We start from the raw sequence: 57,671 nt of genomic DNA, 5'->3' as shown, positions 1-57,671 counted from the left end.
CACATAACACATATGAGCCTTAATTCTGTCAACACAAGTTAACGAGTTATCAGCGATCCGTTAGAACTCGAGGTAAACTTCTACTCCAAATACCATTTAGGGGTAAAAGTTTGCGGTAAAAATTCATAAATTAAACTCTCAAGCATATTATTTGCTTTATTTATAAGTTGCAGATAGGCATTTAGTTAATTTTATTAACTTAAATAAACAACGTTGTCTTTTTGTTGCTTAGATGAAATAATATCTCACGACATTTATTTAACAAATATATCTGCATTTTAATTTTTAAGTTAAAAATGTTTAAGTTATTGAAATTTAATATCTTACTTTCTATGAAGTGAAAGGTAAGTTGAACTTTGTCTAATCCGTTATCTGACCATACGAAGCGTATAAGGAAGCTCTTGAATGAGTATAATTGTGAATCAAAACGTGGCTAATAAAATTAGTCTAGTTTGTTTTGGGGAGGTCCTTTGGGACTGTTTTGGCGCAACTAAGCGTTTGGGAGGCGCACCTTTAAATATGTGCTTTAGGGTTAAATCACTTGGAATTGATGCACAAATGATAAGTGCAGTAGGGGAGGATGAGTTAGGTGATGCTCTGCTTGACGAATTAAAAGAAAAGCAATTGAGTACAGAGTACATTGCTGTAAACCCAAACAAAAATACCAGTACGGTGCAGGTAACACTTGATAGCCATGGTTCTGCTAAGTACGAAATTATGCCTGATACTGCCTGGGATAATATTGTTTTAACTGATGAAATTATTGGCAAAGTTGAATCGACGGATATTTTTGTGTTTGGTAGTTTAATTGGCCGTACCGACACTTCATTAATAACTTTAAAGCAACTACTAGAACATGCGAAGTTTAAAGTGTTTGATGTAAATTTACGAGCTCCTCACTATCAACTTGAGAGCTTAATAGAATTAATGAATAGCGCTGACTTTATCAAACTAAATGATGAAGAACTATATGAAATAGCAAAAGGAATGGGGTGTAAATACCATTCATTAGAGCAAAACTTAGCATTTATAGCAAAGCAAACCAACACAGAGTTTTTGTGCGTGACGAAAGGAAACCATGGTGCTTTATTATCGATTAAAGGTAAAAACTACTATAACTCAGGCTACCTGATCGATGTTGTGGATACTGTTGGTGCAGGGGATTCGTTTTTGGGGGCTTTAATTTATCAATTGTGCATTCAAAACGATCCGCAACAGGCAATTAATTTTGCTTGTGCTGCCGGAGCTATGGTTGCTCAGCAGCTAGGGGCAACACCAGATATAACGCATCAGCAAATCTTAGAATTTATTGAACCATGTTAGCGTGCAGCATTGTATTTCAAGTTATACATATAAAAAACAAAATATTTTGTTATTTATATTGAATAGATGTTTTTTTAATGTTAAAAAGACAACGTTGTTTATTTGTGTTGGACCGACCAAGCCAAACAACAAAATGTAAAAAGATATTTTTTCACGCCATAAAGACAACGTTGTTAATTTAAATAATGAAATCAACATTAAAAAATAAAATTAAAATGAGGACACACACAATGCTCAGATTTAGGAAAAACCAGCTTGCTGCGAGTGTTAGTACAGTATTGATAGGTTGTTGGCTGCCATCCAACAGCTTTGCCGCTGAACAACTGCAAGAAGAAGCGTCGGCCAAGGTTGGTATTGAAGTTATTGAAGTTTCATATGGTTATGGAAGTGTTAAAAAACAAGATTTAACCGGCGCAGTTAGCACAGTTGAGCTTGAAGATGTCGTTGATCAGCCTTCAGGTAATATCATGCAAAATTTGCAGGGGCGTGTGCCTGGCTTGCAAATTACAACTAATGGTTCACCTAACTCTGCAGCAACAGTGCGTATTCGTGGTCAAGGTTTAGGACCTTTAGGTAATAACGATCCTCTTTATGTTATTGATGGTGTACCAACTAAATCAGGCATGCATGAACTTAATAGCCATGATATTGCTGATATACAGGTGCTAAGAGATGCGGCAGCTGCAAGTATTTTTGGTGCTCGCTCTGGTAATGGGGTCATTATTATTACCACCAAAAAAGGGAATGAAGGGCTCGACTTTAATTTCTCTTTTAATCAGTCATATGATGATTTTAATTATGAGCTAAACCCATTAAATACACAGCAAAGGGGACAAGCAGTTTGGCAAGCTGCAGTAAACGACGGCTCAGATCCAAATGCAGCAAGTTCTCTTTATAGCTATGATTGGAATAATGATTTTAATAACCCTCAATTAAACAACGTTGTTTTTCCTGAGTTTACGGATGCTGCACAGGTGCAACGCCCAGCAGATACTAATTGGTTTGATGAAGTTACGCGCTCTGCAAAAGTAACCGATCTTAACTTTTCAGTTTCAGGTGGTTCAGACAAAGCTTCGATATATAGTTCACTTGGCTATTTCGGCTCAGAAGGTGTTGTTGATGGCTCAGAGTTTGAACGAATAAGCTTTCGCGTTAATTCTGATTATCAGCTAACAAATAAGCTTAAGATTGGTGAAAACTTTATAGTGACAAATCAAGAATCAAACTTGGTTAATGATCTGGCCGGTAATATTCTAACTTTGGCTATAGAACAACAATCTATCGTTCCTGTGTACAACGATAAAGGTGGCTGGGGAGGACCCGTCCCTGGTGTAACTGACCGTGATAATCCGGTTAGACTAATTGAAATGAATCGAGACAATGTTAGTAGATTCAATAAATTAATGGGAAATATTTTTGTTGAATATGAGGCAATAGAGGACTTAACACTAAAAAGCTCTATCGGTTTAGATTACGGGCAATACTACTTCAGAAACTATACCCGTGCTTTTCAAGCTGGCTCGCTAAACTATGGTGATCAGCTGTCAGTGACAGAAAACTGGAATAGCAGTTTTAGTTGGACTAATACCGCAGAATATAAGCTTGATTTAGATGCAAATCATTTTACGTTTTTGGTCGGTACAGAACAAATAGATTATGAGTATGAAGGATCTGTTGGTTTTGGTTCAGGTTTTGCGTCTGATGATCGTGATTATGCTCATTTATCACAAGCAACGGGTGATGTTCGTGTGGAAGGGGATGGCGATAAATGGTCTCTTAATTCTTATTTCGCCCGTATGGACTATAACTTTGATGACCGCTATTTAGCAGGTTTAACAATACGTCGCGATGGCTCATCTCGTTTTGGTAGTAATAATAGCTACGGTAATTTCCCCGCTATTTCTGCAGGTTGGGTGATCAGCAACGAATCATTCTATGATATTGAATTTTTATCTACCTTAAAGCTTCGAGCTAGTTGGGGCAAAACGGGTAATCAAGAAATCCCTACCGATGCAACATATACAACGTATTTAAGCCGTTATGCAACTCGGTCTTTATTCACTGATCAGCAAGATGAAGGGACCGCTTATGATATAGGCGGTGCAAATGGCGGCACGCTTCCTTCTGGGTTTGTAAAAGCACAAACAGGGAATGATGACCTAAAGTGGGAAACATCAACGCAAACAAACATTGGTCTTGATTTTGGCATGCGTTACGAAACCATATACGGCAGTATCGATTGGTTTGAAAAAACCACAGAGGATATTTTAACGTTAACCAATCCACTTGCAACATTAGGTGAAGGCGCTCAGCAATGGGTCAATGGTGGCACGATTGAAAACTCTGGTTTTGAGTTTCTCATTGGCTACGCCGATTACCTTACTTTTGATAGCTTAGATGGTGATATCGATGTCGATATTAGCTTTAACATTTCTTCTGCTAAAAATAAGGTTGTCTCACTACCAGAGGATGTTGTGAATTCATTTGGTGGTAATGGTGATGATAAAACGATTGTTGGTCATTCAGTCAATTCTATTTATGGTTATGTCGCCGATGGGTTATTCCAAAATCAAGGTGAGATAGATGCTCATGCAGCGCAATCTGGGGCTGGTTTAGGCCGAGTTCGCTGGAAAGATTTAGACGGCAATGGCGTGATTGATGAAAACGATCAAAGCTTTTTCACCGATACTGATCCTGACTTTATGTATGGATTGAACATGAATTTCAAATACAAAAATTGGGATTTCAATATGTTCTGGCAAGGTGTTCAAGGAGGTGAGATACGTAATAGCTGGCGTGGATTTACTGACTTCACATCATTAAATATAGGCTCTAACTACGGTGATCGCGTTCTTGATGCATGGTCAGTTAACAATACTGACAGCAATGTACCGGCATTAACTTTAATCGATAACAATGGTGAAGGCCGTCAATCAAGTTTGTTTTGGGAAGATGGCAGCTACATAAAGCTGCGTAACTTATCTATCGGTTATACACCTGATGAACAGTGGTTAAGTCAATACGGTATAAGTTCTGCACGAATTTATTTGCAGGGAAGTAACTTATTGACCATTACTCCGTCAGGGACGCTAAGCCAGGATCCAGAAACTCCAAACGGCAACTTCCCAATTCCAAAACGTATTACGTTAGGCGTGAACCTTTCTTTTTGATTTATTAAAACGACAACGATACGAGCACATATTATGAATAAAATTAAAACACTATTTACAGCAGCTACACTCGCGCTTTCTTTAGCATCGTGTGGTGGTTCTGATCTTGATGTTGCACCTTCTGGGGTATTAACCGAAGAGCAAGTTTCTAACAGTGAAAATGTAGATGCGTTGATTATTGCTGCCTACTCATATCTAGGAAACGATCATTATACCGCACCTAACTTTTTATGGCCGACAGGAAACTTACGCGCTGGAGACGCCCATAAAGGCGGTAATGGACCTGGTGATATCTTTGCTTATCATGCTTTGTCTTTATATCAACCAATAGTGCCTGATATGGAGTCTTTCCCGCCAGATTTAATTGATTTGAACAACAAAAAATGGGTACGTAATTACACCGGTATTTCAAGAGCAAACTCAGCATTAGCGGTAATCGCAAATGCGCCAGATGCCATTGAAAACAGTGCTGCAAAACAATCCGAACTACGGTTTATTCGTAGTATTTTCTACTTTGATTTAAAAATACATCATAAGCATATCCCGTGGATTGATGAAACAATGACTCAAGATCAAATTCTTAGCGCTACTAATCGTGAGCTAAGCGATCAAGAGTTATGGGATAAAATTGCTGCAGATTTTGAGTTTGCTGCAAACAACCTACCACAAACCCAAAAAGATGTTGGGCGCGCTTCAGCGTTATCAGCTAAGGCATATCTAGCTAAAACATTACTTTACCAAGCGTATGAGCAGAATGAGCTACATCAAGTTATTAATATTAATAAAGATAAACTTGTAAAAGTGGTGGCTCTGGTTGATGAAATTGAAGAGGCGGGCGTCTATGGCTTATTTGATGATTACGCGAATAACTTTTTGTTTGAAAGTGAAAATGGTAAAGAATCAGTTTTTGCTATTCAGCGCTCTCTAAATGACGGCTCTCCAGATGGACGTGGTAGCTGGCCTAGTGCATTAAATGCGCCAATGGCTGGTGGTTTTGGCTGTTGTGGTTTTCATGTGCCAACAGAAAATTTTGTTAATGCGTTTAAAACAGATCAACAAGGTTTGCCGTTATTCGACTCTTTTAACGACTTTAATTATGACATGACGACTGACTCAGTTGACCCTCGTCTAGATCACACTGTGGCAATGGAAGGTAAACCATTTAAGTATGACGAAAACTTGATCCATGGCGGTGATAGTTGGGCACGTGCACCAGGTATATATGGCAACTTTACGGCAATGAAAGATCTTGAGCACCCTGACTGTAGTTGTCGTGGTGAGAATGGACCGTTTCCTATCTTTTCATTAAATACACCGCTCATTCGTTACGCTGATGTATTGCTTTGGAAAGCTGAAGCATTAATTGAGTTAGACAGGTATGACGAAGCATTGCCAATCATTAACCGTATTCGTGAGCGTGCTAAAAATAGTACCGGTAAATTACACAACGCGAGTATTTATAACATGGGCTTATATACAAGTTTTGATTCTAAAGAACAGGCAAGAGCGGCACTACGCTTTGAGCGACGTTTAGAATTAGGGCTTGAAGGACATCGCTTTTTTGACTTAGTTCGATGGGGAATAGCGAAAGAAACTATTGATAGTTACTTAGCTATTGAAGCTGTACGTAAACCTTATTTGGTCGATGCTATTTTCACTAAAGGTCGTGATGAGTATTTACCTATTCCGAACCAGCAGATGATTTTAAGTGGTGGATCGTACACACAAAACCCAGGTTATTAATAGTGGTGGGTTTCGGCCCACCTTTTAATCGTTAAGTTTTAAGAGTGATTATGAAAAAAATTATTTATTGGTCAGTCACCGTTGCCGTTGCTGGTTTTTTATTCGGCTTTGATACAGCAGTTATATCCGGTGCGGATAAACCTATTCAAGCGTTATGGAATACGAGCTCGTTATTTCATGGCTTATTTATTATGTCTTCAGCTTTATGGGGAACACTACTGGGTGCCTTAACCGGTAATTACCCATGCGATAAGTGGGGTAGAAAACCCACATTAGTTTTAGTTGGAGTGTTGTTTTTAATTTCGGCGCTTGGCTCCGCCATGGCACCTGACGCATATAGCTTCGCCTTATTACGGTTCATTGGTGGCGTGGGAGTGGGCATTTCTTCAATTGTTGTACCTGCTTATATTTCTGAGATTGCACCTGCTAAGTACCGTGGGCGTTTGGTTGCGCTTTATCAGTTTCAAATTGTATTTGGTATCTTAGTTGCGTTTGTTTCTAATTTTTTAATTGCAGGAACATCTGCAATTGACTGGCGTTTAATGTTAGGTGTGGAGGCAATACCTGCTCTGGCTTATTTATTAATGATCATTAAGGCACCTGAAAGCCCACGTTGGTTAGTGCAAAAGAAAAATGAGAAAACTAAAGCGCGTTCAATCTTAGTGACTTTAGGTGAACAAAACCCAGACCAAGTATTAAATGACATTGAACGCGACAAGTTACAAAACAGTCAATCAAAGCTATTTGGTGGTAGTTACAATAAGGCGGCTTTATTTGCATTTTTATTTGCCGCATTTAATCAATTATCTGGCATTAACTTTATCATTTATTATGCACCGCGCGTATTTGAACTTGCAGGGTTGGATGTAAATCAATCATTACTTTCTGGCGCTGGGATTGGCGTGGTTAACCTATGTTTTACCATGCTGGGTTTATCGTTGATTGATAAGTTTGGCCGCCGTTCGCTGATGTACATTGGCTCAATTGGCTACGTTATTTCGCTCTCTGTCGTGGCGTGGGCGTTTAGTACTGACTCTGGTGGTTTAACGGTTGTAGCGTTTGTATTTGTGTTTATTGCCGCTCATGCCATTGGCCAAGGTACCGTTATTTGGGTCTTCATTGCAGAAATATTCCCTAACAAAGTTCGTTCAAAAGGGCAGTCTTTGGGCTCCGGTACGCATTGGTTTTTTGCCGCAGCAATCACTTTACTTATGCCATTTTTCTTAGAACGTTTTAGTGCCACTGAAGTATTCACTTTCTTTACTTTAATGATGTTAGGGCAATTGATTTTTGTTGCGTGGTTTATGCCAGAAACAAAAGGACGTTCTTTAGAAGCAATTTCATTAGATACCAATAATAAGCATGGAGCATTAGATGCGAACCGTTAATTTAGTTTTAATTTCATCATTTTTGGCAGCATGTAGCATGACAAACCAAACTGAACAAACTGCCCCTACGGGTGTAGATAAACCTAGCAAAGAGGCGTTTCGTCCTGCTTTTCATTTTACCCCTAAAAAGCATTGGATGAATGATCCTAACGGTATGGTTTATTACCAAGGTGAATATCATCTGTTTTACCAGCATAATCCTGACTCATCGGTATGGGGGCCAATGCATTGGGGACATGCAATTAGTAAAGATATGGTTAATTGGCAGCATCAAGAAATTAAGTTGTTTCCTGATGAGCACGGTACTATCTTCTCTGGCAGTGCGGTGGTTGATTGGCAAAATAGCAGCGGCTTTGGCAGTAAAGAAAACCCACCATTAGTGGCTATATTTACCTATCATGATGATAAAAAGGCGGCACAAGGGGCGATTGATTTTCAAACGCAAGGTATAGCATATAGCACCGACAAAGGCCGTACATGGATAAAATACGCTAATAATCCGGTATTAAAAAATCCTGGGATCCGCGACTTCCGTGACCCTAAAGTAAGCTGGCATGAAGATACCCAGCAATGGGTTATGGTATTAGCGCAAGATGATCATATTGGCTTTTACAGCTCAAAAGATTTAAAAACATGGCAATTTGAAAGTAACTTTGGCGCTGATTGGGGCAGTCACGCAGGTGTATGGGAGTGTCCAGATCTGATTCGCGTGCGCATTGAAGGCACCGATGAATATAAATATGTTTTATTAGTGAGTATTAACCCTGGCGCGCCAAATGGCGGCTCTGGAACACAATATTTTGTTGGCGATTTCGACGGTGAAAAATTTGTGTTGGATAGCGATTATCAAAAAATGCTTACAATAACACCTGCCGTTTTCCCTCAAGGGCTTGATTTTTCTAACTTCAAAAATGGCTTAAAAAATTGGCAAGTATCGGGTGAAGCATTTCATATAGTTAATGATCAACCAGCCAATACCATTGCTAGTTCTTTTAAAGATTCGGATAAGGCAACAGGTACCTTAACCTCAAAATCATTTGCGATTGATCATGATTTCATTAACTTCAAAATTGCAGGCGGAAAGCATCACAACAGTACCGCAATACAGTTGTTAGTTAATGGTGAAATAGTTAAAACCGCAAGTGGAAATAATACAGGTACAATGACCGAACGTTCATGGAACGTGAGTCAATTAAAAGGCCAGCAAGCTTATATTAAAGTGGTAGACAATGAACGAGGTGATTGGGGGCATATTAAAATCGCTGATATTGTATTTTCTGATAAAGCAGCAACAGAAAAGTATGAACCTTCAATATGGCTAGACTATGGTACAGATAATTATGCTGGTGTAACTTTCTCTGATGTTCAAGACGGTAGACACTTATTTATGGGGTGGATGAGTAACTGGCAATACGCAAATCAAGTACCCACTGAGGTATGGCGCAGCGCAATGACAATTCCCAGAGAATTAAAGTTATTGCAAACGCCAACAGGCGTGCGTTTGGCATCTCAACCGGTTAAAGAGTTAGATAGTTTATTGAGTAACTCACAACAAAAGGCAACCTTAACTGGCGCAAATAGCTATCAGTTAGATGAGCTTTTTACAATTGAGCCTGGGCAATTTAAGGTGAGCTTTAGTATAGCGAACTCTGAACAAGTTACTGATATCGTGCTTAGCTCTGATACGGGCGAATACACTAAGCTGCAGCTAAACCCAGCTCAAGAGCAACTAATACTTGACCGCAGGCAGTCGGGTTTAAAAGACTTTGAAGATGGTTTTGCATCTTTACAAACTGCGCCATTACAAAAAGGACTTGAATATTACGATGTTGATATATGGGTAGATAAAGCGTCGGTAGAAGTGTTTGTAAATAAGGGGGTTAGCTCTATGACCTCGATTGTTTTTCCAACCTCTCCTTATAATAAAATACAAGTGAGTGCTGAGCAGCCTTTGTCGCTTAGTGACGTAAAGTTAAACAATATAGCAATAGAAAAATAACATTTGAAGCGACTCTATAGTAATATAGAGTCGCTTACTTTTTATAAGGCTATGCGATATATGAGTAGTAATTATCGGCTATTGAGCGCCATTTTCTTTATTTATTTTATGGCATGGTCTTTTTCATTTTCATTTTTTCCTATTTGGCTTAGTCAAGAAGTAGGCCTCAACAGTGCTAAAGTAGGGGTCATCTTTAGTATCAATTCCATCATGGCTTTACTCGTGATGCCTTGCTATGGCATTTTGCAAGATAAACTCGGTTTACAAAAAACACTGCTTTACTTCATTGCATTTTTTATCATATTGATTGGTCCATTTGTCAGTTATGTATACGCACCCTTACTACAAACACAGTTTTATCTGGCTGCTATTTTAGGCGGTGCTGTTTTTTCATGTGCATTTTTGGCTGGAGTCGGGACACTTGAAAGTTATATTGATAAACAAAGTCGCTCGACGAATTTTGAATTTGGTAAAGCTCGAATGTGGGGGTCACTAGGTTGGGCCATGGCAAGCTACTTTGCCGGTTTATCGTTTAATTTATCCCCTAGTTTAAATTATTGGTTATCAAGCATTGCGGCGGTTTGCTTAATGGGGTTATTAGCCTTTGTTAAGGTCGCAAAAAATCAGCCCGAAATAGCGCCTTCTCGAACTTTTTCTCCCGTGCAACAGCTCAAAGCATTTTTTAAAATCGCAGGATTGTGGCGTTTAAGTGTATTTGTGATCGGTGTAAGTTGTATTTATGCGGTATTTGATCAGCAATTTGCTATTTATTACACCTCTTTTTTTGACACCCCAGAGCAAGGTCGAGAGTTTTTTGGTTATTTAACTTCAGCGCAAGTTATCCTTGAGGCTGCTGCTTTGTATTTAGCTGTAAAATGGGTGAATTATTTGGGCGTTAAAAACTCGTTGCTGTTAAGTGGTGTATTGATGGCGATACGAATATATTGCTCGGGGATTGTTAATGACTCTATCAGCATTAGTGTATTAAAATTGTTACATGCAATTGAGTTACCGCTGATGTTAATTGCATTGTTTAAATATATAAACATGCACTTTGAAGCTCGTTATTCAGCCATGATCTATATCATTGGCTTTCAATTTACTACGCAATTGGTGGCGTCAATGTTAGCCGTCGCGGTAGGCGTTGTATATGATCATTTAGGCTTTGCGTTAGCCTACCAATATTTGGGTTTGGTTGTGTGTGTGTTTATTGTATTATCGCTTTTTGCATTAAAGGCAGATGCAATTAAAACGAATCACGAGCAATTAGTTTAAATGGTAAGTGGTGGTGAACAATATCAGTGCGCTGCTCTATGAGGTATTCCATTGCCCAACGTCCCATTGCATGATGGGGTAATGCCATGGTAGTTAAATTCGGTTGTAATAATTGTGGAATACTGCCCCAATCATCAAAACTTGCTATACCAATATCTTTACCAACGATCATTCCTTTATCATGCACAACAAAGTAAATTTCCAGCGCCATGGGGTCTTGACCACAAATAATAGCATCAGGTTTAAACTCGTCTATCACTCGCGCTGCAGACTCTCTCGAAGTAGAAATCTCACTACCATCGGCTTGACCAATAATCACCGATTCAATGAGTAAATCATCGAGTGGTAAGCCGTGCTTTTTAAATGAATTTATAACGCCTTGTTTACGGCCTTTGGCAGCAACTATATGCTCATTTAAGTTTAAGAAAGCAATTCGGCGATAGCCTTTACGGATTAACGCGTCAGTAATATCTTCACCGGCTTGCTGTTCATCAGGTACTACACAAGGAAAGTTATTTGAAGCAGGAAAACAGTTAGCTAAAATTGTTGGTATTTTTTTTAGTTCATCAGCTACCACAACTTGGCGATGATACATTGCTGAATATATAACGCCCTCTACGCGATACTCTAAAAGGCTTTCTATAGCTCTGTCTATACTCGCTTGGGTTTCGTTAACATTGAGGATCAACAGTTCTTTATTTTTCTGCCACGCAATTTCTTGGGCACCACGAATAATATCAAAAGTATAAGGAACACTAAGCAGTTCATCAGCAATAATTGCGTAAATGTTTGAGTTTTTACGTCGCGTTAAACTTGCCGCACGATTAGGACGATAACTTAATTCTTTTATCGCTTTAAGAACTTTCTCGCGGTTAATATCTTTGACTGTTGGATCATTATTGACCACTCGCGATACAGTTTTAAATGAAACACCTGCGTGGACAGCGACTTGCTTAATTGTAACCATACTAGAATAAGACCCTCTGTGAATAAAAACAGTATAACAGCAGATTGCACTTTATTTATATGTTTTTGTTAAGGTTTGAGTTGTCGTTGTTATCTAAAGATAAACTTATTCAGAGGCTTACTTTTAAGTTATTGAGGCGAATTATACTCATGATGTAATTACATTGGCTAAACCTAGTAAGCCGAAAAGGTAATACCAAGCGTTGATATAATAGCTTAAAACATTAGCTCATCAGATTATAGAGTGAGCAGTCACAGTGAATCGAGTTTGATATATTACTATCTCTAATTGGCTCGCCATGGATCGCTTCGACTTTCAATGAGTGGAAGAAACTCGCTGACTTACCAGCTCACCGAATTTGAACCGCTTTATTTTTGATTCTTCGCGAAGTAGGTGGCAGCCTTTTTAATATGGCTAAGTCCTATGTTTTGGATACCTCAATAATTTCAGCTTTTCATACGCAAACAAGCTGCCAGCTGTTAAATAACATTTAATAGTAGGGGCTTGCTGCTAGCGTACGTTACAATTTAATGGTATTAAATGATAATTAATGTGCTAACTGCAAGGGAAAATCTATGTCATTGAGAGCTTTTAAAGAAAAACCAAGTGCAATAATTTTCTTTTTACCGCTTTTGCTACTGCTTTTAATTTGTATATCCCATTTTGGCGCAAACTATGTACAAATGCTTTATCAGAAAAAGTTTACGCAATCTCTTATTAGTAAAGCCGAAGAAATCTCCAGTGATATAAGCCAATCCATTTATCAGACAGAAGCCATTAACCCTCGACGCTGTGATGAAGAAACTGTAAATAAATTACGTATCCTTTTAACTAACTACCACTACACGCATGATGTTGGTTTAGTTAAACAAAATAGAATTATATGTTCGGCAAATTGGGGCATTTTAAAAGAGCCCGTTGAACTTAATGTTGATTTTTTTAAGGGCAATACAGGTTTTTATTTTGCGCAAAAAGTTGAGGGGATTTTTCCTATTGATGCCAAATATGATATTGCAAAACGTAACGGTATCGTTGCATTTACAATTCAAGATCCTTTTAAATATTTTGATCAAGCAAATAAGGATTTTTCGTTTAACATAACCTCTATTGATGGTTTGTACGTTTTCCATCAATTTGACTCCGAATTTCAGTTTGATAATGAATTTAACTTACTATCACAAGAAGTTAAAAGCTGTAGTACAAAGTTTGGCTATTGCGCTAGCGTGCTTAATAATCGCCCTGGGTTACTATTTTTTTCCACTTTGACTCTGACTGCAGTACTTTTACTGCTTTGCGTTATTAGTTTTTTAATTATTTATTCTTTTATCTCATACATAGAAAGAACAAATTCGATTGAATTTCGATTACGTAATGCAATCGCAGATGAAAGTATTTATTTAGAATATCAGCCAATTTTAGAGGTCCAGAGTAAGCAGATTATTGGTGTAGAATGTTTAATTAGATGGAAAGATGCGGTACATGGGCAAGTCTCACCTGAGTTATTTTTAAGTATTGCTGAGCAGTTAAATTTATATCCGTCGATGGCATTTTCATCTGTACAGCGAGCATTTAAAGAGTTGTCGCCTTTTGTTATAGAAAAAGATGACTTTAGTATTGCGATTAATGTTAACTCCTTTGAAATTCAAAGTTCGGAGTATTTACCGTTTTTAAATGAGCAATGCGAATTATATAAAATAAGCCAAAAACAAATAAAAATTGAGATCACTGAGCGTATTGGACTGCCACTAAATGAGTTGTCACACTTTGCTTTGCAGGCTAAACGTTATGGGTTTACTGTTGCCTTGGACGATTTTGGCACAGGTGTTTCAAATTTAGTTTGGTTAACTGAAATTAACTTCGATATCATAAAAATAGACCGCATTTTTACCCAATCGATTACTGATCCTTTGAAAAAAGATATGCTCCTGGCAATAATGGCACTATTCACTAACCTTAATCGTATTGTTATTTTTGAAGGCGTTGAAACGCAAGAGCAGTGTGAATTTATTGAAAAGTATAATAAATGCTACCAGGTTCAAGGTTGGTATTTTTATAAAGCGCTGCCTTTAGATGCGTTGAAAGAATTAATAGTTTAAATAAAGCGGTTTTGCGGAACCGATCATTCACCAGGCCTTACTTGAGTTAGAACACTTATGTCTGACTCAAATAATATGCTTTTTAAATAGTGCTGGTTTTTAGCTAAAGCTGGTGCTTCAAATTTAAACCGTAACCATAATCAAACCAAATATAGTATTTAAGTGTTGTAGCGCACAGAGCTGGGGAGCTTTATAAACTAGGCTTTAAATCTCGGCCTTTTACATTAACGTGAGGGGCGAGAACTCTGAGGCAACTATGCAAAATCCAACTCATGATAAAAAAGTAGATGATAAAAAATCTGCTGAAACACTAAAAAAAGAAGCGGCAAGCAAGCGCGCAGCTTTAGAACCTGACACGAAAAAATCATACAGAAAACCCCAGCAAAAATAATAGAGTCGTTAATTATCTAACCAGTTTTCGCAAAGCATTATTTGAGCTTAATTAAGGGTTGAGTGGCATTATCGACAGGTATATTCGATAAATATGCAAGGAGCTAGATAATAGATGTTCTCTACTATTTGTGGTTCTTCACTCGTTGGTGAGGGATCATATTCTTGTTGTTTAAGGCTACTGAGAGCGCTACGTCATTAGGGGCTGTTGATCTTTGTGGTACATATATTGATCAGCCCGCATTGGTAGCCACATCATCGTAAATGCTAAAGCGAGCATTGAATGATAATTTCGTGCAAGCTTTTCATACCGTGTGGCTATCTTTCTATATTGCTTAATATGGCCAAATGTATTCTCAACCAAGTGCCGATATTTGTACATGCATCAGTCAATATCTTCATTACCTATTAAACTGTTATCCTTGCGTAGAATAACGGGTGTCGTGTTGTTATCACGAACCAATTTTCTCAGTTTTTTACAATCGTAGCCTTTGTTAGCAACAACGACTTTATTTGTTGAACAATTTGCTACGAGTGACTCTGTGTGAACTATATCATGTGTATTTCCGCACGATAATTCATAGAGAATAGGCAATCCTCTGCTATAACCTAAGTATTAGTTTGTTAATTTATGCTGCATACAACATTGGCTGTATTAATTTCACATTTATATAAATCATTCAGCAAAACATACCCATATTCTTCGTCTTTAATTATTTGAGCTTTGGGAGTAGTAAGCTCAAATCAAGACGATTTGTGCATTTCATTTTCTATGAACATAGAATTTAATACCAACACCGTATTTTAATTCAGTAAAAATTAATAGTCGTACTCACAAAATAGCGGCGGCTTTGCTGACTTTTGCATTTAGAACGAGTAGATCTTGAATATGCTCATCTCTACCATTTTCAAAACGAGGTTAAGCTAAATATCAATATACTCCATTTACAATATTTGAATGAACTCAGGCGCCAGAATTCAATCCGAGAGTTGAGTTTTTATTGCAATATGGTTGCACTGGCGTGGCTATTTTATTCATTAACGAGAGATACAATGAAAATAATTTTAAACAAGCTTGTTATTACTACTTTAGCTGCAACTATAGTGATGTCTAATGATACTCGGGCTGAAAATAATAATCAAATGTTGAGAAAAGCAGTCGATATGCAAGCCGAGCGCTTAATGCAGCAGTACCAAATTCCTGGTTTAGCGGTGGGTATAATTGTTGATGGTAAGTCACAGTTTTATAATTATGGTGTTGCGAATAAAGAAAAGAACCAAGCAGTAACACAGAATACACTGTTTGAATTAGGATCGGTCAGTAAAACCTTTGCTGCAACCTTTGCGAGTTATGCTCAAGGCAATGGTACTTTATCATTTGATGACACTGTTGATAAATATCTACCTGAGTTGAAAAATAGCGTTATTGGCAGCACAAAACTTACACAGTTAGCTACCTATACAGCAGGTGGTCTGCCTTTACAGTTCCCTGATAATGTTAAGACTGACGATGATATGGTGCAATATTATAAATCTTGGCAGCCAACCTTTGCTGAAAATTCACAACGACTCTATTCAAATCCAAGTATAGGTTTATTTGGCTATGTTTCTGCATTAAGTATGAAAGTTGATTATGCACAGTTTCTGGAAATTAAAATATTTCCGTCGTTAGGCATGTCAAATACGTTTGTTAATGTCCCAGCAAATAAAATGAATGATTATGCATTTGGATATAATGCTTCAGGCGATGCTGTGAGAGTAAATCCCGGTATGCTGGATGCACAAGCATATGGCATTAAGTCTACTAGTGCAGATATGGTGCAATTTATTAAAGCGAATTTAGGGTTAGTCTCTCTCGATGATAAAATCAATACGGCCTTGAAAAGTACTAGGAAGGGCTATTATCAAGCGAGCACTTTCACGCAAGGACTAGCGTGGGAAATGTATCCTTTACCAACTAACTTGGCTGCTCTGTTAGCTGGAAATTCAGTTGAAACCATTACACAACCTCAACCAATCGATATTAATAATTCTCCTCAAGTAGCTTTGCATAATGGCTGGATCAATAAAACAGGTTCAACAAATGGGTTTGGCGCATATATTGTATTTATTCCGGCAAAAAATGCTGGAATTGTTATGTTAGCAAACAAATATTACCCCAACGTAGAACGGGTCAAAGCCGCCTATGCGATTTTAGATTCAGTTATCAGCAGATAACGAAGAATAAAAAGCCACTCATTAGTTTAGTGAGTGGTGTTTTTTTATTTATTGAATATGACTTTTTGCCAAATTTTTTTCGCTAGGCATTACTTGAAAGCCGATCATTTCAGCAATCCTTTTTCGCTTTTGCTAGTTTGTCCCAGTAACCCGCTAGTTCGTAATGTTGATATATAGCTGTTTCAAACTCGGGAGTTATTTGCAGGTTATAATCATACTCTGGCGCATCTTTTATTACTTGGCGGTTGAGATCAACACTGATGGTTTTGTCGAGCCAGCATACTTCGCTGATCCACTCTGGTGGCACGAGCACTTTATGTCCACCCCACCAATTACTGGTATCGATGATCAGATAACGCACCGCCCACGTTGTTTCTTCTACTAATAATCCAGATACATGACCAATATCACCATCATTTGCATTAATATGATAGCCAATAACCTCTTTGCAACTTCGTAAATTTGGATCGGCTTTTTTATTATCTTCACTTTTAACATTATGGTGAGTTAGTTGTGCGCTGCGTGCACCTGCTTCTGTATGTGGGAGGTGTTGGTGGTCACGGTACAATAAATAAGGGTAAATACCGCCTCCCCAAAATCCTTCGCCTACCCAATAATAAGGGTAGCCATAATAATCGAGTAAGCTGGCCTCATTTTGCCGTGACACGGGTTTATCGTTATCGATAGTTGGGCTGTTTTTAACTTGTTCTTTACTGATCAACACAGGCAGAATTTTTTCTATCCAGTTTGGTTTTTGAACCGCAATTGGTGAGATCAAAACCTGACGGCTGGATAGCCAAGAACCTGTTTCAACAACAAAATAGCGGATCACCCATGCTAAATCATCGAATAGAAAATCTTTTTCTTTACCGATCACACCATCGGTAGCAGCGATAGCGCAATTTTCTAGATCTTTCATGCTACGTAACATAGTAGTTATCCTTTTTAATGGGGTCGACAGTATAAAGTGTTGGCGTGTTTTAGAGCTGATATTGAGGTTGCCAACTAGGCGATGATTTGAATGAACCGCTTTAGTTTTAGCTTATTTGCCGCGGTTGTCTGTGCGCTGCAGTACACAGCCAAATTAGCGAGTTAATTACATGAATGCAGTAATGACCTATGAATCGCTGCTTTTTATTATTGACACACAGTTGTTTTGAGTTCGATAACGAACAGAACGTTAGCCTCTTACATAATAAAGTGATGGTAGGTAGTGAAGAATACACTTTACCGCCGATGGTGATCGCTCCACTTAATACTGAGGATATCCTAATGGATAAATACTTTTCAAAAATACTATGTGTTGTTGCAATACTGATGGTTTCACAATTAACTGGTTGCTATAAATCCTCAGAAATTGCTGCAGAAAAGCCGCCAAAAAGTACGGTGGCTAACAATGTTTTAGATATCGATGTAACTACAAACGTTAAAATGGCTTTAATGAATGATCCTATTCTCAGAGCATTTAATATCGAAGTCATTACGAATAAAGGCGATGTGCGTTTAATTGGTATTGTTGATAGCCAAAGCCAAATTGACTCAGCAATGTTAATTGCCAAAGGTGCTGAAGGTACGCATGCTATTCATGATGAACTGACTGTGAAAAGGAGTTCGTTATGAAAGGATATCTAATCGTGGGGGTTATAACCGCTGTTTTTGCTGTTACAGCAGTTGCCCAAGAAGATGAACGCGAAGGCGAACACCATATGATGATGGGCAAGATGATGCATGATAAAGAAACATCGCATATGGAACCAAAAATGCGGCAAATGTTTTCGCTAATGCAACAGATCGAAAACGAAAATAATCCACAAAGGTCAACACGCCCTAAAGCGCAGTAGAATAAATCGACTCTGAGCCACTACTTTCAGCGCTAACAGTGTTGAAAATAGCGGCCTTGAGAGATGCACTTTCAATTTTTTATAAAGCGGTCATTTATAAATATAATTATTAGGTGCTAGGGCCGGTTACCTCTCTGGTTGAAGATTGTTTAATTTACAAGCTATTTAATCACCATGCTAGGTTTGTAATCTGATGGGTTAAGTAAAAAATTAAGTAAAACTTCCGCACTTTATTCTGGCTCTCTACCTACATTAATACTGCCTTATCTAAAAACCAAACATACGGATGTAAAAGTAACTGTGAAAGATAAACAGGCTCTAGCCCTTGAAACTAAAGTTAATGGCCTCATACCTTTTACGAGGTCAAAAATTTTAAATGAACAAAGTAACAGGTGTATTTCGAAAAACTTAGGTTAGAAATCTAATAAGTTTGTATTTAAACCGATTATTTTTATAAGGATAAAGTTATGACACAACGTGTAATTGAAATGCCAGACTTAGGCATGGGGACATTCCGCTTAGAAGGAAAAACAGCTTATGAATCTGTAAAAATGGCATTAGAAGTTGGCTTTCGCCATATTGATACCGCACAGATTTATGGCAATGAAGAGCAAGTTGGCCAAGCGATAAAAGACAGCAATATCCCTAGAGACGAGCTATTTATTACCACCAAAGTGTGGAATAACAAACTGAATAAAAGCGATTTTATCGCCAGTGTGAAAGAGTCTCTTAACAAGCTGCAACTCGATTCTGTCGATTTATTGTTGATCCATTGGCCTGCGCCATCAAACGATGAACCAATGAGCGAGTATTTAACTGAGTTATTAACGGCAAAGCAGCTTGGATTAACTAAGCATATTGGTGTATCGAACTTCACTATTGCGAATTTAAAAGAAGCCATGCAAACACTGGACTCACGTGAAATATTCACCAACCAAATAGAAGTACACCCTTATTTAACCAATACCAAGTTACGTGCTTTTTGTCAGCAGCATGACATTCATGTCACCGCCTATATGCCATTTGTGGTAGGTAAAGTGTTAAACGATCATACCATTATTGATATTGCTAAGAAGCATGATGCAAGCCCTGCACAAGTAGTTATTGCATGGGTAAACGCCAAGGGTATGACGACCATTCCGTCATCAACTAAGCGTAAAAATCTTGAAGATAACTTTAATGATAAAGCCGTAAAACTTGATGAAGAAGACATTGCGCGTATTGATGCTCTCGATTGCGGCGACCGTCAAGCAACCCCAAGTTTTGCACCGCAGTGGGATCAAGACACGTTTTAAGCGTGTTCAATATAAAGTGCAGTGAGTCTGCACTTTTTAATGCAAAGGAATAACTATGTTAACCGTTATAGCAATGCTGTCATGTAAAAACGCTGATGCAGCTACGTTACTTAGTGCACTTGATAACTTACAAAAGTTATCGCGCAAAGAAGTAGGGTGTTTGCGCTACGAGCTGGCTGTGAAAAATAATGACACGCAAACAGATTACATTGTAACTGAACAATGGGCTACAAATGAGCACTTTGAAGAGCATAAGTTAGCGCCGCATTTTAAAATGTTTGGTGAGCAGGCTGATGATCTACTTATTCACAGTAATATTGATGTGTATAAAACGATTGGTTAATAATATACCCAAACCACCTCAAGATGCAGAATTCAGCGTTTCACAGGTGCTTAATATCAAGGCGTTACTTTGCAAGAATGGCCGTCCCTTTTAAGAAGTAACAACGCTGAGAGTAAGTGCCTGTGAAACGCCCGAAGGGTTGTTTTAAAAGCGATTTATACTGCGTTATTGATTTTAACAATAGAACCACTATTATTTGCAATCAATGCCTTGCCTAAATCGCTTTTAATTCCAACTGAAACTCGCATCTTGAGGTGGTTTGGGTATATAGGGGCAGTGTTTAAAGCCACGTATTTTATATCGAGCTTAGCATGTTAAGCATGGCTTTAATCACGCCTTAGCAGGTGACAATGAGTGAGTCTTGATAACTTACCTAATGTACTGACCTGCGTTTTTGGGTATATAAAGTTATGCCATGGTATTTTTCATCGCTCACTGGTTATATCCGCTTTCTTTGTGTTTATGGCATCGGTGGTCAGTTTTACTTTCATGTAATAAATTTTTAAGTTTTTTGACTGTTGATACTAAATCAAGGAGTCAGTTTATTTATTGTCCAAGATTTAATTTCGGCTTGTATTATATCTAACTCGCCTTAACGTATTTGACTAGTAATCAAAAAAGACCCTATGGATACTGTGAGACTGTTAAATAAAAGTAACAAAGCTTAACGTTTTACACACACATCAAAAGGTCGAATATGCACACAATAAATAAAAAAGCATTATCAATTGCCGTAGCATTGGCTTGCGCATTCCCGTTACATGCCCAACAAGCTGCTACGAATAATCCAACAAATACGAATGAAAACAACACTGCGCAAGAACAAAGTACTTCCTTAGAGATTATCTCTGTAACAGCAACCAAACGTAAAACAAAGTTAATGGAAACCCCTGTTGCCATTACTGCACTATCAGAAGCGGATCTCAGGCAAAATGGCGTAAATAGTGTTAAAGATATTGCCAACCTAGTACCAGGGTTAGATATCTCCACAGCGACGGATCAATCAGCACCTGTTATCTCGATGCGAGGCGTACGCTCAACTAATATTACTGAGCTTGGCGATCCTGCTGTTGGTGTGCATCTTGATGGTATTTACTCGCCAAGAATGCAAGGCGCACTTGCTTTAATGTACGACATTGATCGTGTTGAAGCATTAAGGGGGCCACAAGGCACATTATTTGGTCGAAACTCTACAGTTGGTAGCATTAATGTTATTTCAGCAAAGCCTGAATTTACTCATTTATATGGCTATGTGAACGTTGAAGCAGGAAAATACAACAGCAAAAATATTGATGGCGTAATTAATATTCCAATTAATGACGAATTTGCAGTACGGTTTTCTGGCAAAGGATTAAAACGAGATTCTTACCTTGAGGGTTACTACGATCCTAACCAATACGACTCAAGACGATTAAGCGACGATATACTCAATGCTCCTGTTATCTCAGAGGATTCTTATCAAGGTATTGGTCAAACAGTCACGCAGAGAGAAAACTGGTGGATAGATGGTGCAGGCACTGATCCAGAGGCGCAAAAAGTTCGCCAATTAACCCCCGCAGAAAAAGACGACTTTTATAACAATGCTAATGAATACTCTTTTAGAATTAGTACGCTTTGGGAGCCGTTAGATGGTGGCTTTTCAAATCATACCGTTTTTCAAAAGTACGTTAATAACAGCAATAACAATCTCGATTTAGTTAACTGCGATAAAATTCGTGGTAGAAGTGAAGAGCTGGGCGGCGATTGCACAAACTTTTTACCCAGTGATAATACATATCAAGCTGTTGTGAATGTGCCTGGTAAGCTTAATTTAGATATCACCTATCTTAGAAATACCCTTAACTACGATATAAATGATGAATATTCGCTTGTGTGGCTACTTGGCTATGAGGATATGGAACGCTCTTCAGCACAAGATAGCGAAGTCGGCCTCGATCCTTGGGATGGGGCAACGTACTTTTTAGATGGCACTGGTGCTGAATCTTTTTCTACAGAAGTGCAATTACAATCTGACGAATACGGCGATTTTATTTGGATTGTTGGTGCTAACTATTTCCACGAAAAAACCACGACCTTAGGTTATTACGATAACCCAATGGACGATAAAGCCTTTTGGGATCAACCTGATCGCTCTACAGACGCATTCGCTTTGTTTGGCCAAGGTACATACGATTTAACTGAAAAATTACATCTAACACTTGGTTATCGTTTTAGTGATGAAACAAAAGAAGATAAAGGCGGAAAAACCTATCGCTGTTCTAATGCTGATGGCTGCGCCGTAGGTTGGTTAAATAGAACGGATCTAAATAATTTACCAGTTGATTACTACGAAGATCCTTCAATTTATGCGTCATACTTTGCAAACGATAATAAAGGAAGTTGGCAGCATCATGACTTTCGTGTTGGTTTAGACTACGACATTTCACCTGAAACGATGGTTTATACCTACCTTGCCAGTGGTTTTAAAGCTGGTGGAATTGGTGATGTATATGAAGTCGTAAATGATAGAACGGGCGACGTAACACGCTTTGAAACTAAGTTCGATCCAGAAGAAGTACTTACATGGGAGCTTGGCGCTAAATCGAGCTTTTTTGATAATTCATTAAACTTAAAAGCCGCGTTTTTCTACACAGATTACACCGACATGCAATACGCATCAGTGGGCTCAATCGGTAATGTAGAACGTTTATCTGTGGTAGAAGATGAAGATGGCTCTCCCGTTTTAGATAGCAATGGCGAGCCGGTACTTGATTTTCAAAACAAGCCTATGATTGCTTATTACACACAAAATGTTCCTAGTTCAACAATCAAAGGTATTGAGCTTGAGTTTGATTGGAAGCCTTACCCAAGCGGGCGTATCACCGGTTATGTAACCTGGACTGATGCTAAAGTGACGGACGATTGGAATACTAAATGGGATTACGATGCTGAGTATCTTTTTGATATTTCTTATGAGGAATCAAAAAATCCTGAAAATACACTGCTATCAACCAACCTTAAAGGCAATAACCTAGCGATGACGCCTAAGTTCACGGCGAACATCAGCTACACACATACATTTGATTTAGGTGAATATGGTTTTATCCATAGTTGGCTTAATGCGAGCTGGAAAGATGAATCGTACTCAACAGTATGGAATGTTGATAAACACTTAGATGATATGGACTTTAGCGTGTCGGACGAGGCGACAAAATACATTGATGATAGCCGAGATGCATTTGCAGTCTATAACGCGTCAATTAAATATGAGCCGCAAGGACAAAGCTGGTACGCAGAAGTATTCGTTAATAATGCCTCTGATGAAACTATTCAATATTGGAATAATACTAGCAAAGGAATTCCAAAAGGCAGCTTTGGCATGCCAAGGTATTACGGTGTAAGAGCTGGTTTTTCATTCTAGATAACCTAACCACAATTAAACTTCCCACAGTCAATATACCACTGTGGGAGGTGTACAATTGAAATAAGGATCAATAATGAAAACTAAGCTTATTAGCTCGTTAGTTGCAGGTTGTGTGTTTATCTCACCTTTTACATATGCCAATTATTTTAAAGATAATTTTTCATGGGGTTACGATAATACCATTTGGAATGCGCGAAGTGGCGACAATGGCTCGCCTTTTGGCTGTGAATTTTCCCCTGCAATGATTAACCCAAGCCAACAGGGGATCACGCTTTCATTATCGCAAGGCGCATGTGCCGAGCTGCAAAGTAATAATTTTTATGGCTTTGGCAAAGTGCAAGGCAGTGTTAAGTCAGGAAATACACAAGGCACTGTGTCTTCCATTTTTACTTACACATCGTGGTGGGATTCACCCGGCAGAGCATGGCAAGAGATAGATATTGAGCTTTTACCCTCTCTTGGAAACGTTGTTCATACCAATGTGATTTACCAGCCGCAAGGCGGCACTTATCAAAGCTGGGAAAAGGACATCGACTTAAGTCAGTTTGGGCTTGATTACAGAGAAAACTTATTAACTATTGGCTTTGATTGGTCTAGCAACTCGATTCGTTGGTACCTATACGACGCTCAAGGAAATGAGCAAACATTAAGAGTGCTCTACAAAGACAATGGCGATGGTCATTTAGCTGAAAATGAAATTCCCGCGTATGCATGGCCGATGGATAATACAAAAATAATGATTAACCAATGGAATGGTGATAACTCAACCGAAGGCTATTACTTCCCTGGTCAATACTATGGCAGCCCTTCGTGGGCGTACTATGATTTTATTGAGTACATTCCCCAATAAAATTAAGAAGTTTGTATCTATAAATAGAATTTAATCTCGAAGGTTTTTAATGTCTCAAATCAAATATTCTAAATTATTATTTTGCTTACTGCCCGTAGTTGGGGCGCTTACTTGTCAATATTCATTCAGTGCAGAGCGTGAGCAAGTCAACTGGCCTTATGTAAACACTAAACTTAAACGCGATCCCGCTGTAGAAGCGCAAATTGAACAACTACTGGCAAAGATGACCATAGAGCAAAAAGTGGCGCAAATGATTCAGCCCGAAATTGGTTATTTAAGTGTTGAACAAATGCGTAAATATGGGTTTGGTTCATACCTAAATGGCGGCAATACAGCCCCCTATGGCGACAAACGCGCTGATCAGGCCACATGGTTAAAATATGCCGATGAAATGTACCTAGCATCAATAGACTCAACGAAAGACGGTATTGCAATACCGACTATTTGGGGTACTGATGCCATGCATGGACATAGCAATGTGTATGGCGCTACGTTATTTCCGCACAATATTGGCTTAGGAGCTGCCCATGATGTCGACTTAATTAAGCGCATAGGCCAAGCAACAGCGAAAGAAGTCTCAGCCACTGGGATTGAATGGAGTTTTGCTCCTACTGTCGCTGTAGTCAGAGATGATCGCTGGGGCAGAACCTATGAAAGTTACTCAGAAGATCCTGAATTAGTTAGGCTGTATGCAGGTAGTATGGTGACAGGTATTCAAGGTGATATAGGCGCTGACTTTTTAAAAGGCAGTAACCGTATTGCAACCGCAAAACATTTTGTGGGCGATGGTGGTACAGAGCGAGGCGTTGATCGCGGAAATACGCTTATCGATGAAAAAGGATTAAGAGATATTCACAGCGCAGGTTATTTTTCGGCTATTAATGAAGGTGTGCAATCAGTGATGGCATCATTTAATAGTTGGAATGGCAAACGTGTACATGGCGATAAACATTTATTAACGGATGTACTTAAAAACCAACTTGGTTTTGATGGGTTTGTAGTCAGTGATTGGAATGCTCACAAGTTTGTAGAAGGCTGCGATTTAGAGCAATGTGCGCAAGCAATTAACGCGGGCGTTGATGTGATCATGGTGCCAGAGCATTTTGAAGCGTTTTATCATAATACTGTTAAGCAAGTGAAAGACGGTGTAATCGCAGAATCAAGAATTAACGATGCCGTTAGGCGCTTTTTAAGGGCTAAAATCCGCTGGAATGTGTTTTCGAAGAGCAAACCATCAGCGCGACCTGAATCACAACACCCGCAGTGGTTAGGTGCTAATGAGCATCGCACTTTGGCAAGAGAAGCGGTTCGTAAGTCACTCGTTCTGTTAAAAAACAACGAAAACGTGCTGCCAATCAAAGCGAGTAGCCGCATCTTAGTTGCCGGCAAAGGCGCGAATGCAATTAATATGCAAGCGGGTGGCTGGAGCGTTTCTTGGCAGGGCACAGACAATACCAATAGTGACTTTCCAAATGCGACCTCTATTTATGCGGGTTTACAGTCGCAAGTAACAAAAGCGGGTGGTGAGATCACTTTGAGCGAGTCTGGTGAGTATACTAGCAAGCCAGATGTAGCCATTGTTGTTATTGGTGAAGAACCTTATGCAGAATGGTTTGGTGACATCGAGATGCTTGAGTTTCAGCATGAAACTAAACATGCACTTGCGTTATTAAAGCAGCTTAAAGCTGATAATATTCCTGTAGTAACGATATTTTTAAGCGGCCGCCCGTTGTGGGTTAATAAAGAGCTCAATGCATCGGATGCCTTTGTTGCTGCTTGGCTACCAGGCTCTGAAGGTGAGGGCGTTGCAGATGTACTATTAACTAATAGCGAAGGTAAAGCCCAGTTTGATTTCAGCGGTAAGTTGAGTTTTTCATGGCCTAAATATGATGACCAATTTACGTTAAACTTAAACGATGCTGACTATGACCCATTATTTGCTTATGGCTATGGCTTAACTTATCAGGACAACATAAATGTGCCTGTTTTGAGTGAGAAAACCAGCCCTAAAAAAATTGTTAATAGTGACTCACATCCGCTGTTTGTAAGAAACTTAGCCAAAAATATGACTTGGCAACTGGCAGATACAAGCACAGAAAAGGTGTTAGCCAGCGGTGCATCTGCAACCAGTGGCGATAAACAGAGTTTACTTATGCAATCAGTCAATTTATCTTATCAAGAAGATGGCCGTGGCTTTAATTGGCGCGCACAAGCCGCTGTTAGCTTGAGTTTTTTAAAGCCTGAACAGCTAGATAGTAAATTTAGTGCAGGTTACCTTGAATTAAAAATGCGCATAGATAAAGCTCCAGAACAAGGAGCAAACTTGCAAGTCATGTGTAGCGAAAATCATTGCTTAAGGAATATTGATTTTTCATCGTTTTCACAATTAATGACAGACAAAAGTTGGCATACTCTAGCAATCCCTTTGCACTGTGGTGATAGCGGACTTGCTGAGCAAAAAATAACAGACGCGCTGCGCATTACCAGTCAAAATTTAAGTTTAGCAATTGCTGATGTGGTGTTGACTATAAAACCGAGTAATGACTCATTATCATTAACGTGTGCAAAGTAATACCCTATGGCTGTTGATTAACGTTTATTAATCAACAGCCTATAACATTGGATTTAATAATGTGAATAGTAATAACCCTAGAAGTCAGTTGTTCTGGTTATTCCAAAGTTGTGGTTGGATTGTCTATGCAATGCTGACCGAATTAATGATAAAAATACCAAGCGAAGAGCCATGGACAATACATATACCGCATTTAATTATTGATGTAGTGTGTGGCTTTTTGATCACTTTAACGTTAAGACGATTTTACAACTTTTTTAGTCAGCAAGAGCTCAAAGTTAAAGTCGCGTTACGTATTATGCTGCTTCTAATTGCAACATTACTCTGGACGCAAATTAAATGGATTTCCTTGCAGTGGTTATATGGTAACTGGTGGCTTTCAATGTCATGGTTTGACTTTGGTACATGGACGTCAGCCTCGTTAACCATGCTTTCAACATGGACTGCCTTTTATTACGGGATCAAAATTTATTTAGATAATCTTGAGCAAACTCAAAAGGCCGCAGAAGCTACCCATTTAGCGAAAGAGTCACAGCTAAAAATGCTTCGATATCAGCTTAACCCGCATTTTATGTTCAATAGTATTAACGCCATTTGCACGTTAATATTGAAAAAAGAAAGCTTGCAGGCAGTAAACATGCTTGAAAAACTATGTGACTTATTGCGCCATAGTTTATATACCGACCCACTTGAAAAAGTAGCTATCAAAGAAGAAATCGCAATGTTAAGAACCTACTTAGATATAGAGCAATGCCGATTTGCTGACAAGCTAGAGGTTAATATTAGCGTTGATGAACCATGCAACGATTTATTAATACCTTCTTTATTAATTCAACCATTGGTAGAAAACGCGTTAAAACATGGTATGCGAGCAGATCAAAAAATGGTGATCACAATTAATGTTGAAAAAACAAAATCCGCATTGCTCATTAAAGTTGCTGATACTGGTAAAGGCTTTGATGATAATAAAAAAACCAAAAGAGGCATCGGCTTGGCTAATTGTGAGCAACGCTTAAAATTAATATATGGTAATAGTCACCGAATTGAAAAAGGCAATGCGACTACCGGTGGTGCGTGGTTTTGTATCTCTCTTCCAATTAATGGTTTGCAATCATGATTCAATTAAAAACGTTACTCGTTGATGACGAATACAGTGCTATTGAAGGTTTGCGTATTCGCTTAGAAGCCTTTGCTGAAATTGAAGTGATTGGCAGTGCACAAAGTGTTGATGAAGCAATTAAAGTACTTAACGAATATGATGTAGATTTAGTGTTTCTAGATATAGAAATGCCAACAAAGTCAGGTTTTGAATTAATTAAACATTTTCAACCAGAGAGCTGCCCTGCGGTTATCTTTGTTACGGCATTTCATCAACATGCTGTTAAAGCTTTTGAGGTGAGGGCGCTGGATTATTTACTTAAGCCCGTTAAGTTAGCTCGCCTTGCAGAAGCCATTGAAAGAGTTATTAAAACCCAAAAGCTAAACAGAAAAACCGAACTTATTGAAGTGCACCAATCGCTGGTGATCAATGAATCGCAACCACTTGAAGTGGCGGGTAATTCTGACTATAAGTTTGAAGCTGAGAATTTAGTTATTCAAGATGCTAAAAACCCAATTCAAATTATTCCGTTTAAAGATATTTTATGGATTGATGCGGCGGGGGATTATATGTGTGTACACACACCTGCTGAAACACACGTAATGCGTGCGCGTTTAAAAGAGCTTGAAAAAAACACCTTGCCTGAAGATTTCCTGCGAATACATAAATCAACGATTGTGAATTTAAGCCATATAAAGCAATTTAACCCACTTAGAAACTCTGAATACACGGCTGTATTACAAAGTGGTAAAACACTTAAAGTCAGTCGTACCTATAGTAAAAATTTAAAGAGTTTGTTCAAATAATAAATATATTAATATTGAGAGTATTAAACTATAACTTTAACAGTTTGTATAATAGGCATTTGTTACGCTATCTCAGGTCATAATTTATAAGGATTTTAAATTTCTATGGCAAAACCTCAGCTTTTTTGGATTATTTTAATATTATTGATTACCTGTTTTATGCCTTGCGGTTTTTTCATCTGGTATGAAAGTGTGGATCCCGCATTTATCCCTAATGCTAATTACAATTTTATTTTACAATGGGTTTTACCCTCGCTGACAGTGCTGACGATTGGTTACCTTTTTAGTCAGTATAAGAATTTTGCTCAAGTGAAGGAAAGCTTAGATGAGCATTTTATTGCTGAGGGACGTTTAGTTAAGTATTTTACGCTGCTTTTTAGTCCAGTGTTTATTTACTTTTACTTTTGGACATTCATTAATATCCCAATACAGTTATGGGCAAATTATCAATTGGCTGAGTATTGGTCGCAAGAATATTTATTAGTTGAGGCAACAACATGTAGTAGTGACTATGAGCCGCACTGCGTAGAATTAAAGTTTTCCGATTTAGCAAGTGAAGAAACGCATTCAATAAGATGGTATTTAGATAAAGCTGAATTATTAACGCTCAAGAATAAAAGAGTAAATCTGGTCGGTGAAAAAAGTTATTTTGGTTATATTATCAATACAATACAGTGGTGATCAAAGCTTTAAAAGGCATTATTGTGATTTGTGGTGGTTATAAAAAGGCCTATACTACCCCTGCCATTTTGCAGGGGTAGTATAAATTGGTTAACCGCGATTATGCTCGCGAGCGTAATCAATATTGGGCCCTTTAGGGACGATTTGCGTTGGGTTGATCATGGTATGACTAAAATAATAATGTCGTTTGATATGATAAAAATCAACGGTTTCTTTAACGCCAGCAACCTGATAAAGCTCACGTAAGTATTCACTCAGTGCCGGGTAATTTTCGATAGTACGCAGATTACATTTAAAATGCCCAACATACACACTGTCAAAGCGTATTAGAGTGGTAAATAATCGCCAATCTGCTTCTGTTAGGGTGTTGCCCACCAAATAGCGCTGCTTGAGTAAAATACTTTCGACTTTGTCTAATGCAGTGAATAAGTCATTAAATGCCTCTTCATAGGCTTTTTGAGTGGTCGCAAACCCAGTACGATACACGCCATTATTAATGTTGTTGTACACCAGCTCATTAATTGCATCGATTTCAGCGTGCAAGTTATTTGGGTAAAAGTCTAGTTTATTGCCAGTTAAATCATTGAAGGCGCTGTTAAACATGCGAATGATTTCAGCAGATTCATTACTGACTATTTTATTTTGCTGTTTATCCCAAAGCACAGGCACAGTTACTCTTCCGGAATAATCTGCTTTATTTTCGGTGTATATTTGATGCATAAATTGCTTATCAAAAAGTGCATCTCCAGTGCTGTGGTTGTTTTTATCAAACGTCCAACCGTTATCTAACATATCTGGGCTAACCACAGAGACATCAATATAGTCTTCAAGGCCTTTTAATTTTCTAAAAATCAAGGTGCGGTGCGCCCATGGGCAGGCTAATGAAACATATAAATGATAACGGCCTTTCTGTGCCTTAAAGCCCGCCTCACCAGTTGGGCCTGCGCTGCCATCTTTGGTTATCCAGTTACGTAATTGTGCAGACTCGCGTTTAAACTCACCATCGCTTTTATCGGTGTCGTACCATTTATCTTGCCATTTACCGTTGACTAGTAATCCCATAATTGACTCCTATATCGTGTTTTAAAAGCTACCAAATTTACCGCTTTGGTAATCACTAATTGCTTCTCGTAATTGAGCTTGCGTATTCATCACAAACGGGCCCATGTGAGCAATAGGTTCATTAAGCGGATCACCGGCTAAAATAAGTACCCCAGCGCCGCTTTGCGAGCTAAATTTAATATCACTACCGGACTCTAAAATAAGTAGGCTGCCAGCCATTACTGGACCACCTTGTTCGGTGTTGATAGAGCCGGTATGAATATAAATCATCACCTTGCTTTGTATCAGAGGTGGGTGGGCAAACTCAGTGCCTACAGGTAATGTTACATCTGCTAGCATGCCATTGGCTGCTAGTTCTTGTAGGCTTGAAACCTGAGTTTGCTGGTCAAATTGCCAACTGCCAGCCAGTGCTTTTAGTTCAACACCTTGACTATTTTTATGTTCAGGTGCAGGGTGCTCAGTAGTATCTTGATATTTCGGTGCTCTGAGCTTTTCAGTGCTTGGCATATTGAGCCAAATTTGAAAGCCATGCATCCCCTCAATCGCATCGGCAAGTGGCATTTCGCTATGGATAACGCCAAAGCCGGTACTCATCCATTGCACGTCACCTGCGCGAATAGCTTTTTTATTGCCCATTTGATCTTGGTGTTCAAAGCCGCCTTTAATAATGTAGGTAAAGGTTTCGATACCACGATGCGGGTGGGCAGGAAACCCACCCATAAAGTCACTGTGATCGTCGGATTTTAATTCGTCGATCATTAAAAAAGGATCTAAATGCTTACCATCAAAGCCTGGTATCCGGCTAATATTTACGCCATCACCATCTTGGGTTGCATGGCTATTGAGTTGCTTTATTACTTTCATTGCTTTGCTCCGAATCTTGTATGGTATTATTTAAACACAATAAAATTAAACAACCATGGGTATAAATAGCACTATTCATTCGTTTTAACAGAACGTTCTGATTTTTGTTTTTTCGTTAGGTTATCCGCTACAAAAGCCCCGCGATTGCCAGACTGATGTGCAGGTCCCACGGTGCTATCAACCATGGTTTGCTGTTCGGTGCTGGCATTAATTGCAGCGCCAAAAATAATAATATAGGCGCTGATATACAACCACATCAACATGATCACGACCCCGGCTAAAGAACCATAGGTCTCATTGTATGAAGCAAACTGTGACACATAATATGAAAACCCTAATGATGCGATGATCCAAAGCCCAGTAGCCATTACTGAACCAGTTGTAACCCAACGCCACTTTGCCGCTTTTCTATGGGGTGCATAACGATATACAAAAGCTAAAGCAAAATGAAAAGTCGCTGCTAGTAACAGCCAAGTGAGTAATTTGATCACCGTATCGATACTGTTTTCTAGACCAACAATATTAAGTGCGATAGGCAATATACCAATGATTAATAATGCGATTACGGCGACCAATATAGCGCCAATAGAGAATAGAAAGCGCACTAAAAGCGCTTTGAAAAACTGCCTTTTGGTTTGCTCATGGTAGGTAATATTGCAGGCTGTGATCAGTGCTTGGCAGCCCTTACTGCTACTCCATGTGGTTAATAACAACGTGCTTATTGCACTAACACTTAACACTTTTTGTGATTGTTGGGTAACTTCAGACACCTGTTGTAGAACGATTTCTCGGCTGCTTGGTGGCAATAAAGTAATAAACTTACTAATCTGTTCACTAACATCCGCCGTAGAGGCGAAATAAGCATACAGCGAAACACAGGCTGCCAGTGCTGGAAAAATAGCGAGTAATGCGTAAAAGGCGACACCAGCGGCAACAAAGGATAAGTTATCTTGCGACATACTTTGATATACCCGCTTGCTGATATCCCACCAGCCCAGCAAGGGGATCTCGGTTGGTTTATCTGCTGTGTAGCCACGTGGTTTATGTGCCATATTTTATTCCTTGCTGATGGTTATTAGTCACTATTTATTAGAAGTTAAGGTGCAAGGTGCTTGCCAGCTTAAGTTGGCGTTTAATTTGCTTCTACAGAATTAATGGTTTTATCAATAAAGAGCGCATGAGTTACATATGGAAATAATGAATAGTATTAATAATCAAATTATTAGCGCATTAAAAATACAAACAACGAGTACCAATGCGGATCCTTTAGCGCCAGTATCTTGGCAAGGTATAAACTCACAAATTGCGCATTTTTTACAAAGTGCTTGGCAAATGTTACCCGCTCTCACTTTAGGTATAGCAGCAATAATCGTGTGCTATTTTTTAGCAAAGCCTGTGTCTTATTTATTAGTGAAACCTATTGGCTATGTAAGTGAAAGGCGGTTATTGCATGTTGTTGCTCGTCGCTTTATTAGTACTGTGATCATTTTGTTTGGAGTTTATTTATTTTTACGCTTAGCAGGCTTAAGTGAATTTGCCGTGGCGATAATGAGCGGTACTGGATTAGTCGGGCTAATCTTAGGTTTTGCATTTCGTGATATTGCAGAGAACTTTATATCGAGCATGCTATTAAGTGTGCAACGTCCTTTTCGTATTGATGATGTTATTGAAGTCGATGGCTGCTTAGGGGTAGTAAAAAAGGTCACTGCGCGGGCGACCACATTAGTTGATTTTGATGGTAATCATATTCAAATACCTAATGCGACTGTTTATAAAAATGTGATTAAAAACCTTACTGCTAATCCGAAAATGCGCGGTCACTATAAAATAGGCATAGGTTACGATAACGATATACGTAACACTCAGCAGTTAGCGCTGAGTTTAATGGATAAACAAGCTGCTGTGCTAAAAGATCCGGCCCCACAGGTGTTACTTGATGAATTAGGCTCAGCCACTATCAATCTCAGTATTTACTTTTGGGTTAATAGTGAGCAAAACAGCCCGGTTAAGGTAGCGTCGCAATTGATGCGTGAAATGGTTAATAGCTTTAACGCGCATGGTATTAGTATGCCTGATGATGCTCGTGAACGGATTATTTTAAATGCACCAAGTGAGCAAGCACAAAAGACTCCGGAACAACCCACTACGCAAGATCAAAAAGTCAAACCGATTGCGCATCTGGATGCTGGTATTGATGATGTGAGCAGTGATGCTGATGAAATTCGTGAACAAGCTGAGCGCTCTCGCGATCCCGAGCAGGGTAACAATATTATTTAACTTGCTCTTTAAATAATATACTTAGTTTAATGGCTGTGGGTTCGGCAATTTTATTTAGCAAAGACTGAGGTATCGCTCGAGGAGAAAGTTTTACTGAAGATAGTTCATGTATGGATTGGTTATGTTTTTACCATCAATCTACTGTTGCTTTGTTATTACTGTCGCTTATCTTCCTCTAGACGATTAATTACCACAAAGTGGTTCACTGTTTTTGTGGGCTGCTCGCCGATAGCGTATACTGTTGTGCTTGTAATTTTGACTTATCTATTTTGTGCTAACGGATCAGTTTAAATTTTACCGTCTTCTTACTCCTTTCTAAAATGATATTAAATAAATGAATGATATAACAGTAGCAACTCATAACGGTAATTTTCATGCGGATGATGTGTTTAGTATCGCCGCACTTAGGCATATTCTTCCTACTTTTAAACTTATACGTACCCGTGATTTAGAATTAATCGCGCAAGCTGACATAGTGATTGATGTTGGCGGCGAATATGACCCAGCTGCTGGACGTTTTGATCATCACCAACGTGGCGGTGCCGGCGAGCGTGAAAATGGCATCCCATACTCATCATTTGGTTTAATTTGGCAAAAATATGGTTTAGAGCTGTGTCAGGGTGACCAAGATGTTGCGCATGCAGTTGATGCCGGTTTGGTATCGACCATTGATGCGATTGATTGCGGTCATGTTGAAGGTGTATCGAAAGGGATCAGTCTTAGCCAAACAATTTCAATGTTTAACCCAACATGGCAAGAGGAAAGTGACTTTGATCGTTGTTTTGATGAGGCGGTTGAATTTGCATCGCGTGTTTTAACACGTTTTATTGCAGCAGCCAGTGGCGGCATTAATGCTAAAGCAATCGTCGCTAAAGCGATTGATAACGCAGATGATGCAAGAGTGATTGTATTAGAGCAATATACGCCGTGGAAAAAAACCGTGCATGCTTTATCGCAAGAAGCGTTATACATGGTTTATCCATCGCATTCAGGCAAATGGATTTTGCAAACGGTGCCTGTTGAACCGGGTTCATTTGAAGACAGAAAGTCACTACCAAAAGCATGGGCTGGTTTATCAGATGCTGCATTTCAAGCGCAAACGGGCATTGATGACGCAATGTTTTGCCACAATGGCTTGTTTATCGCTGGCGCAGAATCATTTGCAAGTACCATGAAACTTGCTGCTATGGCGTTGCAAGACGAATAAAACGAAGTCACGGTTATTAAAAAGGGGGGGTAAGCGCTGTACTGGCTTCCCCCCTTTTTGTATTAGTGCCTAAAGTTTTCTAGCAACGCTGGAATACCTGGCAGCATGCCCACCATGGCCATAACACTGGTCAATAATACAAACATAAACAGCGGAATGATCCAGCGACTCATATGGGTCAGCTCAGAGCTGCGCTCTTTACAGCCAATTAAGCCTAAGTTATCGAGCAGCATGGTCAGTGACCAGCCAAACGCTGGGTTTACTAACGTTGAAGCAAATACCACAATAGCTGCTGATTGCGTGGTTTTACCTTCGCGAGTCATTTCCATACCTGCCTCAAGCAGTGGGATAAATACACCCACTATTAACGCCACACACAGTACCGGTTGCCAAATGGCGAGATCCATTGGATAACCCCATATACCTGCAATTACACAAAAAAGTGCGGTTAAAATTGCACCAGCTGGAATAGGGCGCTTAGCAATCGCGGCAGGCACAATATACGTGCCCCATGATGAGGTGAAGTTAGACCCACCTAAAATAGAGCCAAAGGTTTGCCTAACTGATGCACTGAGCATAGTATCGTCAATGTTCATTTGCACTTTTTCAGTGCGTTTTGGGTAGCTGATCTTTTGGAATACTTGATGGCCTAAAAAGTCTGGCGACCACATGGCCACTGCCAGTATGGCAAAGGGCAATACGACTACAAAGCTTTCAAGAGTCGGCAAACCTAACATCCAACCGGTGTTTTCACCCCACCAATACATAGGGTTCATATTTGGTAACCCAGGGGCGGTTTTAAACTCAAACGGCGCACCTAAGGCAAAGGCCGTTAAACCACCAATAAGGCAGCTGAGCGGCACAGCTAACCAACGTTTTTTAAAATGTTCGAGTAGCGCGTACAGTAAAATAGTGGCCAAAATAACGATGAAGGCAATGTGGGTCATTTGAATTTGTTCAGCCCATGCAAACAGTTTCTTTACTTGCGATATAGTGCCTATGAATCCTAAGTAAAGTAATAATCCGCCGCACACCCCTTTACTGGTTAGTCGTGCCAACAAACTGCCGCCTTTACTGATGGCAAGCAGTAACCCTAAGGCGCCAATTAGTAGCCCGAATGCCATTGGGTGTCCGCCTGCTGCAACAACAATGGGAATTAATGGAATGAGTGGTCCGTGGGTTCCCGCTAAGTTAGCAGTGGGTAAAATAAAACCTGAAAACAAGATGATAAAAATAGCCACTATGAGTAACTCATAGCGTACGTTTTCTAACACAAAGGCGTCACTTAAACCAAGCGGTGCGGCAAAGGTGGCGGCAATAGCGCCTACCATAACAACTTTACCAATTGTCCCTGCCATAGCGGGAATCGTGTCTTCAAATTCGAAGCGGTAATCCCGAAAAGGCAAGTTAGGACGCCAGCGCTTTGGCTGCATAATTTGCAGTTCATGCTCGAGATAATCGTCTCGACTGGCAAACTCAGAGCTTGGTTTATGAAGATTTTTATAGCTATCGGAAACGGTTTGAGTATCGCTTACCTGCTCAGCTTGGGATGACGTGTCATCTTTTGGCGTGGTTGTCATGAATTCTCCTGCAACATTGTTGCTAACTCAAAATAAAAAAAACAGCTTGTATAAAGCAATGAATATTGAATCGATAGAATAAAGTAGAGGTTTATCAATTACGATTAGGCAAAGGTCGAGCATGACGGATTAAAGTAGCTTGGCGCAGGTATAGCCAGCAGAGAAGAAAATATTCAAAAGTTAATTTCTATTGTTAATAATCAATACCTTATTTTCATATTTGTTGTTTATTGCTTTGAAAAAGCCAGTTATACGGCATGCATTAATGAATTACTGGGTGCTAAGTCTTTAGTCTAATGGCTAGGAGCTCACTCAAAGCTAAGCTCTGTTTTATTCTGTATAGCCGCCAGGGCGACTGTCTTGCATTAATAGATCTAGTTTTCTTTGTGCTTTTTTATAGTTATCTAAATCGATTACTTCAATCATTTCGCATTCGTCTCTTACCATTTCGGTGATAAGGCTAGGATAGTGGCGGCAATCTTCAGGGCGGTCTAAATAAATACTGCAGGTATATTTATTTGCGGCGAGGGGATTTATTTTTGGGGCTATTTCAAGAAAAGGGCATTGGCTTAGTTTTACTCCCGATTGTGGGTCGTGCCATATTTGGTTATTTTTAACGAACTCAAAGATTTCGGGGTTAAATATCTCCCATAGATCAATCTCTTCTTGCGTGGCGCTCAGATCGCCACCACCGTATTTAATACAGCATTTACCACATTGATTACATTCTTTCATGGTTCGCTAATTTGTAAGATGGACTAATTCTAGTGTAACACCGATTTTTTTAGTGCAGCTGTGTTTTTGCAGGGGTAATTTGTCAGATGCTATTTTATTTACAACAAGGTCAATTTTGTTCAATACATGGCTTATTGCAACAACAGATAATAAACGCCACTTTAAATAACCTAAGTATACGTTATGACTTTATCAGTGATCATCTCAATGGCACTATTTGCCTTGGCGGCGTCTATATCACCCGGGCCAGTTAACCTTGTTTCGTTAAGTAGTAGTGCGCGATATGGGGCAAAAAAAGGCTTAATATTTGTGACTGGTGCTACCTTTGGTTTCATTGCATTATTTTTGTTTATTGGTTTTAGTTTGCATTATCTCATTGCGCAATTAGCCTGGATCACTGGTGTATTACAATGGCTCGGTATCGCTTTTTTACTTTATCTCAGTTATCAATTATTTATCGATGATGGCGGCCTCACAGCTGACGCTAAGCAAAATGCCCCTACCTTTATGACAGGTGTGATCATGCAATGGCTTAACCCTAAAGCGTGGTTGGCTTCTTTATCAGGCATTGCAGCATATAGTCCAGGGGCGCAAGGATTTGAACTGGTTACTTTTGCAAGTTTATATTTACCTATTTGTTGGTTATCACTTGGCTGTTGGGTTTGGCTAGGTATACGGCTCGGGCAGCATTTTCAAAGCCCAGCTAAAATGCGAGTGATGAATAAAATTCTTGCACTATTACTGGCTGGCAGCTGCTTTTTATTATTGATTTAGTGGTTTTAATTTACAGTGATAAAGTACGGCGATATTGCTCGGGAGTTGCCGCTACGCGTTGTTTAAAGACCCGCTGAAAATGCGCTTGATCACTAAAACCTGCACTGTGAGCGATACTTGCTATTGGCTGGCCTTGTTTTAGTGCTTGCTGACCTAATTGAATACGACGATTTAACCGATAAGCGTGCGGAGTCATATTAAAATGACGTTTAAAAGCGCGCACTAAATAACTGCTGCTAAAGCCAAAAAGTTTACTGATTGTGTTAATTGATTGGTCTTCAAAACAGTGCTCATTCAGGTAGTTCGCTACTTGATATAGCTTATTTTCAGGTAATAACGTTTGCTCGTGTAATGGCTCAACGCAATCAAGGTACGTAAATAATTGCACGAAGTAACTACTTAGCAACGTGCGCTTTTGTGCTGCGGTAAACGTATTTGTCATTAGGTTTTGGCACAAGATAACAAAGTCCTGATAAAGCTGTGGTAGTAGCACTGTATCCAAGCGACTTCCTTGCCAGTTTTGTTGCTTTGTGACGCCAGACTCGAACAATAACGCTGCTAACCAATTTTTATCTATATGCATCATGTAATAAGCCCACACTGAGTTTTGCTTTGGATTACAGGCGTGGACTTCATCAGGGTTCATTAATACTAAATTACCATGTGTTACTTGATGTAGACGATCTTCACAAATGAATTCACTTTGCCCCGCTAAAATTGCGCCAATTGACCATTGCTGGTGGGAGTGGGGAGCATAAGTGACTTTGCGGCCATCTAATACTTGGCGCAGCTCGACAAATGGTAACTCGGGGTCGCGCCAAAAAATAGGGTGTGTTGTTGGGAGCATACTATTTTCCACAATTGAAAACCTATTTCCAGTATACCCCTAGTTGTAGTGTATAAATCTACCCTCAGACTAAATTATTCACCAAAAAATCAGTGAGTAACTGCGTCACTTAGCTACATGCAATTGTGTGCTGAGCGGGTGTGTTTTTTAGGTATCACTATTGGTCTGTTTGCACCCGTTAGAGCATAACGCAGATACTTAATTTTGGTATTTCCAGTACGGCGGGTTGCCATAAACTTCACTAAAGTAATCAATACATACTCGAACATTTAATGGTGGCTGTCGTGTATTAGGGTAAATTGCAGTAATGTTTTGTGGTCCCGTTTTGATTGTTGGCGCAAATTCACTTAAGAGTGAAACAAGAGTGCCTGTTTTTAAGCTTTCACCAATTAACCAATCAGGGAATAATACAATTCCCATGTCGTTCAAAGCCCCGATAAACAGTGTTTCAGCGTTGTTAGATACTAAAGTCGGTATTACACTTTGCTGCTGCCATGACGAATTAATTTTGAATAACCAACGATTTTGCCCCGATGAACCGCGATAAATTAAGCCCTGATGTTGACTAAGATCAGCTGGCACTTTTGGTGTGCCATATTTTTTCAGATAAGCAGGAGATGCGGCTAAATGATAAGTTTGCAGTCCTAATGTTTTAGCATGTAACGATGAATCTGCAAGAGATCCGATACGAAAAATCACGTCAGCGGCATCAATATGCGGATCGATAAAATCATCGGTTTGAGTCAACTCTACTTGAATTTTCGGATAGCGATTTAAAAACTCACCAAGCCAAGGCGCTATGTGTTTTTGTCCGAAAAAAACCGGCGCATTAATTCTTATTAACCCTTTGGGTTGAGTTGCTCTATCTTGCAGCTCGTTACGTACTTCGTTGAGTTGCTCGGTCATTGAGCGCGCATAATCATGAAAAATTCGGCCCGCTTCGGTTGGCATTATTGCTCTTGTGTTACGGTAAAAAAGTTGCTGACCAAGGGCATCTTCAAGTTGCAAAATCACTCTAGAGACCATAGAAGGCGATACATTTTCATGTCGAGCAACAACAGAAAAGCTTTTACATTTATACACGGCGATAAAAAATTTTAACGCTCTGATATTGATCGAACTGAAATCATTCATTTGTGCAAATCCTGCAAAAGTGTTTCTTATATAATCCCATTTTTCGCGTTAAAGCTCTAGGTTATTATTTATTCCTTATTAATAGGAGATTTGCATGCAGTTTATTTTGATTTTAATTGTCGTTATGGGAGGAATGGGGCTGTCTGTAGAAGCAGGCTTATTGGGCCCTTTAGGTGGTGAGGTTGGAGAATTATGGGCCACATTTAGTGTGTTTGGTGTTGGTGCTGCTCTTACCTTTATGTTGATGCTATTTTTTAGTCCTCGCAATAGCCCGTCTTTTTTCAAACAACCATCATGGACATTGTTAGGCGGCGCGTTGGGGCCTGTTTATGTCGTTATATTGACGTTCACAGCACCTGTGATAGGTATTGCTATGACGATGATCAGTATATTGACGGGACAAATAGCGAAAAGTTTGCTGATAGATCATTATGGTTTATTTGGTAGTCAACATCGCCAGATTGACCGCAAACGGCTTATGGCACTATTTTTTATTGTCATTGCATTAATTTTAATGGCACAAGGTTAGGGGACGCTGATGACTATAATTATGATAATTTTGGCGGTGATTGGTGGTGCAACCTTGAGTATTCAGGCTGCCATTAATGGCCAACTAGGAAGTAAAGTAGGTGTTTTTCGCTGCGCATTTTTAACCTTTTCGGTAGGGGCGTTGATCACTGGGTTACTTATCTTTTATTTTGAACCTAGGCATGCGCTAACCCTGTTGGATGTGCCAAAGTGGCAATTATTAGGGGCAATGTGTGGAGTACCCTATATCGTGATAATGGTGTTTGCTGTGCAGCGAATTGGCACTGCAGTCGCAACGGTTGCGGTAATATTCGGTCAATTATTTATGAGTATGTTAATTGATAATTTTGGTTGGCTTGGTAACGATGTGATTGCTTTTTCGCCAAGTCGTATTGGCGCTGTAATATGTTTGGGTATTGCGCTGTATTTTATTCATGCAAGTGGTAAAGATACAGCAAAAACTGAGAGTTAGCCTTGAAACAATAAAAATTTGGCTGAGGTGATAACTTGTAACAGGGGGGTTATCACCTGATTTGAGCTGAGATTTTTTCCCCGCCTTAGGCTTGATACGCTTTAGAATGAATCATTTTAGTCTCGAGTGTATTAGAATAGTACGCTCTCGGCCTTGTATTTTCTTTCGTTTCGCTTTGAGTTGTTGTTCTTAGCCATGCAAGATAGTTAATTTGGCTGTAATTTCTAACAAAAGGTAATGAAAGAATAATGAATACAAAACTGTATAAATCAGTATTGAACTTAGCCGGTGAGCTAATGAATGCTGCACAGCAGCAAGATCAAGTTACGTTCGATTCACTCTATGGGCAGCTAAAAGCACTGTGTATTGAGCATGAAAATACTGAGAAAGATCATCCTGTACAGTGGGAAACGCTCGCTGATTTTACCGATGAGTTTGCCGATGCGTTGTTGATCTATGAAAAAGCATTAGCTAAAGCTAACGCCATCAATGCGAAAGATTATATGTCGTCAATTGGTTATGCGATGGCAACTATGCATGTTGAACTAGGGCAAACCGAAGCTGCTATCGTAAGTTTACAAGCTGCGCAGGTTAGCGCAAATAAAATTCCTGATAAAGCGCTGAAGGCTGAAATAGCTCAGCTACTACAACAATTACAGTAAAATTAGCTCGTTGATTATGTTTAAGAGGTCACAATAAATGGATGTTACGCTAGGCACTAGCCCTGAACTGATTGCGCAAGCGCATGCTATTCGCCACCAGGTATTTGTGATCGAACAAAGTATTCCTAAGCAGTTAGATTTAGACGGTTGCGACGAACGAGCTGTGCATGTGGTGGTAACAGATGGCGGTGCTTTAGTCGCTACTGCGCGGTTAGTGAAACGTAATTGACGGTGTGGCGTTATGGCAAGGATTGCAGTGTTAAAGCAATACCGAGGATCCGGCATTGCTAAATTGGTTATTAATGCCTTGTTATCACATGCTGGTAAAATTGGCCTTGAGATCATTGAAATTCATGCACATGCCTATTTGCAAGGCTATTACGAAAGTTATGGTTTTAAATATATTAAAGATGTTGAAATAGTTGGCGAACACCAACTTATTGAAATGCAATGCAGTTTAAAAAGTGAAGTGAGGTAACGCCGTAATGCGCGACGAATTAAGGACTAAGATCATTCAAGTTTGCGACAAAAAAATAGCGGCGAAGGGAGATAATGTTGGGCTGTCGTTTTATGCTTTTTTTGCCAACAAAAATGATGATCCAGAATTACTTATGGAAGCTGCGACATGGTGGATACAAACCCACCAATTAGATCACTTTGTTAAAGCGCGGATCATTAAAACCATGATTGAAAATAATCTGTAATAGCGTGTAGATGTTTGATTGTATATTAACCACAATAGCGGTTGAGATATTTATTTTAGTGGGGAATAGGGCTGGTGGTTGATAGTTGGATTGCCCAAGGGTTTGGTTTACTCAGCTTTGTTTTAGCATTGGTGTGCTTTTATCAAAAGGATGATCGTCGTTTAAAAATAATGATGGTGGTGATGAATCTAAATCATGCACTGCACTTTTATTTACTCAATGCTATCACTTCATCATTGTGCTGTTTATTTTCAGCGGGGCGTACAGCCGTATCAATGCGGGTGAAATCGGTGTGGATAGCAGCCATTTTTATTATTTTAACCGTGGTTATCGGTTATCTAACAGCCCAGCAATGGACGGATTACCTTGCGATTGTTGCCGCCTGTTTGGGTTGTTTTGCACTATTTTGCTTAACGGGCATCAAAATGCGTGTTTTGCTGTTTGCAGGATCGTGCTTATGGTTGGCAAATAATATAATTGTTGGCTCTATTGGCGGCGTGTTATTGGAAGCGACTGTTATTGTTATTAATTTATCGACTATTTATAGACTACATAAACAACGCTTTACTCGTGAGGCGCTGACTGAACACGGTTGATAATAAAGGGCTTAGCAAAGCCCTTCACAGTAAATGTTAGTTATTGTCTGGTTAACTCAAACATTTGATTTTCTGCTCCTGAGGTACATGTCCATTGCAGAATATTAGCATCATCGGCAGTTTTGCTGTCTGCGACGTCTAAGCACAACTCACTATTTCGGTTGATGATACGCCACTTACCAGAGCCGGCACTTTGAAAACGAAACTGCTGGTTATAGCTCCCTGTGTATGTCCAGATATTGATATTTTCACCCGCTGTAGTTGAATGCGTATAGACCTCTAACCCTTTAGAAGGAGCATTGACTGGTGAAATACGATGCCACACCCCATCGACTGTTGAAATATTAAATTTTTGGCAATCATTATTAAGCCAAGACCACTGCCTAACATTTGCCCCATCTTCACTTTGACAGTTAGCAATATCTAATGATGCACCACTGTGTTTTGGGGTAATGCGGTAAGTACCATTGACTTGTGTATTGGTTGGGTTGCCATTATTGCCGTCGGTATAACCATTGTAGACTTCAAACTCTGCAATTTGCGGTACGCCATTGGCGGAATGAATCACAAAACTTACTTTGGATAAGTTAGTGTTAGAAAAAGTGATTACATTTGGCACAGCACCACCGTTAGTAAGTGTTACACCTGTATCGTAGTTCACTAAAGACCAAGCTGTAATGCTTCCTTTACTAGCTGGGGTTTCAATTATTTTAATCGCATTTATGGTGGTGTTAAGGTTTTTAATATTGATCGTGCCCGTGGTAGCTGACGGTGACCAGTAAGTTGACATATCGCCGTCGTTCACATTGCCATAACTCGAGCCACTGGCTTTAGAACTGCCATCAACACCGGCACTAATAGCTAGATTTTCCCCTGCTGGTGTTGGCTCAGGTGTTGGATCTGGATCCGGTGTTGGATCGGTGGGTGTGGTTGTTCCACATTGACCATTTGATGTTTGTAAGCCTTTGTTCGCGCCAGCCGTTGCTGCAATGATGTTGGGTATACACTGTGCATTATCAAGTTGATAGTTATAAGGGATGTTGATTGTTGTGGTTGAGGTTGGATTAGGGCCTGCTGGGTGAAGCTTGTTTTCTTGTTCAGACCAATCGATATTATCCCAAATGTTGCCGCTGACTTGCCAGTAACCCATGTCATTTGTATAAAAAGTGCCGAGTGGATCTTTGGAATTTTTAAAGTAGTTGTTTTCGGCGCGCATTTTACCGCCAATTCGTGGATTCATGCCCGATGACACGAGTCCATAGTAGTAGTTGTTGTAAGCATGCGCTGTCGCGTGTCTTAGTAAAGGCGTGCGAGAATTAATATTTTCATAGTAATTGTGATGAAAAGTAACAGGGCCGTTAGTATCGTCACTATCACTTGAGCCAACGAGACCACCGCGTCCAGAGTTGCGCAAAATACTGTAAGATAATGTCACGTATTTGGTATTACTCTTCATATCGAACAAAGCATCATATCCTGAACTTTCGCCACCACTGGCCTCAAGTGTAACGTGATCGACCCAAATATTTCTGACGTTTGACTCCATGCCAATTGCATCACCGCCGTTGGAGGTGGGGGAGCCTGATTTTTTGACGTTTCTAACGTGAACATTTTGAATAATGATATTTGAAGATGAACGAATATGGATGCCTAATTGGTCAAAAAGAGCACCGCTACCAACACCGATAATAGAAACATTACTAATTTCTTTTAGTTCAATTAGATCTGGCCCAGTATTGCAACTATCTCCAGATACTTTACTGGTGTTGCCATGATTGATGGTGCCTTCAACGTGGATGATAATTGGTGTGTCACCTGATGCTCGGTTACATAAAGCCTGATGAATTTGGGTTCCAGTTGTTGCATAAACAACATCGCCACCAGCACCACCGGTTGTACCACCATTCGTTGCGGCAAAGCCTGACGCATTAGCAAGTGCACTGTTTCCATATATAGCAGTTGTTATGGCCAAAGCATGCAAAGAATATTTAAATAACGTACGTTTATTCATTGGTTGTTCCTAATTATTGTATGTTCAGATCAAAACAATCAAATAAATTAATTGTTAAAAATGTTAACACGATCAAGTCCTGTTTATGCTTGCACTGCAGTGCTACCGGTGGCATTATTGCGCTAAAAATGACTTTCTGCAATGCTAATTACTGATTGATTAGTTTTAATTTCATTATTTAGTTTTGTTTTTATGCGTTTTAAATAAATATATTTAATTAAAATTAACAGGTTAGGCTTTGTTTTAATTATTTTAAAAAATATAAAAATAATAACGATTTATTTTCTAGTTTTTATTATAGTGTTTTTTTGACACTTTAAATTTAGTTAACATTTGTTCCTTTATTGTTTTTTGATATGACTAGATATTAGCATGCTACGGGGCTGGTTCTAACGCAGTATAGATATGTTTTATGGATGAGTTAGTTGTTTATAGGTGTTGTTGTGAAGTACTAGAGCATGTTGACCTTTCAGAATTAAAATTTGTTTAATCTAGGAGTGATTTAATCGTGACAAGAGGTTTGTAACCTCGTTGGCTCGATAACTGCTACCGCGTTATTCTACTGGCGGAAGTAATCTGAGCTTCGGATAATAAATCCATCTCCAGCGGCTATTTTTCAATGTTAACTGCGTTGAATTTATTTGTAATAGGGCATGCTATTGACGCGTAAATTCTCCTTATTTTCCCTGAAAATTTTGGCTGGAGAGTAAAAGTAATATTAGTGATTTAAATCAATGCGTTAGAAAACACATGAACCAAAATTTAGGTTAAGCAACAAAGAGTTAATCGCACTTAGACAGACCACGTTGGCTTGCGAGTTTTTTGAATTTATGATTATTTATAAATACTTACGGTAAAAACTATACTCTAAGAAAGTGTTACACGCTGTGGCATTTTTTATATTTTTTACCACTACCACACGGGCATTCATCATTGCGGCTAATTTTTATATCTGCAACAGGGAAGATCTCACCATCGAGATAACGCCACTGGCCATCTTCTTTTATGAAGCTTGATTTTTCATGCAGTTGGCAAAACAAGTTTTGATAAAAATAGCTAACACAAAATTCAACACAACCAGTGTACTCTTGCTGATCTGCACTGATCACGGCTAATTTTATAAAGCGGCAACTATTAGCAAAATCGGCAATTTCTCTGAGTGGGTTTGCTGCTTGTTTTTCTTGTGAATAAGTTTGGTAAATATACTTAGCATTTTTTAAGGCATAAGCAACAAAGCGAGAGCGCATTAGTTGCTCTGGGCTTGTTGCTTGTATATTGCCTAAATGCAATTTTTCACAGCAATCGCTATAGCTTTGTTCGCTGCCACATAAGCAAAGACTGTCAGTGAGTGAGGTCATAATTAAAATACGCTTTATTAAAAAACGGCATTTTAACAGCTTATTGTGCTAATGCTATCTCTGTAGCTTGTTGGGTTTTAGTAAAACAGTATAGTTTTGCACTGGCTTGATCTAACTTTAATGACAGGTTAGCTATTTGATTGTCTCTCACAATGTCTGTCCAGGTGATCACCGCTGCAAAGTTACCGTTATGTAGTGCAGAATTTAGTACATACTCTAAATTAACCAGATGCTTTTGCCTGATCACTAATAGTTTACTGGTATCAATAGAACATGAATCGAGTAAAGCTTTACTTGGTACGTGATCCGGTGCAATCAGTAACGTCCATGCGTTTTTATTATTGTAATGGTGTAACACCTTTAGAAGTTCAAAAGTTGCAGAGATCTCATCTTCTATCTGAATCAAATTTACTGATGCGCTTAAATTATCTTGTTGATAGCTTTTAACTGTTCTGACGGTAATTGGCTGTAACATAAGTTTCACTCACTGGTTGTTTATACAGTACTCATATACAGTAGTTTATACAGTGTTTGTGTGCAAGTGTTTTTTGCTATCTTTTTGAACGATTTTTATATTTATTTGATACCATCAGCTTTGGAAATGTGCATAAAATAAAATAATTTTTTATAAAACAATATATTACTTAGTTACATTGAGGTGGCAATTGATTTTAATGAAAAGGGTAGATTAGTCCCTTTTTAAGGTGAGTTGGGGATCAGGTGAGCAAACTGCTGTTGGTGTATTTGCTCATACAGTGTTGCTGCATAACACTGGGCATCTTTAAAGCGGCGGGTGGTTAGATGTTTACGTAAATCAGTTAAGGCAGTTGCTGCAGGCTCATAGCCTTGGCTACTGGCTAAACTTAGCCATACCGCGCCATGAAAAACACTAGTAGGTACGCCTTGGCCTTTGATAAAAAATAATCCGAGATAAAATTGGGCTCGCTGATTACCTGACATTGCAGCTAAGCGCATCCATTTAGCTGCGAGAGGAGGTTGATCATTTTTTAAATAATACAGGGCTTTATTAACAGTGTTATCAGGAGTATCAGCTTTAACCGCACTGTGTGGGGCTTTGCTCGGTTGGGTGATAAACGATAATACGTTTTCTAACTGTTGTTCTAAATCTAAGCCAATTGGCGAGGTATCTGTCATAGTGCCACACATATTATTGTTGTCATTTACCTGCTCAGTTTAGTCTAATATCAGGTTAATTGTCCTGTTATTCTTGAAATATATGATAAAATCACGCAATTATTGTCATCTAAAATGAAACTCACTTATGCTCGACGCGTTATTTAAAATTAGCGACCACAACTCGACTGTGCGCCGCGAATGTATTGCTGGTCTCACTACCTTTATTACTATGGTTTATATTGTGTTTGTCAACCCTGCTATGTTGGCTGAAGCTGGTATGGATCAAGGTGCTGCGTTTGTGGCAACTTGTATTGCTGCCGCTATTGGCTGCTTTATCATGGGCTTTTGGGCAAATTATCCGTTAGCTTTGGCTCCTGGTATGGGGCTTAATGCCTTCTTTACTTATGGTGTTGTATTAGGTATGGGCTATACCTGGCAAGCAGCATTAGGGGCTGTGTTTATGTCGGGCTGTATTTTCTTGTTCCTGAGTTTGTTCAAAGTCAGGGAGTGGATAATTAATGCTATTCCATTGGTGTTAAAGCAAGCCATTGCAACAGGAATTGGAGCGTTCTTAGCGTTAATTGCGCTTAAAAATGCCGGGATCATTGTGGCCAGCCCTGCAACATTAGTGCAGCTGGGTGATATAACGGCTGCCGGTCCATTGTTGGCTATTTTTAGCTTTTTTGTTATTGCAGCGCTACTTTATCGTGATTTTAAAAGCGGTGTTTTGATCAGTATTTTATTAGTAACTGTGATCGCGCTAAGTCTGGGTTTGGTAGAGTATCAAGGCGTGATATCTATGCCACCTTCAATTGCGCCTACTTTTATGCAACTTGATTTTTCAGCGGCATTTGAGTTGTCAATGCTTAGCGTCATTTTTGCATTGTTGTTCGTTGATTTATTTGATACATCAGGCACTTTAGTTGCGGTAACTCAAAAAGCAGGCTTAGCGGACGAAAAAGGTAATATGCCACGTTTAGGACGAGCATTAAGTGCTGATAGTGCCGCAACCATTGCCGGTTCAGTATTGGGCACTTCGACCACAACCTCATATATAGAGTCAGTTGCAGGGGTGTCTGTGGGTGGCAGAACAGGACTTACAGCTGTGGTTGTAGGAATGTGCTTTTTATTGATGATGTTTTTTGCACCTTTGGCGAAAATGGTGCCAGCTTATGCAACTGCGGGAGCTATTTTATACGTGTCGGTGCTAATGCTACAAAACCTCAAGTTTGTAAATTGGGATGATATGACAGATGCCATTCCAGTGAGTGTGGTATTACTGATGACGCCGCTAACATTCTCCATTGCTCATGGCATTGCACTGGGCTTTATTTCTTATACAGCTGTTAAAGTATTGTGTGGTAAACGAGAACAAGTAAGCATCAGTGTGTGGATATTGACAGCGATGTTTGTGATAAAATTTGCGTTTTTATCCTAAGTTAATACAAAGAAAAAGTGGTTTACCACTTTTTCTTTGGTGCAAAAAGCACGTCTAAATCATCTTGTTCTTGCTCTGCTTTTTTCTTCAGTGCAGTTGCATTGGAGGCTTTAAGGTCGGTGCTTATTGCTTCTAAATAACCTTCGAGTTCTTGGCGTTTTGTAGTTATATAATCGTCGCTATAAGCTACTGCTGATACAGTTGCGTACGCTTTTTCAAAGTATTGGCGTGCAGAACCGACCATATTCGCAGAGCGCGCTGAGATACCTCGTTTAATCTGGCTTTCAATATTAATTCGTAATTGGAGCTTTTCTAAGCGCTTGTCTTCAGCAATAAAAATTTGGCTGTCTACTTTTCCTTTACCATGCTCTGAGCGAAGCACTGCACGTACTTTCTTGATACCTTGAATAAGTGCTATTAATTGCTTGTCGTTATCGGGTAACACTAAGTTTTCTGAGTTAGCGGTGTCGATTGAGTTCCCTAAACGTTCATTGGCTTCTTTTAAGCGATTCTTTAACTCTTTTGAATTAGGAGATAGCTGCACCATTGCTGCTAACGCATCATGAATACGCCGTTGCAGAATACGTAAAATATGTTCTGACATAGGTATGTTGGCGCTATTTACTAGAACATCTTCTGATTCTTCAATGATTTTTTTTTGTTTGGTTAAGTCTTTACGGCGTTCTGTTTCTTGTTTCTCTTTATGCTGTTGTACCGCACTGACCCAGAGGGCAATGACAATCAGTGCAACAATCAACATAATAATAATAGAAACGATCATGGTTTAGGTCTCAAATTTCACAAGCTAATAATTATAATCTTACATTAAATATATGCTAACGGGATAGTTTTGCGCGGCTTATGTAAAAAAGAATTCACTTTCTCATCATTTATTACTATCTGCGTATGATATTTTTTCATTTTGCGCGTCAGCTCAAAAGATGGCTACCTCAAGACGAGGGATTATGCTAGCCTAAGCAAATAACCTTATAAATACGATTCCAGACAGCCTTTTTCTATTGTTAATCAGAAAAAACTTGGCTTGACGCGATGTAGCATTTATAAATAAGCAGTATAACTACACTAAAAAATGCAGCCATGAAATTACAACAACTCAGATACATCGTCGAAGTCCAAAATCATAAACTTAATGTTTCAGCAACCGCTGAAAGTTTGTTTACCTCACAGCCAGGTATTTCTAAGCAAGTACGTATGTTGGAAGATGAGTTGGGCGTGCAGATTTTTGGGCGAAGTGGAAAACACTTAACCCACGTTACCAGCGCGGGCACTGAAATAATTAATATTTCCCGTGAGATCCTTTCTAAAGTAGAGGGTATTAAGGCGGTTGCAAATGAGCATACATTACCTGATCAAGGTAAGTTGAATATTGCCACCACACATACCCAAGCACGGTATGCACTGCCAAGTGTGATCCAAGGATTTATGAAAAAGTACCCTGCGGTGTCATTGCACATGCACCAAGGTACGCCGCAGCAAATTTCTGATGCTGCTGCTCGAGGCGATGCTGATTTTGCAATTGCCACTGAAGCACTGCATTTATACTCTGATTTAGTAATGTTACCTTGCTATCACTGGAATCGCAGTATTGTGGTGGCAAAAGACCATCCACTAGCTAAAAAAGCAGAGTCGCTGACCGTTGCCGATATTGCCCAGTATCCACTTATTACTTATGTATTTGGTTTTACTGGCCGTTCAGAACTTGATAAAGCATTTAATGCGCAGGGACTTGAACCACACATTGTATTTACAGCAACTGACGCCGATGTGATTAAAACCTATGTACGCTTAGGTTTAGGTGTGGGTGTTGTAGCATCAATGGCGATTGATCAAATTGCAGATACCGATTTAGTGTGTATTGATGCAAGCCATTTATTTGAAGCCAGCACCACTAAAATTGGCTTTAGAAAAGGCAGCTTTTTACGTACGTATATGTATGATTTTATAGAGCGTTTTGCACCACATTTGACCAAAGAGCGGGTTGAGCGAGCGAGTTTACTACGTAATCAAGATGACGTAGATAAGCTGTTTGAAGATATAGAGTTACCGGTTAAGTGACTTTAATCTTTTGAAAACAAAAAAGCCGCATATTGCGGCTTTTTTAATGACTATAAAACTTAACACTCAATTATATTTACAGCTAAGCCACCGCGAGCGGTTTCTTTATATTTAGTTTTCATATCGTTACCAGTATCAAGCATGGTTTTAATAACTTTATCCAATGATACTTTTTGCTCGCCACTGCCACGAATAGCCAAACGCGATGCATTAATTGCTTTGATAGCTCCCATCGCATTACGTTCAATACACGGCACTTGTACTAATCCACCGACAGGGTCGCAGGTTAACCCTAAGTTATGCTCCATGCCAATTTCAGCGGCATTTTCTACTTGTAATACACTGCCACCGACAATTTCAGTCAGTGCACCAGCAGCCATTGAACATGCGACGCCAACTTCGCCTTGGCAACCAACTTCAGCACCTGAAATTGAGGCATTCTTTTTATACAGGATGCCAATTGCAGCGGCAGTTAATAAATAACGAGTTGCAATATCGCGGTCTATTTCTTTAATGAATGTGTGGTAGTACATTAATACCGCAGGTAAAATACCTGCTGCGCCATTAGTTGGGGCTGTAACTACACGGCCACCTGCAGCGTTTTCTTCATTAACAGCAAGGGCAAACAAATCCACCCAGTCCATTGCGCGTAGGGGGTCATTGCTGACTTCAATATTGAGCTTTAAGTACAGGCTAGGGGCGCGACGTTTAACTTTCAAACCACCAGGTAAAATTCCTTCGGTGCGCATACCGCGTTCAATACAGGCTTTCATTACTTGCCAAATATTGAATAGTTCATCTTTTATTTCATCTTCTGTGCGTAAGGTTTTTTCATTTTTCATCATCAAGCTTGATACGCTATAGCCTGACTCCTTACACATTTCTAATAATTCTTTGGCACTGCCAAATGGAAAGGGGGCTGGATTTTCTTCACGGACAGTGAGCGCAGCTTGTTTTTCGTTTTCAAATTCTTCATCGGTAACAATAAAACCGCCACCAATTGAATAGTAAACTTTACTATGGAGTTTTTCGTCGCCTTTAAAAGCAATGATCTCCATTGCATTTGAGTGTTTTGGCAAAGTTTTACGACGGTGGAATACAATCGCTCCTTGTTTTGGAAACTTTGCTTGATGCACTTGATTTAAGTGGATCACTTGTTCATTTTCAATTTTAGCGAGAATATCGTCTACTAAATCGGCATCAATGGTTTCCGGATCATAACCCGCAAGTCCGAGGATAACTGCTTTGCCTGAACCATGGCCGATACCTGTTTGTCCCAATGAGCCATATAGCTCAACTTTAATGCTGGTGACATCGGTTAACAAGTTTTGTTGTTGTAGTTCGTTAACAAATAAACGCGATGCGCGCATTGGGCCGACGGTGTGTGATGATGACGGGCCAATGCCAATACTAAACATATCGAATGCACTGATCATAATAACTTTACTCTACTTTTACTCAGCACGATTGCTGCCTTTGAACGGTCGCACATAATAACGCGTAATTGTACCCTTGTAACCCTTTGCAATTGAGATTTATACTGGTATGGCAAGCTGTTTTGTAAAGTTTTTAATAATGCTAGCAGTAGCTCCCCAAAGTAGTCCGTAAGGAGTTGAAAAACCTTGTAAAGTAATCGTTTTGCCAAAGCGATGAAAAGGTAAGGGTTGCCAATTGTTTACATCAGCGAGTGCGCTGACGGGCAGCAAAAAACTGGCGGCCACTTCATTTTGGTCTGCATGCCAATGTGTATCTGGGGCTAATACACCAACAAACGGTGTAATCGTAAAGCCGGTAAGAGTAGAATAATCGCTTAATTGACCGATGACAGTGACATTTGATGGGGCGATATTTAGCTCTTCACTAAGTTCACGCAGTGCAGTATGGCGTAAGTTTGCATCGCTCAACTCATGCTTACCACCGGGTAAGCAAATTTCCCCAGGGTGGTGATTTAAGAACATCGGGCGTTTGCATAGTAATATGTGCGCGCTGTTATCTATATCAATCAGTGGTAACATAACGGCACTGGCTCGTTGGGGACGTTGTTTAAAATGTCTCTTATCAGCTGGCTGTATATACTCATTGGCAGGCGCAGTTAGCTGAAAACGAGCCATAAGCTGTTTGCTATTCACACAGGTTACTTCAATAAAGGTAAGATTTTATTTACTTTATCGTAAGTTTCTTGGTATTCCAAATCCACTTGTGAATCAGCAACAATGCCGCCGCCAGCCCAACAATAAATATGTTGTTTGTGACACACTAAAGTTCGGATGGTAATACTGGTATCCATATTGCCACAAGCGCTTAAATAACCGATTGAACCACAGTAAATACTGCGCCGATGCGGTTCTAATTCTTCAATGATTTCCATCGCACGAATTTTGGGTGCACCGGTTATTGACCCTCCCGGAAAAGCAGCATACAACTGATCAACCGCAGTTTTATCGTCAGCTAACTGCGCTGTCACGGTACTGACTAAGTGGTGTACTGCAGGAAAACTTTCAATCGCAAAGAGTGACGGGACTTGCACGGTACCAGGTTTGGCAACTTTACCTAAGTCGTTGCGCAGTAAATCAACAATCATCACATTCTCAGCGCGATCTTTCGCTGAATTTTGTAATCGAGTTGCTTGTAACGCATCTTCTTTTTTATCAAGACACCGTGGCAGCGTTCCTTTGATTGGCTTGGTTTCAACCTGATTATCATTAATGGCAATAAAGCGCTCAGGAGAAATAGATAAAATAGCGCCATCAGGATGATTAATAAAACTTGAAAATGGTGCTTTGTTAGCTTCGCGCAAAGTACAATAAGCATGCCACGGTGAGCCTTGATACTGCGCTGTAAAACGCTGTGCTAAGTTTATTTGATAACAATCGCCACTTTTTAAATATCCCTGAATTCTTGCAAACTTAGCGCTGTATTGTGCGCGGCTCATATTTGATGACCAGCCTCGGGTGATTTCAAATGGCGAGGTAATTGGAGAGGCGTGAGCTAACTCCTGTAGATACATTGCTGATCTATCAACATCAGGCTGTGCGACATAAAACCAACTGTGCAGCTTTTTATCATAGATAAGTGCATCCAGATAGAGACCAATAGCTAGTTGTGGCATATCGATATCATCGATAGCTTGGCTGGGAAGTTTTTCAATGACTCGGCCAAGGTCGTAACCAAAATACCCGAGCCAGCCGCCACTAAAAGGTAGGTTAGGCTGAGTTTTACTGCTATCTAGAGTATTTAGCTGTGCTTTAATAATGCTAAAACAATCTTGTTCAGTTGCCTTGTCATCAATAAACGTGTGGTTATTTTTAACTTCGAGGCGCATTTTTGGTGCAATAGCAATCAGATCGTAACGACTATTTATATGGTCGCTGTTGGCTGAATCCAGCAGCACGGCATAAGGTAAATGGGCAAAATAGGCGAAAACCTCTAGGCAGTTGAGCGAAATGTCTAATTGAATACAGGTTTTTTGTTGCTTTATCATCTATTTTTTTACCCTGAAGAACTGGCTCGAAACGGGCTAGGAGGGTATCATAAGTTATAATTTTTTGGCAGCGTTTAGTGACGTTGCCTAAGCGCTGTACAAACCACCGTCACTGGTTTGGCCTAGTTTACGTGTTCTCACGTAAAGGTAATTTAAGGAACCCCTATGAGTACAATTCGTCAGCAAGACTTTATTGATAGCATTGAAGATGCATTGCAGTATATTTCGTTTTATCATCCACTTGATTTTGTTCAAGCGCTCGAAAAAGCCTATAACAAAGAACAAAGTAAAGCGGCAAAAGATGCCATTGCGCAGATTTTAATTAACTCGCGGATGTCGGCAGAAGGCAAACGTCCTTTGTGCCAAGACACAGGTATTATTACCTGTTTTGTGAAAGTAGGTATGGATGTTAAGTGGGACAAAACAGATTTAACCGTACAGCAAATGGTTGACGAAGGGACGCGTCGTGCTTATTTGAATCCAGATAATCCATTGCGTGCATCTATTGTTGCAGATCCTGCAGGTAGCCGTAAAAACACCAAAGATAATACGCCTTCGGTCGTGCACATTGATTTAGTGGCAGGCGGCAATGTTGAAGTAATGGTGGCAGCAAAAGGCGGCGGCTCTGAAAATAAAAGTAAAATGGTGATGCTTAATCCATCTGATGATGTGGCTGAATGGGTCGAAAAGACCTTGCCGACCATGGGCGCTGGTTGGTGTCCACCAGGCATGCTAGGTATAGGTATTGGTGGAACGGCAGAAAAAGCCGCAGTAATGGCAAAAGAATCACTTATGGATCCAGTTGATATCCATGAGCTTATGGAACGTGGCGCAGAAACCACCGAAGAGAAACTTCGTTTAGAAATATTTGAGCGCGCAAATAAGCTCGGTATTGGCGCACAAGGCCTTGGCGGTTTAACAACAGTGGTTGATGTGAAAATAAAAACCGCACCGACTCATGCGGCCTCAAAACCTGTGGTTATGATCCCAAATTGTGCGGCGACTCGCCATGTACATTTCACATTAGATGGTTCAGGTCCTGCAAACTTAAAAGCGCCAAAACTTGAAGATTGGCCAGAAGTCACATTTGAAGTGGGTGAGGGTACGCGTCGTGTTGACTTAAATACGCTAACTAAAGAAGATACGCATGAATGGAAAATGGGCGAAACAGTATTACTGTCAGGGACTATATTAACTGGTCGTGATGCAGCGCATAAACGTCTGCAAGATATGATCAATTCTGGTGAAGGGTTACCAGCAGGTGTTGATTTTGACAATAAGTTTATTTACTACGTTGGCCCAGTTGACGCGGTACGTGATGAAGCAGTGGGCCCTGCAGGTCCTACAACAGCAACTCGGATGGATAAATTCACTGACATGATGCTAGAAAAAACTGGCATAATTGGCATGATTGGTAAAGCGGAACGTGGCCCTGCAACAGTTGAGTCTATCAAAAACAATAAATCTGTGTATTTGATGGCCGTAGGTGGAGCAGCTTACTTAGTATCTAAAGCAATCAAAAAAGCCCGTGTAGTGGCATTTGAAGATTTAGGTATGGAAGCTATCTATGAATTTGAAGTAGAAGATATGCCAGTCACTGTCGCAGTGGATAGTGAAGGCGCAAATGCGCATACCCAAGGCCCAGCAATTTGGAAAGCTAAAATTGCAGAGTTAGACGCTAAGTTAAAATAAGTATTCGCTTTATTATGCGGTATTTGAGTCTTCTCAGATACCGCTTATCAGCTCTGACCAGTTGGATGTAAACCACCTAATCTCCCGCAAACACCCATCATTACTCTCTTGTTGCTGTTTATTGCCTTGTAATTTAAACTTTACAATAATATTCAAATTGACGTTCACGTAAACGTTATCATGCTATATTTTTAGTTAAGTTAATTAGCTATTCTAAAAAGTAACTTTTTTTGAATTTAAAATGTTTAAAATTGCGATAAATTAGCTTATTTATTACAGCGTCTTATATTGATAGGTTTTATCATCTCATATAGTGGCAAGCTGTAATATGAAGTGGTAGAGTCTCGGCAATTTCAGCGTGCATACCCTCTCACGGGTTACAAATTTCGGAGTAAGATAAAGTGGCTGTGTTCAATCGAGTTGATTTTGATAACCACGAACAAGTGGTTTTTTGTTCAGATAAAGAATCAGGCCTTCGTGCAATTATTGCCGTTCATAATACTAATTTAGGTCCTGCTGTTGGTGGTTGCAGAATGTGGGATTACGCAAGTGATGACGACGCTGTTGTCGATGCGCTTCGTTTATCAAAGGGTATGACCTACAAAAATGCGGTAGCACGTTTACCATTTGGTGGTGGTAAATCTGTGATCATTGGTAATGCCAAAGAAATTAAGTCTGAACAGTTATTCCGTGCATTTGGTCGCCAATTAGAGCGCTTAAATGGTAGTTACTATTCTGCTGAAGATGTAAACATCACCTGTGATGATGTGGCTATTATGAATAAAGAAACTAACTATGTATTAGGCCTTGAAGGTAAAAGTGGTAACCCATCACCATTTACAGCGTATGGCACATTTTTAGGAATTAAAGCGGCGTTACAACATCAACGTGGTCACCAAGACTTGAGTGGCATTAAAGTGGCAGTACAAGGCTTAGGCGCTGTTGCTTATGGCTTATGTAAACATTTGCATGACGCGGGTGCGACCTTGTTTGTAACTGATATCAACCAAGTGGCAATTGATCGAGTCGTGAATGATTTTACTGCGACTGCTGTAGGCATTGATGAAATATACGACCTTGATGTCGATGTATATGCACCGTGTGCACTTGGTGCAACAGTAAATGATGCGACTATTCCACGCATTAAAGCGACAATTATTGCTGGTTGTGCAAATAACCAATTAGCCGAGTCTCGCCACGGTGAGATCATTCGTGAAAAAGGTATTTTATACGCACCAGATTATGTGATTAACGCAGGTGGTATTATTAATGTTTATTATGAAACAGCGCCAGAAGGTTACAGTGCTGAGGCATCAAATAAACATGTTGAGGGGATTTTCAAAACCTTAACTGAAATTTTTTCGCGAAGTGAGAAAGAGCAAAAATCAACGCATTTGATCGCAGACGAACTCGCACAAGAGATAATCGAAAACGGTTTATAATAAACGCGTTTAGGCGTGCAATTGCACGCCTTTACATTATTCAGTAAATCCCTCACGATACGGTCATCCTGACTTGTATAGTTTTCTAAAGATATGACGCCCATCGATTTAGCCACATGGCCACGCCAACAACATT

Annotated in this window: 51 protein-coding genes and 1 pseudogene (1 of these 52 only partly in view); 34 read left to right on the top strand and 18 right to left on the bottom strand. The window is 39.5% G+C overall.

The window, feature by feature from the left end; genetic code table 11:
- The first annotated feature begins 405 nt into the window (after positions 1 to 405).
- The 6 genes from H5200_RS08330 to H5200_RS08305 all read left to right on the top strand — a co-directional run bounded on the left by H5200_RS08330 (position 406) and on the right by H5200_RS08305 (position 10,898).
- Positions 406 to 1,323, top strand: coding sequence for a carbohydrate kinase (locus H5200_RS08330; protein ID WP_149982874.1), 918 nt, complete (start codon positions 406 to 408; stop codon positions 1,321 to 1,323).
- A gap of 230 nt (positions 1,324 to 1,553) precedes the next feature.
- The gene (locus H5200_RS08325; protein ID WP_149982873.1) at positions 1,554 to 4,493 is read left to right on the top strand and encodes a SusC/RagA family TonB-linked outer membrane protein; all 2,940 of its coding nucleotides are present in this window, start codon (positions 1,554 to 1,556) and stop codon (positions 4,491 to 4,493) included.
- A 33-nt stretch (positions 4,494 to 4,526) separates the two neighbouring features.
- Complete coding sequence (locus H5200_RS08320) at positions 4,527 to 6,236, top strand: RagB/SusD family nutrient uptake outer membrane protein (protein WP_182761301.1); 1,710 nt, start codon at positions 4,527 to 4,529, stop codon at positions 6,234 to 6,236.
- A 50-nt stretch (positions 6,237 to 6,286) separates the two neighbouring features.
- Positions 6,287 to 7,624, top strand: coding sequence for a sugar porter family MFS transporter (locus H5200_RS08315; protein ID WP_182761300.1), 1,338 nt, complete (start codon positions 6,287 to 6,289; stop codon positions 7,622 to 7,624).
- Positions 7,611 to 9,623, top strand: a complete 2,013-nt coding sequence (locus tag H5200_RS08310; RefSeq protein ID WP_182761299.1) for a glycoside hydrolase family 32 protein — start codon at positions 7,611 to 7,613, stop codon at positions 9,621 to 9,623. The genes H5200_RS08315 and H5200_RS08310 overlap by 14 nt, the downstream gene beginning before the upstream one ends.
- A 60-nt stretch (positions 9,624 to 9,683) precedes the next feature.
- Entirely contained in the window at positions 9,684 to 10,898 is a 1,215-nt protein-coding gene (locus tag H5200_RS08305; protein WP_182761298.1) for an oligosaccharide MFS transporter, read from the top strand.
- Here H5200_RS08305 and H5200_RS08300 read toward each other — a convergent pair.
- A complete protein-coding gene (locus H5200_RS08300) occupies positions 10,870 to 11,865 on the bottom strand; it encodes a LacI family DNA-binding transcriptional regulator (RefSeq protein WP_182761297.1) in 996 nt (331 codons plus the stop codon). The genes H5200_RS08305 and H5200_RS08300 overlap by 29 nt on opposite strands.
- A gap of 575 nt (positions 11,866 to 12,440) precedes the next feature.
- Between H5200_RS08300 and H5200_RS08295 the strand changes: the two genes are divergently transcribed.
- Both H5200_RS08295 and H5200_RS23975 read left to right on the top strand, forming a co-directional pair.
- A complete protein-coding gene (locus H5200_RS08295; protein ID WP_182761296.1) occupies positions 12,441 to 13,961 on the top strand; it encodes an EAL domain-containing protein in 1,521 nt (506 codons plus the stop codon).
- A 256-nt stretch (positions 13,962 to 14,217) separates the two neighbouring features.
- A complete protein-coding gene (locus H5200_RS23975) occupies positions 14,218 to 14,352 on the top strand; it encodes a hypothetical protein (protein WP_257326201.1) in 135 nt (44 codons plus the stop codon).
- 189 nt (positions 14,353 to 14,541) lie between these two features.
- Here the strand turns inward: H5200_RS23975 and H5200_RS24445 are convergent.
- Positions 14,542 to 14,955 (bottom strand): annotated as a pseudogene (locus H5200_RS24445) (transposase); the annotation flags it as partial.
- A 449-nt stretch (positions 14,956 to 15,404) separates the two neighbouring features.
- On the opposite strand from H5200_RS24445, the gene ampC reads away from it, so the two are divergent.
- On the top strand, positions 15,405 to 16,568 hold the full coding sequence (gene ampC, locus H5200_RS08280) for a class C beta-lactamase (protein WP_182761295.1): 1,164 nt from the start codon (positions 15,405 to 15,407) through the stop codon (positions 16,566 to 16,568).
- Positions 16,569 to 16,677: 109 nt separating this feature from the next.
- Here the strand turns inward: ampC and H5200_RS08275 are convergent, their stop codons facing one another.
- Positions 16,678 to 17,499, bottom strand: a complete 822-nt coding sequence (locus tag H5200_RS08275) for a PRC-barrel domain-containing protein (RefSeq protein WP_149982866.1) — start codon at positions 17,497 to 17,499, stop codon at positions 16,678 to 16,680.
- Between the two features lie 188 nt (positions 17,500 to 17,687).
- Here H5200_RS08275 and H5200_RS23770 point away from each other — a divergent pair, with 188 nt between their 5' ends.
- From H5200_RS23770 to H5200_RS08225, 10 genes are all read left to right on the top strand, one after another.
- Complete coding sequence (locus H5200_RS23770) at positions 17,688 to 18,188, top strand: BON domain-containing protein (RefSeq protein ID WP_220493415.1); 501 nt, start codon at positions 17,688 to 17,690, stop codon at positions 18,186 to 18,188.
- The gene (locus H5200_RS08265; RefSeq protein WP_182718951.1) at positions 18,185 to 18,409 is read left to right on the top strand and encodes a hypothetical protein; all 225 of its coding nucleotides are present in this window, start codon (positions 18,185 to 18,187) and stop codon (positions 18,407 to 18,409) included. The genes H5200_RS23770 and H5200_RS08265 overlap by 4 nt, the downstream gene beginning before the upstream one ends.
- 467 nt (positions 18,410 to 18,876) lie before the next feature.
- Positions 18,877 to 19,704, top strand: a complete 828-nt coding sequence (gene dkgB, locus H5200_RS08260) for a 2,5-didehydrogluconate reductase DkgB (protein WP_145241103.1) — start codon at positions 18,877 to 18,879, stop codon at positions 19,702 to 19,704.
- 55 nt (positions 19,705 to 19,759) lie between these two features.
- Positions 19,760 to 20,047, top strand: a complete 288-nt coding sequence (locus H5200_RS08255) for a putative quinol monooxygenase (RefSeq protein WP_182761294.1) — start codon at positions 19,760 to 19,762, stop codon at positions 20,045 to 20,047.
- Between the two features lie 697 nt (positions 20,048 to 20,744).
- Positions 20,745 to 23,447: a TonB-dependent receptor gene (locus tag H5200_RS08250; RefSeq protein WP_182761293.1), complete on the top strand. Its 2,703-nt coding sequence runs from the start codon at positions 20,745 to 20,747 to the stop codon at positions 23,445 to 23,447.
- 76 nt (positions 23,448 to 23,523) lie between these two features.
- A complete protein-coding gene (locus H5200_RS08245; protein WP_182740495.1) occupies positions 23,524 to 24,300 on the top strand; it encodes a family 16 glycosylhydrolase in 777 nt (258 codons plus the stop codon).
- Positions 24,301 to 24,349: 49 nt separating this feature from the next.
- Positions 24,350 to 26,872 carry a glycoside hydrolase family 3 protein gene (locus H5200_RS08240; protein ID WP_182761292.1) on the top strand — a complete coding sequence of 841 codons (2,523 nt, stop codon included), beginning with the start codon at positions 24,350 to 24,352 and terminating at the stop codon, positions 26,870 to 26,872.
- Positions 26,873 to 26,933: 61 nt separating this feature from the next.
- On the top strand, positions 26,934 to 27,989 hold the full coding sequence (locus H5200_RS08235) for a histidine kinase (RefSeq protein WP_310736248.1): 1,056 nt from the start codon (positions 26,934 to 26,936) through the stop codon (positions 27,987 to 27,989).
- Complete coding sequence (locus H5200_RS08230; RefSeq protein ID WP_182718957.1) at positions 27,986 to 28,777, top strand: LytTR family DNA-binding domain-containing protein; 792 nt, start codon at positions 27,986 to 27,988, stop codon at positions 28,775 to 28,777. Before H5200_RS08235 ends, H5200_RS08230 begins: the two co-directional genes overlap by 4 nt.
- Before the next feature lie 105 nt (positions 28,778 to 28,882).
- Positions 28,883 to 29,458 carry a hypothetical protein gene (locus H5200_RS08225; protein ID WP_182718958.1) on the top strand — a complete coding sequence of 192 codons (576 nt, stop codon included), beginning with the start codon at positions 28,883 to 28,885 and terminating at the stop codon, positions 29,456 to 29,458.
- A 90-nt stretch (positions 29,459 to 29,548) separates the two neighbouring features.
- Here H5200_RS08225 and H5200_RS08220 read toward each other — a convergent pair whose 3' ends face one another.
- The 3 genes from H5200_RS08220 to H5200_RS08210 form a co-directional block, all read right to left on the bottom strand.
- Positions 29,549 to 30,520 carry a glutathione S-transferase family protein gene (locus H5200_RS08220; protein ID WP_149982858.1) on the bottom strand — a complete coding sequence of 324 codons (972 nt, stop codon included), beginning with the start codon at positions 30,518 to 30,520 and terminating at the stop codon, positions 29,549 to 29,551.
- 21 nt (positions 30,521 to 30,541) lie between these two features.
- Positions 30,542 to 31,384 carry a pirin family protein gene (locus tag H5200_RS08215; protein WP_182761291.1) on the bottom strand — a complete coding sequence of 281 codons (843 nt, stop codon included), beginning with the start codon at positions 31,382 to 31,384 and terminating at the stop codon, positions 30,542 to 30,544.
- Between the two features lie 71 nt (positions 31,385 to 31,455).
- Positions 31,456 to 32,436, bottom strand: a complete 981-nt coding sequence (locus H5200_RS08210) for a YihY/virulence factor BrkB family protein (RefSeq protein ID WP_182718961.1) — start codon at positions 32,434 to 32,436, stop codon at positions 31,456 to 31,458.
- 136 nt (positions 32,437 to 32,572) lie between these two features.
- Between H5200_RS08210 and H5200_RS08205 the strand changes: the two genes are divergently transcribed.
- Positions 32,573 to 33,661 (top strand): mechanosensitive ion channel family protein, encoded by a 1,089-nt coding sequence (locus H5200_RS08205; protein ID WP_182732206.1) that lies wholly within the window; start codon positions 32,573 to 32,575, stop codon positions 33,659 to 33,661.
- Between the two features lie 334 nt (positions 33,662 to 33,995).
- Entirely contained in the window at positions 33,996 to 34,868 is an 873-nt protein-coding gene (locus H5200_RS08200; protein WP_145241081.1) for an MYG1 family protein, read from the top strand.
- A gap of 62 nt (positions 34,869 to 34,930) precedes the next feature.
- On the opposite strand, the gene H5200_RS08195 is transcribed toward H5200_RS08200, so the two are convergent.
- Both H5200_RS08195 and H5200_RS08190 read right to left on the bottom strand, forming a co-directional pair.
- Entirely contained in the window at positions 34,931 to 36,448 is a 1,518-nt protein-coding gene (locus tag H5200_RS08195; protein ID WP_145241079.1) for a DUF3360 family protein, read from the bottom strand.
- A 330-nt stretch (positions 36,449 to 36,778) separates the two neighbouring features.
- Positions 36,779 to 37,183: a YkgJ family cysteine cluster protein gene (locus tag H5200_RS08190; RefSeq protein ID WP_145241077.1), complete on the bottom strand. Its 405-nt coding sequence runs from the start codon at positions 37,181 to 37,183 to the stop codon at positions 36,779 to 36,781.
- 183 nt (positions 37,184 to 37,366) lie between these two features.
- Between H5200_RS08190 and H5200_RS08185 the strand changes: the two genes are divergently transcribed.
- Positions 37,367 to 37,957: a LysE family translocator gene (locus H5200_RS08185; RefSeq protein ID WP_145241075.1), complete on the top strand. Its 591-nt coding sequence runs from the start codon at positions 37,367 to 37,369 to the stop codon at positions 37,955 to 37,957.
- A gap of 10 nt (positions 37,958 to 37,967) precedes the next feature.
- Here H5200_RS08185 and H5200_RS08180 read toward each other — a convergent pair whose 3' ends face one another.
- Complete coding sequence (locus H5200_RS08180; protein WP_182761290.1) at positions 37,968 to 38,804, bottom strand: AraC family transcriptional regulator; 837 nt, start codon at positions 38,802 to 38,804, stop codon at positions 37,968 to 37,970.
- Between the two features lie 198 nt (positions 38,805 to 39,002).
- Complete coding sequence (locus H5200_RS08175) at positions 39,003 to 39,938, bottom strand: LysR family transcriptional regulator (protein WP_182732202.1); 936 nt, start codon at positions 39,936 to 39,938, stop codon at positions 39,003 to 39,005.
- A 94-nt stretch (positions 39,939 to 40,032) separates the two neighbouring features.
- Here H5200_RS08175 and H5200_RS08170 point away from each other — a divergent pair, with 94 nt between their 5' ends.
- From H5200_RS08170 to H5200_RS08145, 7 genes are all read left to right on the top strand, one after another.
- Positions 40,033 to 40,467: a DMT family transporter gene (locus H5200_RS08170; protein WP_182761289.1), complete on the top strand. Its 435-nt coding sequence runs from the start codon at positions 40,033 to 40,035 to the stop codon at positions 40,465 to 40,467.
- A gap of 9 nt (positions 40,468 to 40,476) precedes the next feature.
- Positions 40,477 to 40,938, top strand: a complete 462-nt coding sequence (locus H5200_RS08165) for a DMT family transporter (RefSeq protein ID WP_145241067.1) — start codon at positions 40,477 to 40,479, stop codon at positions 40,936 to 40,938.
- Positions 40,939 to 41,183: 245 nt separating this feature from the next.
- A complete protein-coding gene (locus H5200_RS08160) occupies positions 41,184 to 41,600 on the top strand; it encodes a tetratricopeptide repeat protein (RefSeq protein ID WP_182734977.1) in 417 nt (138 codons plus the stop codon).
- A gap of 37 nt (positions 41,601 to 41,637) precedes the next feature.
- Positions 41,638 to 41,829: a GNAT family N-acetyltransferase gene (locus tag H5200_RS23970; protein WP_259399191.1), complete on the top strand. Its 192-nt coding sequence runs from the start codon at positions 41,638 to 41,640 to the stop codon at positions 41,827 to 41,829.
- Between the two features lie 12 nt (positions 41,830 to 41,841).
- A complete protein-coding gene (locus H5200_RS23965; protein ID WP_259399190.1) occupies positions 41,842 to 42,078 on the top strand; it encodes a GNAT family N-acetyltransferase in 237 nt (78 codons plus the stop codon).
- A 7-nt stretch (positions 42,079 to 42,085) separates the two neighbouring features.
- Complete coding sequence (locus tag H5200_RS08150) at positions 42,086 to 42,304, top strand: DUF6500 family protein (protein ID WP_145241061.1); 219 nt, start codon at positions 42,086 to 42,088, stop codon at positions 42,302 to 42,304.
- A 74-nt stretch (positions 42,305 to 42,378) separates the two neighbouring features.
- Entirely contained in the window at positions 42,379 to 42,900 is a 522-nt protein-coding gene (locus H5200_RS08145; protein ID WP_182761288.1) for a YgjV family protein, read from the top strand.
- 40 nt (positions 42,901 to 42,940) lie between these two features.
- Here the strand turns inward: H5200_RS08145 and H5200_RS08140 are convergent, their stop codons facing one another.
- The 4 genes from H5200_RS08140 to H5200_RS08125 form a co-directional block, all read right to left on the bottom strand.
- On the bottom strand, positions 42,941 to 44,911 hold the full coding sequence (locus H5200_RS08140) for an RICIN domain-containing protein (RefSeq protein ID WP_182718439.1): 1,971 nt from the start codon (positions 44,909 to 44,911) through the stop codon (positions 42,941 to 42,943).
- Positions 44,912 to 45,789: 878 nt separating this feature from the next.
- Entirely contained in the window at positions 45,790 to 46,269 is a 480-nt protein-coding gene (locus H5200_RS08135; RefSeq protein ID WP_182761287.1) for a YchJ family protein, read from the bottom strand.
- Between the two features lie 40 nt (positions 46,270 to 46,309).
- Entirely contained in the window at positions 46,310 to 46,744 is a 435-nt protein-coding gene (locus H5200_RS08130) for a SulA-like leucine-rich domain-containing protein (RefSeq protein WP_149982846.1), read from the bottom strand.
- Positions 46,745 to 46,968: 224 nt separating this feature from the next.
- Positions 46,969 to 47,424, bottom strand: coding sequence for a sel1 repeat family protein (locus H5200_RS08125; RefSeq protein WP_149982845.1), 456 nt, complete (start codon positions 47,422 to 47,424; stop codon positions 46,969 to 46,971).
- 127 nt (positions 47,425 to 47,551) lie between these two features.
- Between H5200_RS08125 and H5200_RS08120 the strand changes: the two genes are divergently transcribed.
- Entirely contained in the window at positions 47,552 to 48,844 is a 1,293-nt protein-coding gene (locus H5200_RS08120; protein ID WP_182718438.1) for an NCS2 family permease, read from the top strand.
- Between the two features lie 22 nt (positions 48,845 to 48,866).
- Here H5200_RS08120 and H5200_RS08115 read toward each other — a convergent pair whose 3' ends face one another.
- Positions 48,867 to 49,625, bottom strand: coding sequence for a hypothetical protein (locus tag H5200_RS08115; protein ID WP_149982843.1), 759 nt, complete (start codon positions 49,623 to 49,625; stop codon positions 48,867 to 48,869).
- A 317-nt stretch (positions 49,626 to 49,942) separates the two neighbouring features.
- Between H5200_RS08115 and cysB the strand changes: the two genes are divergently transcribed.
- Positions 49,943 to 50,920 (top strand): HTH-type transcriptional regulator CysB, encoded by a 978-nt coding sequence (gene cysB, locus H5200_RS08110; RefSeq protein WP_145241047.1) that lies wholly within the window; start codon positions 49,943 to 49,945, stop codon positions 50,918 to 50,920.
- Between the two features lie 59 nt (positions 50,921 to 50,979).
- Here cysB and H5200_RS08105 read toward each other — a convergent pair whose 3' ends face one another.
- The 3 genes from H5200_RS08105 to pabB all read right to left on the bottom strand — a co-directional run bounded on the left by H5200_RS08105 (position 50,980) and on the right by pabB (position 54,401).
- Complete coding sequence (locus H5200_RS08105) at positions 50,980 to 52,356, bottom strand: L-serine ammonia-lyase (protein WP_145241045.1); 1,377 nt, start codon at positions 52,354 to 52,356, stop codon at positions 50,980 to 50,982.
- A 99-nt stretch (positions 52,357 to 52,455) separates the two neighbouring features.
- Positions 52,456 to 53,031 (bottom strand): CoA pyrophosphatase, encoded by a 576-nt coding sequence (locus H5200_RS08100; RefSeq protein WP_182761286.1) that lies wholly within the window; start codon positions 53,029 to 53,031, stop codon positions 52,456 to 52,458.
- A gap of 23 nt (positions 53,032 to 53,054) precedes the next feature.
- Complete coding sequence (pabB, locus tag H5200_RS08095; protein WP_182761285.1) at positions 53,055 to 54,401, bottom strand: aminodeoxychorismate synthase component I; 1,347 nt, start codon at positions 54,399 to 54,401, stop codon at positions 53,055 to 53,057.
- A 165-nt stretch (positions 54,402 to 54,566) separates the two neighbouring features.
- On the opposite strand from pabB, the gene H5200_RS08090 reads away from it, so the two are divergent.
- The 3 genes from H5200_RS08090 to H5200_RS08080 form a co-directional block, all read left to right on the top strand.
- Positions 54,567 to 56,093 (top strand): fumarate hydratase, encoded by a 1,527-nt coding sequence (locus H5200_RS08090; RefSeq protein ID WP_145241038.1) that lies wholly within the window; start codon positions 54,567 to 54,569, stop codon positions 56,091 to 56,093.
- A gap of 401 nt (positions 56,094 to 56,494) precedes the next feature.
- Complete coding sequence (locus H5200_RS08085; protein WP_182718436.1) at positions 56,495 to 57,535, top strand: Glu/Leu/Phe/Val dehydrogenase; 1,041 nt, start codon at positions 56,495 to 56,497, stop codon at positions 57,533 to 57,535.
- Positions 57,536 to 57,628: 93 nt separating this feature from the next.
- On the top strand, positions 57,629 to 57,671 hold the 5' portion of the coding sequence (locus H5200_RS08080; RefSeq protein ID WP_182739940.1) for a CatA-like O-acetyltransferase. Its footprint extends 593 nt past the window's final position; only the first 43 of its 636 coding nucleotides appear in the window; it begins with the start codon at positions 57,629 to 57,631; its stop codon lies beyond the right edge, outside the window.

The sequence above is a fragment of the Pseudoalteromonas sp. SG43-7 genome, from assembly GCF_014164295.1.
GTDB lineage: Bacteria > Pseudomonadota > Gammaproteobacteria > Enterobacterales > Alteromonadaceae > Pseudoalteromonas > Pseudoalteromonas rhizosphaerae.
This window is presented reverse-complemented; position numbering and strand designations above follow the sequence as displayed.

Bases quoted from the DNA above. Each gene is read 5' to 3' on its own strand.
- H5200_RS08330 (WP_149982874.1), top strand. From the start codon at position 406: ATGAGTATAATTGTGAATCAAAACGTGGCTAATAAAATTAGTCTAGTT.
- H5200_RS08325 (WP_149982873.1), top strand. From the start codon at position 1,554: ATGCTCAGATTTAGGAAAAACCAGCTTGCTGCGAGTGTTAGTACAGTA.
- H5200_RS08320 (WP_182761301.1), top strand. From the start codon at position 4,527: ATGAATAAAATTAAAACACTATTTACAGCAGCTACACTCGCGCTTTCT.
- H5200_RS08315 (WP_182761300.1), top strand. From the start codon at position 6,287: ATGAAAAAAATTATTTATTGGTCAGTCACCGTTGCCGTTGCTGGTTTT.
- H5200_RS08310 (WP_182761299.1), top strand. From the start codon at position 7,611: ATGCGAACCGTTAATTTAGTTTTAATTTCATCATTTTTGGCAGCATGT.
- H5200_RS08305 (WP_182761298.1), top strand. From the start codon at position 9,684: ATGAGTAGTAATTATCGGCTATTGAGCGCCATTTTCTTTATTTATTTT.
- H5200_RS08300 (WP_182761297.1), bottom strand. From the start codon at position 11,865: ATGGTTACAATTAAGCAAGTCGCTGTCCACGCAGGTGTTTCATTTAAA.
- H5200_RS08295 (WP_182761296.1), top strand. From the start codon at position 12,441: ATGTCATTGAGAGCTTTTAAAGAAAAACCAAGTGCAATAATTTTCTTT.
- H5200_RS23975 (WP_257326201.1), top strand. From the start codon at position 14,218: ATGCAAAATCCAACTCATGATAAAAAAGTAGATGATAAAAAATCTGCT.
- ampC (WP_182761295.1), top strand. From the start codon at position 15,405: ATGAAAATAATTTTAAACAAGCTTGTTATTACTACTTTAGCTGCAACT.
- H5200_RS08275 (WP_149982866.1), bottom strand. From the start codon at position 17,499: ATGTTACGTAGCATGAAAGATCTAGAAAATTGCGCTATCGCTGCTACC.
- H5200_RS23770 (WP_220493415.1), top strand. From the start codon at position 17,688: ATGAATCGCTGCTTTTTATTATTGACACACAGTTGTTTTGAGTTCGAT.
- H5200_RS08265 (WP_182718951.1), top strand. From the start codon at position 18,185: ATGAAAGGATATCTAATCGTGGGGGTTATAACCGCTGTTTTTGCTGTT.
- dkgB (WP_145241103.1), top strand. From the start codon at position 18,877: ATGACACAACGTGTAATTGAAATGCCAGACTTAGGCATGGGGACATTC.
- H5200_RS08255 (WP_182761294.1), top strand. From the start codon at position 19,760: ATGTTAACCGTTATAGCAATGCTGTCATGTAAAAACGCTGATGCAGCT.
- H5200_RS08250 (WP_182761293.1), top strand. From the start codon at position 20,745: ATGCACACAATAAATAAAAAAGCATTATCAATTGCCGTAGCATTGGCT.
- H5200_RS08245 (WP_182740495.1), top strand. From the start codon at position 23,524: ATGAAAACTAAGCTTATTAGCTCGTTAGTTGCAGGTTGTGTGTTTATC.
- H5200_RS08240 (WP_182761292.1), top strand. From the start codon at position 24,350: ATGTCTCAAATCAAATATTCTAAATTATTATTTTGCTTACTGCCCGTA.
- H5200_RS08230 (WP_182718957.1), top strand. From the start codon at position 27,986: ATGATTCAATTAAAAACGTTACTCGTTGATGACGAATACAGTGCTATT.
- H5200_RS08225 (WP_182718958.1), top strand. From the start codon at position 28,883: ATGGCAAAACCTCAGCTTTTTTGGATTATTTTAATATTATTGATTACC.
- H5200_RS08220 (WP_149982858.1), bottom strand. From the start codon at position 30,520: ATGGGATTACTAGTCAACGGTAAATGGCAAGATAAATGGTACGACACC.
- H5200_RS08215 (WP_182761291.1), bottom strand. From the start codon at position 31,384: ATGAAAGTAATAAAGCAACTCAATAGCCATGCAACCCAAGATGGTGAT.
- H5200_RS08210 (WP_182718961.1), bottom strand. From the start codon at position 32,436: ATGGCACATAAACCACGTGGCTACACAGCAGATAAACCAACCGAGATC.
- H5200_RS08205 (WP_182732206.1), top strand. From the start codon at position 32,573: ATGGAAATAATGAATAGTATTAATAATCAAATTATTAGCGCATTAAAA.
- H5200_RS08200 (WP_145241081.1), top strand. From the start codon at position 33,996: ATGAATGATATAACAGTAGCAACTCATAACGGTAATTTTCATGCGGAT.
- H5200_RS08195 (WP_145241079.1), bottom strand. From the start codon at position 36,448: ATGACAACCACGCCAAAAGATGACACGTCATCCCAAGCTGAGCAGGTA.
- H5200_RS08190 (WP_145241077.1), bottom strand. From the start codon at position 37,183: ATGAAAGAATGTAATCAATGTGGTAAATGCTGTATTAAATACGGTGGT.
- H5200_RS08185 (WP_145241075.1), top strand. From the start codon at position 37,367: ATGACTTTATCAGTGATCATCTCAATGGCACTATTTGCCTTGGCGGCG.
- H5200_RS08180 (WP_182761290.1), bottom strand. From the start codon at position 38,804: ATGCTCCCAACAACACACCCTATTTTTTGGCGCGACCCCGAGTTACCA.
- H5200_RS08175 (WP_182732202.1), bottom strand. From the start codon at position 39,938: ATGAATGATTTCAGTTCGATCAATATCAGAGCGTTAAAATTTTTTATC.
- H5200_RS08170 (WP_182761289.1), top strand. From the start codon at position 40,033: ATGCAGTTTATTTTGATTTTAATTGTCGTTATGGGAGGAATGGGGCTG.
- H5200_RS08165 (WP_145241067.1), top strand. From the start codon at position 40,477: ATGACTATAATTATGATAATTTTGGCGGTGATTGGTGGTGCAACCTTG.
- H5200_RS23970 (WP_259399191.1), top strand. From the start codon at position 41,638: ATGGATGTTACGCTAGGCACTAGCCCTGAACTGATTGCGCAAGCGCAT.
- H5200_RS23965 (WP_259399190.1), top strand. From the start codon at position 41,842: ATGGCAAGGATTGCAGTGTTAAAGCAATACCGAGGATCCGGCATTGCT.
- H5200_RS08150 (WP_145241061.1), top strand. From the start codon at position 42,086: ATGCGCGACGAATTAAGGACTAAGATCATTCAAGTTTGCGACAAAAAA.
- H5200_RS08140 (WP_182718439.1), bottom strand. From the start codon at position 44,911: ATGAATAAACGTACGTTATTTAAATATTCTTTGCATGCTTTGGCCATA.
- H5200_RS08135 (WP_182761287.1), bottom strand. From the start codon at position 46,269: ATGACCTCACTCACTGACAGTCTTTGCTTATGTGGCAGCGAACAAAGC.
- H5200_RS08130 (WP_149982846.1), bottom strand. From the start codon at position 46,744: ATGTTACAGCCAATTACCGTCAGAACAGTTAAAAGCTATCAACAAGAT.
- H5200_RS08125 (WP_149982845.1), bottom strand. From the start codon at position 47,424: ATGACAGATACCTCGCCAATTGGCTTAGATTTAGAACAACAGTTAGAA.
- H5200_RS08120 (WP_182718438.1), top strand. From the start codon at position 47,552: ATGCTCGACGCGTTATTTAAAATTAGCGACCACAACTCGACTGTGCGC.
- H5200_RS08115 (WP_149982843.1), bottom strand. From the start codon at position 49,625: ATGATCGTTTCTATTATTATTATGTTGATTGTTGCACTGATTGTCATT.
- cysB (WP_145241047.1), top strand. From the start codon at position 49,943: ATGAAATTACAACAACTCAGATACATCGTCGAAGTCCAAAATCATAAA.
- H5200_RS08105 (WP_145241045.1), bottom strand. From the start codon at position 52,356: ATGATCAGTGCATTCGATATGTTTAGTATTGGCATTGGCCCGTCATCA.
- H5200_RS08100 (WP_182761286.1), bottom strand. From the start codon at position 53,031: ATGGCTCGTTTTCAGCTAACTGCGCCTGCCAATGAGTATATACAGCCA.
- pabB (WP_182761285.1), bottom strand. From the start codon at position 54,401: ATGATAAAGCAACAAAAAACCTGTATTCAATTAGACATTTCGCTCAAC.
- H5200_RS08090 (WP_145241038.1), top strand. From the start codon at position 54,567: ATGAGTACAATTCGTCAGCAAGACTTTATTGATAGCATTGAAGATGCA.